Here is a 56,267-nt window from a genome sequence, read left to right as displayed (position 1 = left end):
TCGGTCATTTTGAAATACGGGGACGTCTCTCAATACTTAGAAAACCCGATTTATCTTGGATCGGTCGTCGGGCGAATCGCCGGACGCATCCGAAACGCAGAGATTGATGGTGTCGCCTTGTCCCCAAGCGAGGCGCCTCATCATATCCATGGAGGAGACAATGGCATCACGGCCCGTTACTGGGAGATGGATGCGGACGAACGGTGTATCCAGTTTACCTACGTGAGCCCGAATGGGGAGGAAGGATATCCCGGGAATGTCTTCTTCAAAGTGATTTATGAACTGACGGACGATAATGAGCTGATTGTCACGATGACGGCGGAGACGGACGAACTGACATGGGTCAACCTGAATCATCACAACTACTTTAATCTCGGCGGACGATCGACCATCCATGACCATATGCTGACGCTACCAGCGGATTCAGTCGGGGTGCTCGATGCAGAATCGTTGCCGACAGGAGAGTTGCGAGACGTGAGCGGGACGCCGTTTGACTTCCGAGATAAGAAAGCGGTCCGAGAAGCGCTCGAGTCTGGAGACGAGGCGATTGAGCGTGCTGATGGACTCGATCATCCTTTCATCTTGAAGGATGAACCGATCCGATTGCATGACCCGGTGAGCGGACGGACAATGACAATCGAGACGAATCAACCCGTCATGGTCGTCTATACGGGCAACTTTCTCAGTGAAGCGACGCCGGTGACGCTTGATGGTCGACAAAAACATAGCGCGATTTGTCTCGAGGCACAGGCGTTCCCGGACGCTCCGAACCATCCACACATCGCGACCTCGATCGAACTGAAACCGGGTGAATTGTATCATTCGCGAACGGTGTATCGGTTTTCAGCGAGTTCACATTAAAAAACACATCCGATTCGACAATCGGATGTGTTTTTAATGTGAACTTTCTGGCTTTTGAGCATGTAGACGCATCGGTTATTTCTTTTTGTTGCGACGTAGATAGAAAAGGATTGCGACAATGAGGGCAATCAATGCGATGAATCCGACGAAATACCAAGTCGGGTTCATCGAAGTAGACTCGTTAGACGTGACATCTCCTTCTGCTTGCTCACTTTGGATACTCGCACTATTCGTAAAAACTGCGCCATTCTGATTTTTTACCGCTACACTAAACGTCTCACTCGGAAAAGCAAGTGTTTGAATGAGGGCTGAATCGATCGTATCGTTCGTTGACACAACAATCATTGCCTTATCCTCGTTCCAAGGAGAAGGTTGAATCCATGCATATTCAGAAGACGTCTCTGGAACGAATCCATACTGCGACAAATCCACTTGATTGTCTTTTGTGACGAGCCAGCTCTCTTTCTGCTCGTTGAAGAGGGGACTTTGCTCCGGATCTCCGATATAGATGATCGAGCGGTTAGAGACCGTCTCCTCGGTCACGTCTTTGGCCCGAATAAACTCGACTTGTTGCGTTAAAGGTGTGATCGGTAAACCACTCATCACGCCAACCATGTTTTGCAAAGTTTGTGCATTCGATTCGTCCGGGATCACGAACACAACACCAGGATCAGTCGAAAATAAACTGGCCATATTCGAGAAAACCTTGTTATTTGCTTCTCCACTTCCTTTTGGCAATGTCAGCTGACTGTCACTCGAGATGAAAATCCAGCGATCTAAATCACTCTCGTTACATGGCGCTTCAGAACGAAGACCGTTCGCTTCAAACGATACATCTAAAAACGTATCCTTTTGAAGTGTCGATGCATCGATTTGAATCGTATATTGCTGCCATTCTTGATCATCCTCTAAAGGCGAGAGCGGGATGGAGTGTGGGGTGCCGTTCACCCATGCAATCAACTCCGGAGACACGTCATTGTTCTGCTCAGACGTTACGTACGCCGATGTCTTGAAACGGACATCCATCTCCACGGTGGATTGCCGATCGATGACTGGTAACGGATAAAAGTAGTTTTGACTGACGGCTTGGGTCCCGCTCAACATAAAGTCAGAGGCTCCGAGTGTACGTAAATCAATCGTATCACCACTTTTTTGAACGGAAGGTGTACTTGATAGGACGAGTTGATTCCCATTCAGCTGTTGCCGTTGCGTCGTAATGAGGAGATGGTCCACTGTCCCTTCGAAAGAAGCCGCATCTTCTGCGAGAACGAACATCGCATCGACGGCCGTATCATTGTTGACGATTCGAGCTTGCTCAAACAAGACATCCTCACCTTCAGGAAAGGTTGCTAGTCCCTCAATCAACGTTTGGACGGGACCAGTGAACGAGTCCGTCTGACCGACGAACACGTACCGTCCATCCAATGTTTTCAATTGTCCTTCATATTGAAGGGATACGTTATTCGGGTTGGTAGCATCCCCTTGCAGCTGTCGGAACAGAAGAAGTCCCGCTTCTAAAGACATCGTGTCCGGTGAGTCCGGGAGTACGATTGTCAAATTTTGGTTCGTTGTTTGGATGAAAGGGTTCGGGTAATCGTTTAAAGCGAGTTCGACCTTGCTTCCAATCGATAGAAAGCTAGATGGAAGAACTGTCAACCAACTTCCCGACGTGTTTCCGGTATCACACATGCGTCCTTCAATCACGCCCGTGAAGCGCACGGTGACTTCGTGTGTTCCTTTCGTTAAATGTTCATTTTGAAGTGGGACACGTATGTTACCTTGTGAGGACTCCTTAGATAGTGCGACTGACTTGAGTGGTTCTCCATCGATATCGATGGTGAGTGCCGACGGGGGAATTAACAGTTCAGAGTGCGCCCAGTCGACGGATACGTATTTTGAGGAAGCCGCTTTCTCATCTCCGAGCATGGTATATGTGTACGTTCGAGAAGACGTTTCACCAGGCAATACATCATCTCCGGTCGTCAATAAGCGTTCTCCCACATCGCTTGCGGAATCGATGGGTAATGAGGAGCGAAGCTCTGTTGCAGCTTGTACTGAAAAAGTTGAGAAAATCAAGAATACGGTCAATAAGTAGAGTGTAATTTTTTTCATAATATCCTCCCCTTCATTCGAATCGGTCTGTTTTGTACCATCTCACTTCTTGATTAAACAAGACGCGTTTGATCTCGAGGTAAAGCGAGTAGATGACGAGTAAAATCCATAACTGGCTGTACGTGAAGTACATCAGAATGACAGTGAAGAAGTTTGGAATGTTAAATTCAGAACGCTCGATACTCAGTGTCACAAATACTTCCGTCACAAAGAGAAGGAATGCAAGAACCCATAAAACCAAAGTGATGTTTCCTACCTCGAGACCGATGTCGAAAAACAAATTGATGATAAATAAACCATTTGATAAAATGACCCCAAAGAAAAACAAAAAATAGGTGAAGAAAAAGTAAATGATGTCGAAGACGATTTTCTTTCGTTTCAACGAGAACAGTTGACGCATAAATTTGAGGACGACGTATTGATTCCCACGTGCCCAACGCGTTCGTTGTTTCCACCATACTTTTAGCGTCTGTGGCTCTTGTTCCCATGTGATTGCGGCCGGGAAAAAGCGGATATGCCACCCGAGTTCGTACACACGAACCGTCAATTCAGTGTCCTCCGCGAGTGCCGCTTCGTCCCATCCCCCAAGTTCTTCGATAATAGTACGGCGTATGGCGAAGTTTGTCCCAGGAATAGTGGAGATGTTGAACCATTTCCACCTGCCTGCCTGTGCCATCCACTGGAAGCAAATCGTTTCAATGTTAATAAAACGGGTCAATAAAGTCTCATATGCATTCGTCACTCGGAATTTTCCGACGACGGCCCCCGCATCCGGGTCGTTGACAAGTCCCATCACGAGGTGATACACACCATCCTTTTCGGGTGTGTTATCCGCATCATATATGACGAGAACATCACCGGTCGATTGGGTCAATCCATAGTTTAAAGCAGAGGACTTTCCTTTTCCTGCGTAATCCGGTGTTGTTTGGACGACATGGATAAATGAGAATTTTTCTGCGAACGTTTGGGCGATTTCACCAGTGCGGTCAGATGAGTTGTCATTGATCAAAATAACCTCAAGTTTATCGTGTGGGTAGTTGATTCGAGACATTGCCCGAAGCGTAGCGGCGACGACAACCGCTTCATTATGGGCGGGAATTAGGACCGAAACTTTTGGCAAGTTCTTCATGTTCTTCGACCATTCAGGGATTGGATTACGAAATGTCATGTAATGCCAAAATCCACCCTGCATTAAAAACATATGGTATAGAAGCATCGTCCAAATCATGACGAGCGAAAATAGGAATAAGAGATTTGCCATGATTATCCACGCTCCTTAAATAATCGTTTTTTGCGCTGTCCACGCAGGTAGAGTGTATATAACAAAAATGTCAGGACAGCGACGAACGTGATGAGGGCAAGGACTAAGAGCGCTCGTTCAAGAAATGAGGTCGGGGCGTACAGGCTCAACTGACTCATTACGCGAGAACGGTCGTCTTGCAGTGTAAGATCGCCGTTTGTAGCTGTGATGGAGACATTTTCTGTACGAACCCATTCATTTTGCTCACGTAAGTCAAGCCAGCGAAAGTCGGGTGTGGACTCCATCATGTTGACGAGATCCGATAAATGTTCTGTTCCGAGATAAGGGTGATAAAAACCGCCAATCATCGAATCACGTACAATCATCAGTTCGTCACGCGCGCGACGCATTTCGTCGACCGGTCTTGGAAGGTCGGTTCGAACGTATCCAATTGTTTCTGGGTATAAGGTCATTCCATGTAGAAGCGACGGTTTAGCAATATAAGGAGTCGAGCCCATAACTTCCCAATTTGTGTTACTAAATTGTACTTGTCCAAATATATTAGAAAAATAATTCGATGTTAAGGCATATCCTGAATGTGACATCGTATAGTGTGGTGCTTCAAATCCTAGAGGCTTAAGGTCGAGTGACACAAGCTTATGAATCGAGTTCGTTAATTTTGACTGCATATAAGCCGTTTCTCCCTCTAATAACGTCGTTACGTATTCAGTATAATCACGATTGTTACTGAACGCTTCACGTTTTTTTAGAAGGGGAGGCGTTTCATTCGAAGGAACGAGTACCGGCTGATTGTTCTCGACATCCCAAAACTCAAATCCTTCTCCTGTTTCTGAAGAACGATATTGATGAGTATATCCATGTGAGATGACGGAAGCACCACGTTTTTCAAGACTTTGAATAACATCAAGCAGTTCTGGACGGTCGGTATAGTGAATAAGTTGCTCACTCCCTGGTTCGGCATACACTGTAATTACCGCTAACAGAATTGGTACGTCTCGGTCTAACAGATAGTTCCCTACCTCTTCAAGGAGTTTTGGATCTGTGCTCGGATTAATATCTTCTAGTCGAAGATACCCAAGATGCTCATTTGATGATTCGACTTTAAAAAAGTCAAATAGGCTATCCGCTACGAGTAAAGAAGAACGGTTCAATAAATTGTGAATTCCTGAATAAAAATGGTCATCTGTTTGAACGATGACCGCTTGTTTTTTATCATTGTGCATCGAACTTGCGTGCACAATTGAAGCTGGGTCATTTACAGTCAGGATTGAGTCAGCTGATTCGAAAGTTAAAAAATGGTTGGTACGCGCTTGATGGAATTTGGAGACTCCTTGTTTCGTTGTTGTTTCTAGTTTCTTAAAGATATCAAGTTGATTCACGTTATAGCCGATTCCATACAATGAAGAGTCTAACTGGTTAATTCGCTCACGAGTTGATTCAGGAATTGTCGCAGGATTTGCACCGAAGTAAAATAAGTGAGTTGTCCCACTAAACGATTCTTTTGATACTTCAGTGTCGCGAAGGATGTCGATTTTCTCCGAAAAGTGGGAAATCAGAGCATCCAATTTGTAGACTTCTGGTGGAATATCATTTGTTTCTGAACTAAAAACGATTGTAACGCTCGGTTCTTTTGCAAAAGAAATTTGTGGGATACCAACTAAGACAAGAATGAGAATAATCATTTTATAACGCATAACTCTTCAACTCATTTCTCAATAATCCGAGGACGTCATCAGGTGATTCGATCTTTGCTTCTTTTGTGACGGTGTAGTGGGCGATATGGTTCGTGAAGGATACCTTTTTGCCGTTTGACAGCTCGTAGTCCCCAATCAATTGTCGGAAGCGATTCAAAATGATAATCATATCCGATTCAGAAGCATAAGGTAGAATGAGCGCGAACTCTTCCGTGGACAATCGAAATTTTTTATCGGTCGTTCGTGTCGATTGGTGAAGACGTTCACTAAAAAATGTTAAAAAACGTGTTGCTTCCTCATTTCCATAGAGTCGTATAAATTCTGTGAAGTAGTCGATTTGATAGAGCAGGACGGTGAATGATTCTCCGTGACGGTTTGTACGATTGATTTCCAACTGAAGTTCAAGTTCAAAACGTTCTTTATTGTCAAGTCCCGTCTCCTCATCGATTGATACGAGTCGTCTGACCTTCTCCTGTAATGAAAGATTTAATCGGTTTAATTGATTGATTCGTGCATAAATACTTCCGCTTAAAATGACAAAAACAATCAACCAGACACCAAACTGTAAGAGGGTGGCTTCTGAGAACAAAAACATTTGGTCGGTAGGTCGGAAAAATAGGTTCCAAAAGTACAGGCTTCCGAATAAAAATAAAATTACCAGGGCCGTGAATAATCCGGCACGCATCCCTGCAAACAAGCTAATAAATAAAGCTAAAGCAATTAGTAAAGACCCTTCAATCGTTACATTTCCTAGGTCCGGCATGTACAGTAGAAATAGAACGGCAGCGATCAACAAAAGTCCAATTTGTAAACTGACTAAACTTGTTTTACGGAATGAGGTATCCATCGATTAGTCCCCCTTCTGCTAATAAAGGCAGTAAATTGTCAAAAGCGTGAGTCTCTTTCGTATCTACATCAACATACCCTCCATAGTAATCAGATGATGAGTCGGAAACCATCGATGAAGTGAGTCGATTCATCACTCGCTCTGCAAAGTCCCGTTCATCACGCTCGAGTAAATAAAAGATTGCCAACGCATAGACTGCTTGAGACTCATAGTTGACAGTTGGTTTTTTTGAGTTGAGGTCGTACCGTCCGTAGACAATCCCGTCACTGAATGTCTCTTTAAAGAAAGAATAAAACGATGCGGTCGATAATCCGAACTGTTCATAGCGCAAGGCGACATATAACTGATCAATCATATTGATTTCCTCATCGAACTGATACGTCTGAGTTGAGATGACGTAAGATTTTGCGAAGAACGGTTCGCTCAGCGGCGCATTACTCAATACTTGTTTGCTGTTGTCGTACAAGTCGTTCACGGCCATGTGGCGTAGGGCGTCCTCATCTAGGTAGCTTAAAGTCAAAACGTCTGCACGTTCCTTTGTTGCCAAATCGACGAAGTCAACGGGGATCCCATCTTTGACCCCAATTGATGTGAGAGAAGTGCCAATCTGTTCAGCCAATTCAATGTAAGAAGGTTCATCAAACGCATCTCCCGCTTCATACAGGGCGTGAACGATTCGAGCATCATCAATCCAGGCATTCGCAGGGCTTCGTGTAAGCTCATCGTTCGTCCTTTCAAGTCGCCAACTAACCAAATTAGATGCATGCAAGAAATGCTCGGTGAGCACATCGACTTGTGAGGCAAATTCGTCTGCGCGATCCCGTTCGACTAAAAATAGCAAATAGAGTCCGAGAGACTCAGATAAAAATTCGTTTTCACGATTGGTCACATTCGTTTGGATGAGACCTTTTTCTGTTAACAGATGACTTCGAATGAATGATTCTGTTGGAAATTCACTCTCGTAGTCTTGAGGAAGCTCAGTTTCTTCTTTGTTATCTGAACATCCGTACAATAAAAATAAACATGAGAGTGAGATAGAAATAAGGTGTCGCATAGACTCCCCCTTGATAAAGTGTAGTTTTTAAATGTTTATAATAATTTATACCCTAATAAACTCCTGCCTACTTCCTTATGTTGTTTAACCTTAAAAAAAAATAACTTCTTTTCTAGTCACTCAGAAGAACTAAAGTGATGACATCGATGATGAATGTCTTTTTCGATTGTTTTACAGTGCGGTCTGAATGAATAAGTTTATTATATCGATTCGTTACACATAAAAAAAACCCTGAATGCTCGATACTTAGAAAAAGTGTCGATATTCAAGGTTCAGTTCATAGGGTTTAGTACGAATTTCTTCGTTTTTATAAATATGTCTCTCGGACTTCACGGCTACGCGTGACCTTAGCTGGTGTTCCATAAGCAATTACTTGACTTGGTAGGTTGGAGACAACAGTCGCTCCGGCGCCGACGACTGTGTCGGGTCCGACGTGAATGTTATGAATGACCGTGGCCCCCATGCCGATGAAAGATCTAGTCCCGATTGTTACACCACCGCCAAGATGTGCACCAGGTGCAATCGAGCTAAAGGGTTCAAGACGACAATTGTGATCAACCGAAGCCATCGTATTGACGACACAATGTTCTTGAAGGACAGAATTCGGATTAATGACACTCCCCGCCATCACGGCGACCCCAGGACCGATGGACACGTTACGTCCGACAATCGCGCTCGGATGAATCGCTGAAATAAATTCAAAATCTGGCATACGTTCTCTTACCTTGATTGCGATGGACGCACGACGATCGTTATCTCCGACACCGATGATTCCTTTTCGAATGATAGAATTGGCACCAATTAGACCAAGAACGGGATAACCATAGATGAATTTCCCTACAAGTTCTGGACTGTCATCGTAAATGCCCGCAATTCGATAGAGTCCCATTAATTCTAAAATATCGATAATGACTTGTGCGTGACCGCCTGCACCAAAAATCACAATCCACTCCATCGGAAGTCACTCCTTTTTTGTTGAAAAATGTCGAATAGATTTGTCTGTAATGACATTATTTCCGATTCTTTTGATTTCAAACAGAATGACAATGAATAAACGAACATGAAATGGTATCGTGATTGATAAACGATGAGATAAAAGTATTTTAAATGATGTTATTTATTTCTGTTTCGTTGTTCTTGGAAACGGATATTTTGTTAAAGTCCTTTATCGCGCTCAGGAAGGAGAAGAGACTATGTCTTTGACGTTAATGTACATTACAAATCAACCTGAAGTAGCACGTGTTGCGGAGCAAAATGGAGTTGATTGGATTTTTATTGACCTTGAAATAATGGGGAAAACGGAAAGGCAAGGTCATTTGGATACAGTGATTTCCCGACATAACTTTCAAGACATCAGTCGGGTACGTGCAGTGTTGAAACATTCAAAACTACTTGTAAGAGTGAACCCGATTTTCCGAGGGTCCCGTCAAGAAATTGACGAGGTGATTAATCGCGGTGCGGATATCGTTATGTTGCCTTACTATAAAACGACGGACGAGGTAAAGAGACTGATTGAATTTGTTCATGGTCGTGCCAAAGTTTGTCTTCTTTGTGAGACGAAAGAAGCTGTAGAATGCATGCCTGATGTTTTAAAGTTAGATGGAATCGATTTTATTCATATTGGGTTGAATGACTTACATTTAAGTTATGGACAATCTTTTCTTTTCGAACCACTTGCGAACGGATTAGTGGAAAAAATCATTAATCAAATACGTGAGCAGGATATTGTTTACGGATTTGGTGGAATTGCTCGTATAGGGGAGGGCAAATTACCTGCAGAAAAAATTTTGGCTGAGCACAAACGTCTTGATTCTTCGCTCATTATTTTATCACGGAGTTTTTGTAATTTAGGGAATGTTAAAATGATGTCTGCATACCAAACTCAACTTTTTAAAGAGGGGGTTTGGAAAGTAAGGGCATATGAGCAACACCTGAAATATGTATCCTCAGACTGGTTGGAAAAAAATAGACGCAGTCTCGTTTTGGATGTTGAAAGTATTACTACAGAAATTCAAACACAGAAAGGGATTTTGTTATGAATGTATTGGTAACAGGAATGCGTCTATCGTTAAATCAAAAAGAACAACTAGAACAAATCGGATGCAAAGTCACTATGCTAGAGCAAGAGTCCGATATCTCACTACAAGATGTGACAAAAGTAGAAGTGCTCGTTTGTCAAAATATTTTCGCTTATAGACAAGTCGAGGAGTTTCCTCAGCTGAAAATCGTTCAAGCAGTGAGTGCCGGCTTAGATCGATTGCCTCTTGAAGAGTTAAAAGAACGTGGTATTGAGGTTTATAATGCCGGCGATACATACGCCGCGCCAATGGCGGAGTGGATCATATGGCAACTTCTTGATTTTATGAAACATGGTGCATCACTTCGTGAAAAACAATCCAACCGGAAGTGGGAAAAAGAGCGACGCTTACTCGAATTGACAGGGAAGACAGTGACCTTACTTGGTGTAGGTCATGTGAGTGAAGCCATAGCGACAAGACTTCGACCATTTGGTGTTCGCCTAATTGGAGTTGGACACCGAGAAAAAGTAGTTTCATTTGTCGATCAATATGTTTTGATGAATGAGCTACGAGATGTATTACGTGAAAGTGACGTTATTATTCTTGCGCTTCCACTGACGGAAGATACTTATCATTTAATAAATGAGGAAACACTCGAGGTGATGAAAGAGGATGCTATTCTGATGAATGTCGCACGGGGAGCGATTATTGATGAGACCGCTCTTGTTTCAGTGCTAAAAGAAGGGAAATTTTTTGGTGTATCTCTTGATGTGTTTGCATCAGAACCACTACCATCAGACCATCCATTGTATGATTTTGATTGGGTGTCTATCAGCCCCCATAACTCCTATGTATCCGATCAAGTGAATGATCGATTGTTCAGCAACATTTTGAGTAATCTAAAACAAGTTCATACAAATCATGAACGTTGACTCGAGAGCCTTTGGATCTCGGGTTTTTGTTTTGATAATTCACTAAAAAATTATATCGAACTCTCTTCAATTCGGATTTATCCATTTTTTTGAATGGGAACAATGACATATAACGTCATTTCTGATTGCCCCGTACACCTTGAGACAAACAGCATAGAAGGAGTGAGAAGGATGTCAAAGAGCATGCCGTTAGTCAGTCTAGTTGTTCCTATTTATAACACTGCACCTTACATCGAACAATGCCTTGAAAGTCTTGTCAATCAAACCTACCCAAACCTTGAAATTATCTGTATCAATGATGGAAGTACGGATAACAGTTTTGGTGTTTTACTGCAGTATGACTCGGATTTACGCGTGCAACTATATGATCAGACAAATAGAGGGTGTTCATTTTCTCGGAATCGAGGACTCAATTTGGCAGATGGAGAATACATCATGTTCGTTGATAGTGATGATTGGCTTGATTTGGACGCCATTCGCCTAATGGTAGAACATGCCGAGAGAGAACGAGCAGATGCAGTTATGGGAACATATGTCCGAGAATACGAGGGACGTTCTTTACCTAAACATATTTTTAACGCAAACTTCCTGTCTTACGATGAAGAAGAAACCAAGCGATACGTTCATCGGCGTTTATTCGGACTTATGGGTGAGGAACTAGCTCGTCCGGAAACAGTGGACGCCCTGAATTCAAATTGTATTACCTTATATCATCGTGATTTGATTAAACATTTATCTTTTGATAGCACATATGGATCATTCGCAGATTTATACTATCAAATTCGTGCGTTGGAGAATTGTAAACGATTTATTTATATCGATTATCCTGTTTATCATTATCGGAAGACAAATGTAACATCGATGACGAGTACGTATCAAACAAATTTGATTGCTTCTCGGATTGAGTTCTTTCACATCCTCATGCGTTATATCGAAGAGCGAAATCTCGGTGAAGATTACAATCGTGCGCTTTATAATCGAATCGCACTAAGCATGATTGGGATTGGGTTGAATGAGATTTGGTCTCAAAAATCACTTTTGAATCAAGCGGAAACGTTGAAGCAAGTGTTGCGTCAAAAAGAATTTCGCCAAGCATATTCTCAAATTGATATGAAGTACTTCGATTTGAAATGGAGGACGTTCTTCCAACTTTGTAAACGTGAACAGACCATTTCACTCGTTCTAATGTTACGGAGTGTCGACTATTTACGGAAACGTGTATAAAGGGGTGTTGATGATGAAACGTGTCCTCATGGTCGCGTCGGTTGTATCCATGATTGAAAGTTTTAATCGTGACAATATCAGAATACTACAGGAAATGGGTTATGAGGTTCATGTTGCAACGAATTTTGAGTGGGGGAGTATGTACTCTAAAGAAAAAATCACACGTATTCGGGAGAGTCTTCAAAGAGAAGGGGTCTCCATGTTCCAAATCGATTTTGAGCGTGACATAAAAAAAATAAACCGGCATGTTAAAGCTTTTCAACAATTGAAAGATGTACTTTCACAACAAACGTATGAATTTATCCATTGCCATTCTCCAATCGGTGGGGTGATTGGCAGACTGGTTGCTCGCCAAACCGAGACTCCCTGTATGTATACAGCGCACGGGTTTCACTTTTTCAGAGGTAGTCCTTCGCTTAACTGGTTACTTTATTATCCTGTGGAGCGTACACTTGCTCATTTAACAGATACACTGGTCACGGTGAACCAAGAGGATTATGAACGGGCATTGACGTTCAAAACGTCCCATACGTTCCGGATACCTGGGATTGGAGTCGATACGAATCGAATTGAGCAAATCTCCATCAATCGATCTGAGAAACGCAATAATCTAGGTGTTTACCAAGATTCAGACTTTGTACTGTTGTCGGTCGGAGAACTGAATGAAAATAAAAATCATGAAACGATTATCCGAGCGATCGCGACGTTGAAAGATCGAAACGTTCAATATTGGATTGCCGGAACCGGCGATTCGAAAGAGCGCCTCGAACGAATGATTATCGAACTTGAACTAAAAGAACAAGTACATTTACTAGGATTTCGAGAAGATGTATTTGAAGTGATGAAAGCTGCCGACTGCTTCGTTTTTCCTTCTCGTAGGGAAGGGCTTGGCATGGCGGCCCTAGAAGCGATGGCAGCGGGCCTGCCTCTAATCACATCAAATGTTCATGGAATCAATGATTATTCAGTTGAAGGTGTGACAGGTTATAAATGTGCACCTGATGACATCGCAGGTTTTGCCCGAGCGATTCAAATGATGCGTATTGATTTAAAAGTGGCACAACAAATGGGATCGAATAATATAAAAACTGCTAAGTCCTATGATATTGAGCAGTCAAAAATCGAAATGAGACGAATTTACGAGTCCGTTCAAGCTTCTGGACATTAAAGTGAGGGGGGGCCGTCATGAAACTTAGATCAGAAGTGAGTATCGTACGATATTTGGTACTGATTTATTACTTACTTGCGACGACAGTCTTTTATATGCTTGCCATTTATGTAAGTGGGAATGGTATATCTTTTCAAATTTTTGGTGGGGGAGATGACGGCCTATTTTATTGGGAACAAGCCATGAATGTCTTTTATGACTTATCGTGGATCCGAACTTCTATATACCCTTGGATTATTGGGAAATACCTCCAACTGATTGGGGCGGAAAGTGTATTTGCGATTCGTATGTTTAACTTTGCTGGTGTCGTATTGCTTATCCACTTTTCACTGAAATTAGTAACTGTCCAATTGGAATCTATTTCTCTAAAGAAAAATGCCACAGAAATTCGAAAAAGAGCTTATCTCTTCTCACTTGTCAGTTATATCGCCTATATTAGTTTGTTTTTCAATATCACTACGTCAATTTTTCGGGATGTATGGATTTATATGTTGTTCGTGACTGCCACATATTTAGCTACACGTTGGTTATTTGAAAAAAATTGGACCTATTTTATGCTCCTTGTTCCGACAATTTGGCTACTCGGTCAATTCCGAACTTACGCTCTTCTTTCTTTTGTGTTGGCGATGAGTATTTGGTTTGTATTTACACTCGTTAAGCGTCCTGTTGTATTCCTAATTATGTTTCTTATTGTATTCGGCGTCATTTATTCATTCTTTATGGATATCCAAGTTCCTATTGTTGAACGTACACTTCGCTCTGCCTTACAGTATCGATCCAGCGGGCTAGGTCAGTTAGGGGGGAGTAGTCAAATGGGGATTCAACTTGATGCAACGAATTATCTAGGTTTCTTGGCAAATTATGCACACAGTTATTTGGGTAACTTAGTTGGACCTTTGCCATGGCACATTCGGAGCGTGTCTACATTAATCGCCTTTGTAATTGAAGCGATTCCGATGATTTTGATTTTAGGGTTTCTATGGTTGAGAAGAGGGTGGGTGACGAAAGTTCAAGGTTTCATTTTGACACAAGCTTTTGTATGGAACGGACTGATTGCCATCACCAACGACAACATTGGTACATCATTACGATTACGAGCTATTGCATATTTACTGATTTTACTTGTATTCGTTGTCACCTATAGTCAGTGTCGTGCTGAGACAGGGAAAAAGTCATCGTCATTCTCTCGCTAATGAAGATTTCAAAAGAATGATAAGTATCTCTTTCCTATTTTGAATTGAATGATTTTCGGAGAGGGAAAGGTTCACTATCTGATTCATAAATGGTGTCGACAGTCGAAAAAGCAAGGGAGGTATAGTCACCGTGAGAGATATCAACTCGTCAATCCAGGATACTTGGTTTATTTTGAAATCTAAAAAGTGGCTTATTTTAATAACGATGATTTTAATAGGAGCGATTGCCTACTCGTTAAGTAGGTATGTAATCCCACCGACGTATGAAGCTTCGACGCAAATTTTGGTGGTACCAAAACAAAATGGGACTGAAGCGTTAGACAGTAATCAGATCCAATCATCGCAGGGGCTGATTAATACGTATCGAATTATTATGAAAAGTCCAATCATTCTAAATGAGGTGCGTGAAAATATCCCGAATGCCCCTGAAAAGTTAGAAGAACAAATTGTTATTGAAAGCGAAGAAAATTCGCAAGTCATTACAGTTCGTGCTACCGCAGGATCAGGGGAAATGGCTGCAAGTATTGCGAATGAATTAGGTTTGGTATTTTCAAGTGAGATTCCAAGCTTAATGAAAGTCGATAATACACAAATTTTGTCACCTTCATCTGTTCCGATTGAACCGGTAGAGCCAAATATTCCACGAAACACTGCAATTGGTATACTCCTCGGGTTCATTTTCAGTAGCTCATTCGTATTAATTAGACATCTTTTCAACAAACAAATTCGAACTGAGGCGGAAGCAGAAGCTATACTTGGAATACCAGTGATTGCTTCGATTCCTCTATTTGAACGTCAATCGTTCAAATCAGATAAACATAATCCGCACTCATCGAATCAAGTAAAGGAGGGAGAGAAATATGTTCCGAAAACACAAAGAAAGCTTTCATAGGAATATGAACCTAAATTTAATTACAATCTCAGATCCGAAATCGCCAATCTCCGAACAATATCGTACACTACGTACAAATCTTGAATATACGTCGCTCGGTACTGGACTACAAACAATACTTGTAACCTCGACTTTTACTGGAGAAGGGAAATCGACAACCGCTGGAAACTTAGCCATTGTATATGCTCAATTAGGTAAACGTGTACTAGTCGTTGATTGTGACATGCGTCGTCCAATAATGCACCAAATCTTCCGACTAGATACGAAGAATGGCCTTTCAAATGTTCTTGCAAAACGTGTCACAATTGATCTTGCCATTCAACAAACTCAACTTGAAAACTTATACGTGATGACGGCAGGCGTCATTCCACCGAATCCATCAGAACTACTCTCTGCACCTTCCTTTAAAGAAATGTTAGATCAAGTGCAGACCCAGTTTGACATTATTATTTTAGATGCACCACCAGTGATGCAAGTTGCGGATAGTCGAGTGATTGCGACTGAGGTTGACGGGACAGTTCTCGTTGTGAGTTGCGAAGCTTCAGATCGAGATGAAGTAGTAAAAGCGCGTGATCAATTGACAATGACAGGCACCAAAATTCTAGGTCTTGTGTTAAATCGCCGTGAGTATCGAAAGAATCGAAATAACTACTATTATGCATATCAATAAAAAGGAGGGATACCTATGGCGACCAAATATGCTTTCGAACCAGAAGAAGTCAGTTCGAATCAAATTAAATATGGTGCCTTGGTATCCTACGTTTCAATTGGTTTCAATATCATTTCAGGATTTCTCTATACGCCATGGATGATCGGAAAGATTGGTCAAGCTAATTATGGATTATACATTTTATCGTTTTCCATCATTGCCATTTTCGCATTTAATCTAGGTCTTGAAGTAGTAGTTGCCAGATTTTTAAGTAAATATCAAAATGATGGGGATCGGCAAGGTGAAATCCGCTTTCTAGGCATCGCCTATAAATTATTTTTTTTGCTGACCTTTATATTAGCGGTCGTGTTAGCCATTTTATATGTGTTTCTAGATAATCTTTACGGTAATTTGAGTGCTGGTGATTTAGAGAAACTACAATTTATGTACCCAATTGTTGCTTTTTACATTTTGATTACCCTAATATCTAAGCCACTCGATGCAGTGTTTATCGTAAATGAGCGTTTCATTCAATTCAATTCATTGTTATTTTTTGAGAAAGTAGTGATTGTAACCTGTACAATCGTAGCTCTTGTGATGGGGTATGGCGTATATGCGCTCGTTGTAATCAATGCGATTGTTATATTATTAAATAATATTTCCAAAGTACTATATATATGGAAATATACAGATACTAAAATAGACTTCATGGCCAGCGGGAAAGGGATGTACCGTGAAATTTTTGTTTTTTCCTCTTGGCAAACGACTGTTGCTGCAACACATAACTTTCTAATGAATATCATGCCGACAGTACTTGTGATTGTAGCAAGTGGGGTTGCCGTTGCAATCTTTTCGATCGGGATGGTTGTTCAAGGTTATGTATTGCTTATAGCGACAGCAGTCAATTCACTTTTTTTGCCAAAAGTATCAAGGCTCACCCATTCAGGTGATGTTAAAGATATCGAAAACCTGATGATTCGGGTTGGTAGGATTCAACTCTATGTTGTGGGATTCATTACAGTAACATTCATTGCGATTGGATCGGAATTTATTCACTTTTGGGTAGGTGATGCATTTCGCGAATCATATATTGTTGCGTCGTTACTCATTGCGATGGGTGTGATTACGCTTCCTCAAGAAATTGCAAACATCCACCTTGTAACGACAAATCAAATTCGGTATCGAGCTTACGGGATGGTAATCTCAGCAGTCATCGGTTTAGTGCTCGCAATATTTTTGAGCGGGGCCTATGGCGCGAGTGGAGCAGCACTCGCTCTCATGATTGGTTACTTAAGTGGAAATGCTGTATTTATGAATATCATCTACGTAAAAATATTAAAGATAGATGTTTTGCGATTTTTTAAAGAATGTCATTTACAGCTACTGCCTGGACTTTTGTTGACATTAGTTATCGGGATGGTGATTCAACACCTACATCCATCCTCAAATATGATTGGATTTTTATATAAAGCAGTGGGACTTGTTGCTCTATATGCGGTGTTTACTTGGTTCTTTACGGTGAATCAGTTTGAAAAAAATTTGATTCAATCGATTCTTCCGTTTAAGCGTATAAAGAAGGGAGAACTCAAATGAACATGTATCGTCGTTTTTTTAAGCGTCCTCAAGATCTTTTGTTAGCAATAGTTGCTTTAGTGTTACTTAGTCCTCTCATAGGAGGGACTGCTCTTCTGATTCGCCTTAAACTAGGTGGGCCGATTTTTTTCAAGCAAAAGCGTCCTGGAAAAGACGGTGTGATTTTTGAGATGATTAAATTCCGGACAATGAGAGACGAAAGGGACGAGGTGGGAGAACTTCTTTCCGATGACAAGCGTTTGACATCATTCGGGCAAAAGTTGCGTTCGCTCAGCATCGATGAATTGCCTAGTTTGATGAACATTGTGAAAGGTGATTTATCCATCGTTGGACCGCGGCCTCTGCTCGTTGAGTATTTACCACGTTATAACGATAGACAAATGCGTCGCCATGAGGTGAGACCGGGATTGACTGGTCTTGCACAAGTGAACGGGCGCAATCGTTTATCGTGGGAAGAACGATTCGAGATGGATGTGCAATATGTCGACGACATCACGTTTATAGGTGACTGGAAGATTATCTTTCAAACCGTCTATAAAGTACTCAAAAGAGATGGAATCTCTTCGGAAACATCGGCGACGATGGAAGCATTTATGGGTAGCGAACAAAATCACAAAGAAGACGCCCTCACCCGCTGAGAGCGTTTTTGTTTTTGCATGGATACAGGGGTTTTACAAAATTTCTCGAATAATACAAAAAGAAAAAGCGCCTGACTGAGTGTCAAACACTTTTCTTCATTTGTTGCTTCCGGTCGCGTTGTACTTTCCAAATCATTGAAGCAATGACGATTAGGATTGGTGCAAAGATCCACGGTCGAGCTTCTAGAATGGCAACAAGTTCAAAAATCGAGAGCCATCCGCTCACCATGATTAATACAAGTAAAAAAGTTTTCAGTCCCCCCCGGACTGGAAACCAAAAATAAACGAACAAGGTCACTAAGAAGAAAGCGATTAAGCCCATGCAATTTGTCCTTTCACCCATCATTTTGACTCATTATAGCAAAGAACATCGAGAGAGTGTTAGAAGCTTCACTTCTTAGGCGTGTTTCGGTACGCTTAGAAAAGATGATTGAAGGAGGAACAGATGTGAAATTTGGAATTATTGGTTTAGGATACGTTGGATTGGCCACACTTTGCGGATTGGCAAAAGCCGGTCATCACGTCATCGGTGTCGAGGCTGACGAAGAGAAGTTACGTCTCCTCATGAGTGGACACCCGCCATTCCATGAACCAGGCATGGCAGAGGTGCTACAAGAGCACGCCGATCAAATCACGTTAACAGATCGTGTTGCGGATACGGAGCAGGTCGACTATTTGATTCTTGCGGTCGGGACACCGAGCAAGTCAGATGGAAGCTGTGACTTATCCTATATCGAAGCAGTCCTTTCGGAACTGAGAACGAAGCATAAAATTGTCATTCGTAGTTCAGTCCCCCCCGGCACGACAGATTTATTAAACATCATGTACCCCTCTCATAAGTTTGCAATCGTACCAGAGTTTTTACAAGAGGGACGTGCACTTGCGGATGTCATGAAGCCACATCGGGTCGTTATCGGCTGTGAGGACCTTGAAGTGTCTGAAGAGCTGGCCGGCGTATACGGTCGACTCGGCGTTCCACTCATCTGCACGACACCCATCAACGCAGAACTCGTCAAATACGCATCGAATGCATTTTTGGCCACGAAAATCAGCTTCATGAATGACTTGTCGCGCTTAGCTGATAAAGCAGGTGCTGATATTACAACAATTGCGGATGGAATGGGACTCGATCCGCGTATCGGGCGCTCGTTCTTAAACGCAGGAATTGGATATGGCGGATCGTGCTTCCCGAAAGATATGAACGCACTGCTTCATGTCGCGAAAGAGAACGAGACTGACTTACGTGTCATACGAGCGGCGACAAAAGTGAATGAGACGCAAATCGAATATGTGCTGTCTAAACTAAATCTTCAACCGAACATGCGGGTTGCGATTCTTGGTTTGGCATTCAAGCCGGGGACGGACGATATGCGGGATGCCCCGTCGATTTTACTCGCGCATCATATGGTCGCGCGAGACGTTGAAGTCATCGGGTATGATCCGATTGCGACGTGGGAGTATCCGCAGGCGGCATCGATTGAAGAGGCGCTGCATGGTGCGGACTGTGCTGTTCTCGTCACGGAATGGGATGAGCTCGTGAATTTGAGACCAGAATCCTTTTCGAGTATGCGCCAGCGTCGCTTGATTGATGCGCGAAACGCGTGGAAGTTTGCGCGCGACCCGGGTGCTGTTTCGTACGAAGGAATCGGACGGATGCAACGTCCATCGAACACACCCACTTCAAATTAACATTGTTCAGGACTGCTTATGTAGGCGGTCCTGTTTTCGTGTAATTTGAATCCTTCAGAAGTCTTGTATCGTAAAGAAAGGAGAGGAGGCGAGGTATATGTGGATTCTCATTCTAGCAGCAGGAATCGTCGTCGTATTAGGCTTCGCGGTAGACAGGTTCGGCTGGTATCATTTGATCTCAGGGTATAATACGATGTCTAAAGAGAGGCAAGAACGTGTCGACATCAAGCGGGTGGCGCGACTGATTGCTTGGATGTGTTACGGCATTGGCGCGATGTTTCTGTTGATTGCACTCATCGACTTGTCTGGATGGAGCGCACCACTCGAACCGTTCTTTCTCGTCCTATTCGTCTTCATCGTCGCCATGCTTTGGCGGATGCAGCGGTATGACGGGAACATCTTTGATGAATCTGGTCGTTTGAGACCGGGTGGGAAAAAGCGCCTCATCCCAATCATCATCGTCTCTGTCGTATTACTCGTCGGTGTGCCCGCGCTCCTATTTTGGTTCAGTCAACCGACTGAGGTGACTGTAATAGACTCGGTGATTGTCATTGAAGGCAGTTATGGTCGTGAAATCCCGCTCGATGAAGTGGAAGACGTGACATGGACAATCTTACCGGACATCGCGCGTCGGACGAACGGAGCAGACACGGGAACACGTCTGACTGGACATTTTCGCACGGAAGCAGGAGAAGATGTCCTCCTGTTTATCGATCGCGATGTCGAACCGGTCATTCGACTCGATTGGTCGGCAGAACCAATCTATCTCAATCAGTCGTCGGCAGAAGCGACGCGAGCATTATATGAAGAGATTCAATCACGCTGAAAAAAGGGACACTCAATGCGAGTGTCCCTTCGTGTTGACCCAAGTTTCAAATGAAGCCGCATCAAGAGCTGGTGAGAAGTAGTAGCCCTGCCCGAGCTCGACTCCTTCATGAATCATTCGTGACAGGTCGTCATCGGTCTCGATGCCTTCAGCGAGGGCGGTCAGCTGTTGCTCGTTCGCAAAACGCGACACGGCACGTAAGAAGGATGTACTTTCTTTCGCCTTCCCACTCACATACATCCGGTCGATTTTGACTTCTTGAATCGGCAAATGCCAAATCGCTTCGAATGAGGCATATCCGGTCCCGAAGTCGTCAATCGAGAGGCAATATCCGAGGTCGGCGATATCTTCTAACCGTTCGAGTTCACTCTCATACGACATAATATCTGACGACTCCGTCAATTCAATCTTCAATCGGTCCGGTAGCCAAGGATGTAGCTCGATGGAGTCCCGAAGTTTCGCTACAATCGACGGGTCGACCGAATGAGCCGACAAGTTGAACGACAGTGAGATGTCTTCGAAAGGTGTGTCTTGCCACGCGACGAGCTGTGCGATCGTCTGGTCGAGAATGTTATGCGATAGCCATAAGATTTGATCGGATCGCTCTGCGACACGAATGAATTCGTTCGGTGGAACGACTCCGACGTCAGGATGTGTCCAGCGGGCGAGTACTTCCGCCCCGACGACACGGTCTGTTTTCAGCTCGACTTGTGGCTGATAGGCGACCGTCAATTCACCTTTTCGGATCGCCTCTGGAAGCGCCTGCTCAATCAGTGCGGCGAGTTGCATCTGGGCTAGGATGTCTGAGTCATACCAAACCGATGGGATGCGGGTTTCTTTGGCGTGTTGTAACGCCTTCATCGCCTCAAACAAACAATCGTTATACGCAGGTTTCGTCTCGGTTGCACCGATTTGGATGTGTACATTTTGTCGTTTATGATTGACTGTCAATTCCGTCGGGAACAGTTCCAATAATTCATGTTCATCCTCAAAAGAGAAGCCTCTGACATACAGCATGAACGTATCGTCCCGATACCGCCCGAATAGATGTTGTGCATATTTGGAGAGGCGAGCCTCGACGGTGCGCGCGAACTCGTTCATGAGAAGATCGGCGTATGCCGGATCGTACCAATCGACGAGGTGATGGTAGTCATGCAGTCTAATCAAGACGAATGCACCGTCAATCTCTTGATTCTCCCATCTGCGGATGAAGCCATACTCGTTGTAGAGGTTGGTCGCCAAATCAAAGCGCACGAGACGGTCGACTTTTCGTTCCCGCTCGACACGATCGGTCTCATCTTCAACAATCAAATAATATGTCAATTGTTCTTCTCGTTTTAGCGGTGTCAATTTCACGTTCAAATAACGAGTATGTTCGCCTTTCAAATGAATGATGAATTGGGCGCTCGTTCCTTGGTTGGTCACGCCTTCAAGTGCTTGTTCAAACAAACGGCGACCCGTCTCGGTGAACAGTTGGTTGATCTCATATAAATTTCGGTCGCCAAAAAACTGACGGAACATCTCATTTCGTTCAATCAGATTATAAGAATCATCCATCAGCGCGATGGCGAGCCCGGTCTCTGAAAAGAGGGACGACCAACGTTCGTGATAGCGCACGAGATCCTGTGAGCGATTTTCGAGCTCATGGAAGGTCGAATGAACGCTTGCGGCAATCTCGCCTAACTCGTCCTCAATGCCACGGAAGTCATGCGTCTTCGGGAACATCTCTTCAACCGGCGTGAGACTTGGATCGATAGCAAGCGCTCGTGCCTTGAGGTGCGCCAAATCGTGATTGTAACGCTTGCGCGTATAGTAAAGCAGGAAAATCAGTCCGAGTGATAAGAGGAATGTCATGACGAATGAGATAGTGGCGAGAAGTTGGTAATGTTTACTTTCTTCTCGTAGCGCGACCTCTGAAGTAGAGCGAATCGAGCGAAGAGCCCCATACGCATCTTCGTAGACGTTCGTTGAATTGACATAACGAGCTTCTAGAGATGCCTCACGGTTTGCCATATTGGCGAACGATTGACCACTTTCTGCCACGTCGATGACGGCTTTCGTTTGTAACGTTGTGTTCGATGCGATGATTGTTTGGATGATTGCCGCTTCGCCTACAATCAAATCAACGGTACTGGCCAGTTGGTTCTCGTCAATTGAATCACCGAGTAAGGAAGCGCCGTTTCGCATGAGCATCGATTGCATCCGCATAATGGCGTCAATCAGTTCATAAGCTGCATTCGGTTGATTCGTTTGTTCGAGCGCTCGATAGAACCAACGGCGATTGATTGAACTGATGACATCGTTCGGGACCGCCTCGAATCGCTCTTCTTCGAGAATACGGTTCAAATCGTTCGAGAACGTCTGAAGCGTCTCTCGTTCCCGTTCGTTTATACCAGCTTCGAAGTTGTTCAATAAACGCTCATTGTATTGGAGTGCCCGTTCTTTGTACGGTGTGGATAAGAACGATGACGTCTGATTCGACTGTTCCTCGTAACGGGTCGCCGCCTCGAAGAGCGTCACATACGCTTCGACACCAGCCAGGTCTGCCGCCTGACTCAAATTCGCGATTGTCTGGTCGATGGCTTCTTGTTTTTCATGCCAATAAAAACTCGTTCCAAGCCCAAACAACAGGACACCAATGAGACAAGCGATCGCAAGCGCGATCGTGTAGATACGGTATGGAATTTTCGCGAAACGGTGTTGGCCCATCCGGCACCTCCTTTTTTTCTTCATCATACTCCGATTTCGGGTCACGGGATGAAATTCCTGCAAAACGAAAGAAAAACCCGACTTTTGTCGGGTTTATTAACGTGACTAAAGTCACGGGCGCTTATAACCGATCAAGCGTGATTGCCAATACGGTTCTTTACTGATTTGGTTATAACCTAATCCGTATGAACCGGCATGGATGAATGTATCAGCGTTAATCATGATGCCCATATGCGATGGTCCTGCGGTATATGTGTTTTCGAAAAAGACGAGATCACCGGGCTGCGGGACGAACGACTTCGGTAATTGTGCTCCGAAGTAAGCACCGTTCCAGTAATTGGCCACGTTCGTACGTGGGATGCTGACACCGGATTGATTGAATACATAATAGATAAGACCTGAACAATCGAATCCGCCGTTGGCCGGGCTAGAAGATGCCCACACGTATGGTGTACCCACATACTGTTTAGCCACCTGGATGGTCGAAAGTCGTGTAGACTGAGCGCTTTGTCCTTTGATTTCTGTGACGGCTGATTTTGCGACAAATCCTGAAGAGAGCCGATAGTGCGTAGCCGTCTCTCCAATGATGTTCAACAGTTCTCCGCGGAGTGTCGAACCGACCGTACTGCTCGCCTCGCTCGCCTGTAACCGAATCGAAGTCGGATAGTACGTATAGTACGAGTTTGCGTCATAGGAACCTTCGACCCAAGCCGGACCTTCTGCCGAGCCTTTCGGGACCGTTTTTACATAGGCCGAGGCAACAAAGCCGACCGTATTCCCGTAATAGATTTGTAGCCAACCTTTTGAAGACTCGACGACGCGCAACGTCTGTCCCGCTTTGACACTACCGATAATCGTCGCACTCGTTGAAGAGCTCGAACGGACGTTCAAAGAGGGTGTGTTGACGATGTAATCAACAGTGGCATTGCCAACACCGGCATCTCCTTCATTGGGGGCAGGGTCACTCGGTGTCGTAGTCGTTTGCTTTAAATAACCGGCGCTCACGTATCCGGATTTACCATTATACGTGACATAGTACCAGCTTCCTGACTGTTTCGTCGCCTGGACGACCGTGCCGTTCGGGATGGACGTGACGAGGGCGTAGCCGATGCCGGCACCTTGCCGAACATTCAAGTTTGCGGTCGTAGTGAACTGTTGGTTGATGGATTGTTCTGTACTCGGTGACGTAGGTGTCGCTGATTCAGATGTCGTTAAATATGTATTGGCGACATATCCAGTTTTTGTCCCGTACTTTACTTTCGACCATGAGCCTTCGACAGTTAAGACGGTGACCGTCTTGCCCTTAGGAATCGTGAGCACCACGGTCGTCTTTGTTGACTTCGACGAGCGAAGATTCAAGTTTACTTTCGTTTGGGCCGTCGCCGCGTTCGGTGTGACAGTCGAAGGCGTGTCTGCTCCGCTTGACGTGGAAGCTTTTTGTAAATAGTCGTTATGCACCCACCCGGTCTGTCCGCCGTAACTGACTTTCGTCCACGATCCTTTTGATTGAATCGGGGTGAGCGTTTTGCCTTTTGGAATCGTCAAGAGGACGCGGTGCCACGTTCCTCCGGCGAGTCGCATGTTCAACGCATGCGTCGTCATGACACGATTCGTACTCGCAGCGGTCAACGATGAACCACCTGTCGATGCAGACGCATTTCCTGTGAGACGTAGTGTCTGACCGACGCGAATATGGTTAGAGGATAGTCCGTTCAAAGATTTAACCGTCGCGACAGATACATCGTAGGAACGGCTGATGGACCATAATGTATCACCAGAACGTACCGTATGCGTGGTCGCAGCCGCAGCTTCGTCCGCGTGGGTAAGTATACTTACCGCTGCGAGAGCCGCGAATGAGTAAGTGAGACCAGACTTTGAATTCATAGCGTTACATCCTTTCAAAGAGTGAGAATGAAACCATTCAACAAGTGAAACAATACAAGTTTATTGTACGGTGAGACGAAATGAGCAAGCAATGGGGCAAAAGGTCAATTCACGTCCCTTTCTTGAAAAGGAGGTCAATAATTTATAAATGGGTATAAATGGATATTTAAAAGATTCGAAAAAGGAGGAAGTATTGACTTTCTGTTGAATTTTGGAAAACGTGACGTGTGATGTTTCATGCTATCATTAGGTCAAAATAAATTTGGTGAGGTAGCAGACTGATGATCGAGAAGAACTTTTCAAACCGAACATATCGTAAACATCAAGAGAAACTGTTCGAGCTCGTGAGAATGCCGATTGTGACCGAGAAAACCGTACAGGAGGCGATTCGATATATGTGTGAGATCGTCGCTGATATGCTGGCGGTCGATACAGTGTCAATTTGGCATTTTGACACATCATATCAATCCATTTCGTGCCAAGTCGCCTATTCTCACGAATCAGGTACACATTATCCGAAGTTGACGGTTCATCATGAACTCGCAGCGGACTATTTTGAGGCGCTTCAGACAGAACGGGTCCTCACGTTCGAGGACGTTCGAAGTCACCCGTGGGTGAAGGAACTATACACAGAGTATTTTGTGGAAGGTCAGCGTATCCACTCGATGCTCGATGCTCCGATTTACGCGAACAATCGCGCTAAAGGTGTGATTTGTTGCGAAACATTTTTACCGCGGAAGTGGAACTATCTTGAAGAATTAATTGTGAGCACGCTTGCGGACTTTATCGCAATCCTTTACTTTCGACTCGACCGTCAGTTGATTGATGAACATCTTCATCAACTGGCCTATACGGATGAATTAACGGGATTGATGAATAAGTACGCGTTTGTCGATGAAATCGATTCACTTCGTCTTCATACGAAAGGTTTTCTCGGTGCTGTTCTTTATATTCGAGCCGATGATTTTCGATCGATTGAAGATGCTATCGGTTCTGAAGCGTCTGATTTGATTGTCAAAGAAATGGCGAGTCGATTGCGCAAGGTGGTCGATGAGTCTCGAATGGCTCGAACGTCTCAATCTGGATTTGTCATTTGGATTCCTTACGGGGAACGGAGGAAAGTGCATACGCTTGCGGAACACTTATGTGAGCAAGTGACACGTCTCCCGTATCGAATTAATGAATTAGATGTTGTGTTGACGACGAGCGCGTTCATCTCGATCGAAAATGAAGGTCGCTCCACATTAGACATGATTCATACAACTCGGGTTGTTGCGGGTCAATCGAATGGGAAGCGGGGAGTCATTGCGTTTTTTGAAGAGGAGATGGCACAGGAAGCATCAGATCGCCTAAGGCTAGAGATGAACCTACGATTGGGAGTCCTATCAGAACAGTTTGAATTATATTATCAACCAAAAGTTATTGCTGATTCTGGAAAATTGAAAGGATTCGAAGGATTGATGCGCTGGAACCATCCGGAGCGTGGTCTCGTACCGCCACTCGACTTCATTCCGCTCGCCGAATCGACGGGGATCATCATCGACCTAGAAGAATGGGCGTTCGTAACGGCCTGTCGCCAGCTCAAACAGTGGCATAATCGTGGAGACCGCTACGAGCTTGCGCTCAACTTATCGGCGCGTCATTTCTTATCTGAAGGGGTCGTCGAAAAATTTGCCCAAATCGCACGTGAAGAAGGAATCTGTACGAGTTATATGACTTTGGAGATTACAGAGAGCGTTGGGATGGAAAACCAGCAACACGTCATCGACCGTTTCATCGCCTTCCGGGAAGAAGGATTTTCCATTTCCATCGATGACTTCGGGACCGGGTTCTCAGCATTCGTCTACTTGAAGCACTATCCGATTCATGAGATCAAAATCGATCGGCAGTTCATTCAAGTGACAGAGAACGACCCGACCGGGAACGTCATCGTTGAATCCATCGTCGACTTAGCACGCGGATTGAACTTGAAGACGGTTTGTGAAGGCGTCGAAACGCTTGAGCAGTGGGAGGCATTACGCGGACTCGGCTGTGATGAGATGCAAGGGTACTATTTCTCTAGACCGTTGCCGCTTGGAAAGTTAGAAGAGTGGATTACCGACTATACAGCACAGAAAAGGGACGCCTGAGCGTCCCTTTTTGTTATGGCGTAAATGTGATTCGAATCGTTGTGCCTCGTCCTTGTTCACTATCTACCACGACCTTCCCACCGTGGGCTTCGATGATGTCCCGCGAGATGGCCATACCGAGACCGCTTCCGCGCGCGTCGTCCGTATTCGTGCCCCGGTAATAGCGTTCAAAGATATAAGGCAATTCGGATTCGGCAATCCCGTTTCCATCATCTCCAATCGTCACGATGTCACCCTCGATGTGGACCGTCACCCGCACGGACTCGTCGTTATGAATTAACGCGTTATACAAGAAGTTGAGCAAAGCCCGCTTCATAAAGTGACGGTCAAGTAACACGGACGCTGCCGCGGTCGACTCAAACTCGATATGATGCTCGCTGAAGCGAGAATCGTTCAATACGTCGATGACGACTTCACGGACGAACGGCTCGAGGTTTGTATCTTCGAGGGTAAGCGGAAAGTCGCCGTGCTGCAGACGCATCGTCAAATTGAAATCGTCGAGCAGTTCCTTCATATATTTAGCCTGGCGCTCGATCACATGCACGTACTGTTTACGCTCCGTGCCATCTAATGAATCGTCGTCGAGCAGTTCGGCATACCCTTGGATGGAGGCAAGCGGCGTTTTCAGGTCGTGCGATACGTTGCTCATCCACTCTTTCCGACGTTCATCGAGTTCCGTCCGTTGACGCTCGTACGTCCTGAGTGTCTGTGAGACGGCATTCAAGTCATGGAAGACAGGACGGTAAATCCCTGACCGCTTCGGTTCAGCGGTCGAGAAGTCGCGTTGCTTCAGTTGTTGAATCCGCTCGGTCAAGCGGTAGACGGGGCGCGTTAATCGTGAGCTGAACAACAAGCCAATCAAGGCGGCGACGAGCAGGTCGACGATAAGAATCCAAAGGAATGCCTTTGATACATACGAGAGAATCGCTTGTTCATCAATCATGAATAACGTTCGACGCTCACTCGCTTCGGGCACACCGATGAGATAGCTATACGATTCATATTCTCCGATAAAGTAAAGCCGAAGCTCATCGTCCATATATTTATAGATTTGAATCAACTCAATCGGAGAATAGGCGTCAGGCAGTCCGCTCGGAGTATCGACGTCACTGACGACACGTCCGGTCTCATCTAAAAAACGAACAAACGCGCCATACTGTTCGAGCGCCTCCCGCCCTGACTCTGACACGACAGGTTCGCCGTCCTCAATTGAAAGATACGTACTGAAGTTTCGAGTGAATGTTTCCCCTGAGTTGCTTTCGACATCGTCAGGTCCTGTCCGATCATTGATGAGGAGACCGAACAAGATGGCAATGTTCAAAAAGACGACGAGTGTGACAATCAATAGAATCGACAGTAAATAACGACCGGTCAGTTTCCATTTCATCATGACTGCTCCTTACACCGTCAACCGATAGCCAAGTCCCTTGACCGTCTTGATGTATGTCGGCTCGGATGGATTCGGTTCGACTTTTTCACGGAGACGCCGGATGTGGACCATGACGGTATTGTCCGACCCGAAGAACGACTCGCCCCATACTTGGGTAAAAAGCGTCTCCTTGCTCAGGATTCGGTTCGGGTTGCGTAAAAAGCAGGCGAGGAGACCGACTTCTTTGGCCGTCAACTCTAATCTCACCCCGTTCACATACACTTCCGTCTCGTCTTCATTCATTTGAAAGGGTCCGACGGTCGTCTCTTCCATCGATGCTTCCATCATCGACACCCGTCGCAGCTGTGCTTTCACGCGGAAGGCCATTTCTTTTGGACTGAACGGCTTCGTGATGTAATCATCCCCACCGATGGCGAGTCCGAGCAGTTTATCGACTTCTTCCGATTTGGCAGATAGGAAGAGGATCGGGATAGTAGAGTGCGCCCGCATTTGTTGGCAGAGCTGATAGCCTTCCCCGTCCGGCAGCATGACGTCTAAAATCGCCAAGTGTGGACGGAACGTCTCGAAGACGTCAAACCCGTCCTTCAACGTATGGGCGGTCCGGATTTCGTGAAATCCTTCCTTCTCGAGCGCGCGTTGAATCAACATACATAAGTCTTGTTCATCATCTACGATCAGAATTCTTGGTTGCTTCATCTTCATCACCTCTCTATAAGAATAACACTTAAGGATTTTGTAAGGTACGCGTGAGTTCAAGTTAAGACAGGGGGCGTAATGTAAAAGTCAGAAAGAGGTGCTGAACATGGAAACATTATTACAAGTCAAAGCGATTCAAAAAACATATGGGAAAGGGGACGCGACGTTTCGGGCACTCGATGACGTTTCGTTCACAATCGAACACGGTGAATTCGTCGGAATCATGGGACCGTCCGGAGCGGGGAAGTCAACGTTACTCAACGTCCTCGCGACAATCGATACACCGACGTCAGGTGAGATTTTAGTCGACGGAGACGACATCGCATCGATGAACGAGGAGGCACTCGCCGATTTTAGGCGTGATCATCTCGGCTTCATTTTTCAGGACTACAACCTGCTTGACTCGTTGACGGTACGGGAAAACATGTTGCTCCCGCTCGCCGTTTCAAAGACGCCGGTCCAGGAAACACGTGAAAAAGTCGAACGGTTGGCGAAACGGTTCGGACTCGAAGCGATCCTCGAGCAGTACCCGTACCAAATCTCAGGCGGGCAGAAACAGCGTACGGCCGTCTGTCGGGCGCTCATCTCAGACCCAAAACTCATTTTTGCCGATGAACCGACCGGCGCGCTCGACTCGAAGTCGGCGACCGATTTATTAGACACCCTCGCCCGTTTGAACGAGGCGGAGACGACAATCATGATGGTGACGCATGACGCCTTCGCGGCAAGTTTCTGTCGCCGCGTCCTCTATATTCAAGACGGTCGGTTGAAAAAGGAACTCATTCGCGGCAACGCCTCGCGGGACGCATTCTACCAATCAATCCTCGAGGAGCTCGCGAAAGGCGGTGCGGTCGATGACGCTATTTGAGCTTGCGAAGAAAAACGTCGTGCGTAATCTGTCGCGATACGCACTCTACGTTGGGACGACCATCTTTTCCATCGTCATCTACTTCACGTTCGCGACACTGAAGCACAGTCATGAGATCAGTGCGCTTGCGGAGACGTCGAAGAAGATCAGCGGATTGATGAGCACATCGACGTTCATCCTGATGCTGTTCGTCGCCCTCTTTATCGCCTATTCGAACGCATTTTTCCTAAGGGGACGGAAACGGGAAGTGGGACTTTACTCACTTCTCGGTGTCCGAAAGAAACAAATCGGGCTCTTGCTCCTATTTGAGAACATCGTCATCGGAGCGGTGTCCTTAGTCATCGGAATCATTCTCGGAATTTTCGGGGCGAACGCGCTCCTCCAACTATTGATGCGTCTCATGGACAGCGACTTGAACATCGGATTCGCCTTCTCGGCGTCGGCATTCATCGAGACGTTCCTCGTCTTTCTTGCGATTTTCCTTTTCACTTCGTTCCAAGGTTACCGGGTCATCTATCGCTTCAAGTTGATTGACCTGTTCCATGCGGACAAGAGTGGGGAAGGGGTTCCGACGGCGAAAGGCTGGGTCGCGCTCACGGGGATTCTCACCATTGGAGTGGCGTACTGGCTCGCCCTTCAGGATTTGATGACGTCATCCCTTTGGAAAATGCTCGGACTCGCGATGCCGCTTCTCATCATCGGATTGAGTGTCATCGGATCGGCGCTTCTCTTCCATAGTGTCTTGATTTTCGCTTTGACATGGTTGAAAGGGAAGGAGCATTGGTCGTGGAAACGGCTCAACTTGTTGACGACGTCACAGCTTCTCTATCGCATTCGCGGGAACGCGAAGACGCTCACGCTGATCAGCATCATCAGCGCGACTGCGATCACGGCAGGGGGTGCCATCTTCAGCGTCTACTATTACGCGGAAGAGAATGTCGCCTCTTATACACCTTACACGTATGCCTGGAAAGGGGAGGCGGTTGAGGTGAATGGAGCGACGTTCGAATCAAGCGTCGAAAAGAAGACGATTCGGACGGAAGCGCAGTACGGAGAGCGTGAGCTCGGGGTCATCGATGAGTCGACATACCGGCATCTCCTTCAAGGTCTCGGCGTCGCAGAACCGGCCCCGTTCAAACAGGGTGAGGTCGTATGGGTCGACCCGTTCTATGACGAACGTTATTCGGAAGAGCTCGAATCGGTCGAACTGTCAGGACAGACGGTTGACGTGTCGACGCGTCTTGAAGAGTCGCCGCTCAACGTGATGACGTTCGGCGGGTCGTTCCTCGTCGTCGAAGACGACATGTTCAAGACGATGACGGAACCGAGCGAGACGTATCATGTCGTCCTCACGGAATCATTCAAAGATCAGCGCGACCAGTCTGAACGTCTAGCGGGACTCGGGCTCGAATCGTTCTCAAGCGCACCGGATGTGTATGCCGAGACGATGGCGATGAACGGGGCGCTTCTCTTTGTCGGGACATTCCTTGGACTCGTCTTCCTCGTCGCGACAGGTAGCGTCATCTACTTCAAGACGATGACGGAGACAGAGGATGACCGGGCGAAGTATACGATATTACAGAAAATCGGCATATCCGATCGGGATGTGCGCCGGACGGTGCGCCAACAGATCCTCGTCGTGTTTCTCGCCCCGTTCGCTCTCGGGATTCTGCATGCGACCGTGGCGCTCATCGCGTTTTCAAACTTGTTGAGCATGAATTTCACGATACCGGTCCTCGTGTGGATGGGCGTCTATACTGCGATTTATGCAATCTACTATGGCATCACGGTTCGCCGCTTCATGACGGCGATTCGATAAGGAGAGAAAATTATGAAAAAATGGATTGGAATTGCAATAGTTTCGATTTTAGTAGTAGTCGGAGTCACTCAGGTGGATTGGAATCGAATTGGGAAGGATACCCTGTTCGTCAAAGTAGGAGCGGTGTCCGATGTAGAAGAGACGATACTCGAGAACGGTGAAGTGATGAAGCGATACGTATACACGCAGCCAGCTTTCACGTCAGACGGGAAGTCGAAGGAAATCACCTTTACGGCTGCGAAAGAGCTTCGGGAAGGGGCTTACTTACGTTTATACGTCAAGGACGGGGACACGGTCACGTCGTATGAGGAAGTGTCCCGTGCGGACGTACCGCGATCGATTACCGAAAAGTAAGTAAAAAGCCATTCGTCATGAGCATCATGGCGGATGGCTTTTTACTGCTCATACGACAGGCGCCTCATAAGCATTTAGTTCGAGCTTTAATATGTACGTTAATTCATGATGCGCCAATTCAGAAAAATTTGTTTTCTTTACATGTGTCCGTGGGCGCAATCCGCACTCCAATGCGACGTCGACAATGGTACGAATCTGATTTTCCGTATAGAATCGTTTTCGGCCGAACGTGAACGGGGTAGGTGGCAAAACGCCATCTGTCTCCCATTTGATTAGCTGCTGTTGGCTACGCGGGATGCCGGCCACACTGAAGGCCCGACTCAATTCTTTGAGCGGATAAACGATCAGATGTTGTTCTTTATACGAAATTGGTTTTCCTTGTTCCGGTCGGTATGTATCCCATTCGGTCGCTGAAAACGTCAGGTCGGATTGGTCGAAGTCGTGTTGAGCGGAAGGAATAGTGGTGGTGCTTGCGAGGTCTGGGCTGTTCATCGTGTATGTCTCCTTCTTCAAGACTGACTAGTAAAATTCAAAAAATGCCTTCCTACGTATCGTACCCCATTTACAAGAATTTAACTTACAGTTTTTTCAAATGTGGGGAATAAATCGTAGTACTTTTGACGTATTTTTGAATGCTGTCTGCCGAAAATTAAGATACCCTATTTAATATGAAAACTCAAGGAAAGCAGTCAATATTTGAAAAATGAATAAAAATTCAGAGGTTTTGGGACTATCGTCACTCATTGCTATATAAAAATAGAATGAGCACTTTCTTCATGAAAACGGTTAATAAGGGCGAAGGAGGTGAGACAGATGGCAATATATCGAGAAACAGCGACGATGCTTTATTTGGACACCCGGCGACAAGTCGACGGCAAAGAGAAAAAGCAACTCGTTCGCTACGGACCGCTAGGCAGTCGAATGGATGAAGCACGGATGAAACAGTTTGGTGACTTGATCAAGGCACTGATTGATGTGGAATCCGTCAACTACGTCGTGGCCCAAGAATTTCTAGTGTATTAACACGGAGGACTTATGAACAACCTCACACATCCCGTCGATGATCCTCGGCATGATGAGCAGGTGATCACATGAGTTGGCCTGAACTCATCTCAAATCTCGGGTTCCCTATCGTCGTCTCGCTCTATTTGCTTCATCGGATTGAGACGAAGCTCGATCGCATGATCCAGCTGCTCGAGCGAATGGGTACCTCGAACGTATCAGAAACCTAATCCCCTATTGAAAGGAGCCATCCCCCATGGCTGTTTTAACAGAGAAGAAAGCAACGTTCGTCTTGACGACGCATCATGACTTAGAAACAGCAAAACCGACGAAAAAAGCGCAACGGTTCGGCCCGATTCGTGCCGACCTTACGGCAGATACGATTGATGCGTTTGGTCGTCTTTTAATCGACCTTGTCATTCAAGAGGACGCGGACCTCGGCATCGTCCGTGAATACGATTTAGTTTAACCCATACCCCAAGGAGGAGAATAACCCATGACTGACACAAAACTTGAAATCTCATTTTTAGATGCATTCCATAAAGTCGTACGTTTCCGCTTGAACAACGTGGAGCAACCGGTCGACGCTCAAAAAGTGGAAGCACTCGCCGACTTCATGGTCGCTAACGATCCGCTCGCGAAAAATGTGATTGAATGGACCGAAATCAAGATGATTGAAGGCACACAAACAGTGTTGAGCGTGAAGTGATCAAGTGGAAGGTGACTCTTGCAGTTTTGAGTCACCTTTTTTAAGTTTGGTCAATTCCCTTCATTATTTTCTGAAAATTGTCGATACTATAGAAAATACTGCATGATTGAGAGGGGAATACATAGATGGAATGGAAATCAACATGGTCTAAGGCACTCAGCCGGATCAAACGAAAACCGACATGGACGTGGAAACCGACACTCAAATGGAAGCGTAGAGAGAAGCGTGAACGCACGACATCTTTCGGACCGAACATTGGAAAGAATTTGACGATTCGTCAAAAATTGTGGGGACTCGTTCTTATATCGCTTGTCATGGTCATTGGCGTCGGCGGATACGCGCTATTTTCAATGAGTGACGCGAACCGTCAAGCAGATGACATCGTCAACAACTGGAATAAAGGGCTAGATTACGCTCACGAACTTAATACGCTCGCCGCAAACTACAGAACGCTCGAGCTCGACCATATCGTCTCAGATGATGCGACGATGAAAGAAGAACTCATGACGCAGATGAAAGAGATTCGTGATGAGATCAATACGATTGCACCGAAGTATGAAGGACGTGCTGTAAACGCAGAGGACAAAGAGCTATTCAATAACTTCTCGCGTCAATGGGAGATGTATCAGCGCGTCTCCGACAACATGTTGACATTCAGTTCAACAGGCAACACGGGGATGGCACATTCATATTATGATGCTCAATCACAATCGACATATGATAACTTCACACAAAAATTAGCCAGTCTTGTCGACTACAACTCAGAAGGGTCACAACGTGTCGGTCAAAACATGGAACAAAAATTCATGCAGTCCCTTATGGCCTTGGTTGCCGTGACGGTCGGGGCCGTGGCAATTCTCTTATTCCTAGGGTTCAGTTTGTTACGTTCAATCATTCGACCGATGCAAACGTTGCAGACACGCTTTGATGAACTCGCGACACAAGGTGGGGATTTGACGATGACGATTCCCGTCACGTCAAACGATGAAATCGCGCAAGTCAGTCGTTCATTCAACACATTCCTCGCGACACTTCGTGAAATCATGATCGATGTCGATGAGACAGCGAAAGTCGTCCTCTCGTCTTCTAAAGACGTATCAGCCGAAGTGACGCGACTCAGTCACTATATGGAAGAGACGTCTGGAACGGTCGAAGAATTGACGGCCGGTATGGAAGAGACGGCGGCCTCATCGCAAGAAATGAGTGCTTCGACGACAGAGATGGGCAGTTCGATTGACTCCATCGTCGACTTATCGAATGAGAGTGCCGACACGGCGAACCGTGTCGAGACACGAGCACACGAGATGCGTGAACAAGCCGTTGTTTCGAAAACAGAAGCTGTGGCGATTATCGAGAAGAAAAAAGTCGAGCTCGCGGAAGCCATCAAAGGGGCCCAATCGGTCGAAGAAATTCGCGTCTTGACGACGGCCATTCTCGCAATCGCCGACCAGACGAACTTACTCGCACTGAACGCATCGATTGAAGCGGCACGGGCAGGAGATGCCGGACGTGGATTTGCGGTCGTCGCATCGGAAATTCGTAAACTTGCGGAGAACTCACGTCAGACGGTCAACGAGATTCGTGACGTATCGAACACCGTCATCGATTCGGTCGAACGACTCAATACGAGTTCGGATGACATGTTGACCTTCTTGAACACGAAAGTCATGGCAGACTACAATCGTCTCGAAGATGCTGCGACGCAATATGAACAGGACGCGATGGTATTCGGTGAGACGGCGAAGACGTTTGAAGGAAACGCGCTTCAACTTCGTCATATGACGGATAACATTCTCGGTGTGATACAGGAAGTGGCAACGACCGTGACAGAAGGTGCGGACGGTACACAGTCCATCTCGGAGAAAGTTCAACTATCGGTTGAGCGCTTCAATGATGTGCAAACGAAGATGAATGAAACTGAGAAACGCGCGACAGAACTATCGAATCGTGTGGCACAATTCAAACTATAATCAGTTTTTGGGGACCAGGCGTATGTCTGGTCTTTTTTTATGAATTTTTTGAAACATTTACAGTTCAGATTTTTTAATAAGGGGTCAATGTGTTAGATAATTTCAAATTGTTGGTACAAATTAGGCGGTCTCGTCCGATAAAAAAGAGCAACACATCATCATAGAGAGAAAAAGAGGTGAAGAGGACTTGTTCCTCGAAAGTAGTGAAAAAAATTGCAAAAAAGATGAAGGAATTGGTCGGATTGCCGGTTCAATCGGCTCGATTGACGATGACGTATCACAGAGTTTGAAGCTAGCCGAAGGAGGTGGCGCGACGATGTCCCAGGCGAAAGACGAAGTGCTCGCACTGGAACGGGAGACACGTCTGACAGGAGAATCGATTTCGGAACTGAAGCAACAGTCCGATGAGATCGCTCTCATTACCGAGGTCATCCAATCGATCACGGACCAGACGAACTTATTGGCATTGAATGCGGCCATCGAAGCGGCACGTGCCGGCGAACAAGGGAAAGGCTTCGCCGTCGTCGCAGAAGAAGTACGTAAACTTGCCGAGCAGTCGAAACAGTCGGCGACACAAATCGCCGGGTTGATCGAGTCGATTCAAGCACAATCGAATGCCGTCCTCGACCAACACGTCGTCAGTGCGAAACGCGTCGAGACGAACACGTTGTTGCTCGAACGGGCGACACGTGCGTTCGAACAGATCGTCAGGCAGCTCGAGACGTCGGTTGACGATACGTCACACATTCGTATCGCCTCGCATGAAATTGCGGAGACAACGAGACAAGTCGCAACATCTTCTCTTCAAATGTCACAAGACAGCGAAGGGAAGGCGAAGACGATGCGCTCTGTCGGTGAGACAGCTGACTCTCAACTTGCGATGATTCAAGAGTTGAACGGTGTCGCCGAGTCGCTCGGTAATATGACGAGTGACCTGCAGACGTTGATTGGGCGGTTCACGACTTAAATGGTTGCAACATGGAGGTAATGACTCAAATGTTCTAACAGACTTATCATAATCAAAAAAACACCGTTTTTTGATTATGAATAAATGAACGGCATATGCTGCTTTACAGTTATTTTTGAATCGAAAAGGATATAAAATGCGATTAGATGAGACGGAAGTCATTCTGTTTTGTGTTTGAACAGCGACAGAATCAATTGAAATTTCGCAGCTCGCAATTCAAATCGAAAGGTACTGTATCAAGAAATAAGGTGTTCCACTAAAGTCCTGTCTCTTCGGAGTCAGGACCTTTTTGTTCACATCGAAACGATTCGCCATCCAGAAAGTGGGGAATGAACAACAAGGTAAACGACAAAAAGGAGTGGATCATATGAAGTATACGGTCATTACAGGTGCTAGCTCAGGAATCGGGTATGAAGCAGCGAAACTACTAGCCGAAAAAGGAAAGTCGCTCGTGCTCGTCGCAAGACGAAAAGAAGAGCTCGAATCGTTACGTGATGAAATCAAATCCATCTCGCCTGATGGCGATGTCATCATCAAATCGACCGATCTGTCTTACAGCGAGAACGTGTACGGACTATATGAGTCGCTCGCGGACCTCGATATCGAGACGTGGATTAACAACGCTGGGTTTGGGGATGCCGGACAAATCAAAGAGGTGGATTTAGGTAAGATTGAAAACATGATTCGTTTGAACATCGAGGCGCTCACCGTCTTATCGAGTCTATACGTCCGTGACTATCACGACGTCGAAGGGGCGCAACTGTTGAACGTGTCGTCTGTCGGGGGATATCGCATCGTCCCGAACTCGGTCACATATTGTGCGACGAAGTTTTATGTGAGTGCATATACGGAAGGACTCGCACAGGAATTGAAGCAGAATGGTGCCAAACTTCGAGCAAAAGTGCTCGCACCGGCTGCAACGGAGACGAGTTTCGCCGACCGGGCACGCGATACGGAAGGATTCGACTACAGCGAAAACGTCGCGAAGTATCACACGGCGCGCGAGATGGCAGAGTTCTTATATGACTTGCTTGAAGGGGACGAAGTCGTCGGGATTGTCGACCCCGAGGATTATTCGTTCAGCCTACGCGGACCGATTAAACCGTATGCCGAATAACATGCGAAAGAGGCGACGGATGTTTTCATCCATCGCCTCTTTCGCTTATTCGCTTAAAACTCGATTCAATCCTATAATCAAAGCTTTTCGTTCATCATAGGTGTATACTCCCTTTTCATAAGGGGAGAGAGGAACGTGTTTGCCATTTTTCAGTTTCAAGTACCAACCATCGAAATCGACATAAGTCATTTTAATCCAGACACGGCCCTTGTTAACATCCATTTGATCTAAGTGGCTCACAATAAAGTTTGTAGGAATGGTAAAGAGTGCACGAGGTGTCGAATTCAAACGATGTTCCTCAACAAAAATCGTATAAAAGTCGGCTTCATGTAATCGTTCTACGTTGGCTCCGGTAGTTTTTTCATCTTTTTTTGGATCAAGTTTTGACCACATTACTTTATTCCCTTGTATTTGGAAATAATGTGACCCTAAAGTGTGTACATCTTGAGAATCGACCTTAAAGTTAGCTGCTAACAGGGACTTAATTTTCATGCTGAACCTCCTAAATGTTGATGTGATGTGATACATATCCAATATAAATCAGGGAAAACGCTTTGTCAATTAAAATTCGAAATTTCGCTTATTCTGCATATTGAGAAATTCAAATCGTATCATTAATGAAAGTTTGTCATTCTATTTATGCTGGAGTGCTTATTGTGTATAGTTAAAGCAAGATAGTATGTAACAAGGAGGATTAATATGTCAGAATTCAACTCGATTGCAGAAGAGATTCGTTTCCATGCTAGAGAATTTATGAAAGATGGAGACGAATACGCCGCAAAAGATGTCAAGGCGTATGTAAAAGCGAATATGAAAGACCAGGTATCCGATGGTGCATTTGCAGGAGCAATTCGTGATTTAATACAGAAAGAAGACCAATACATTGTCGTACGTCGTGGTTTTTATAAATATACGGGAGGAAGTTTCAGCAAAGATAGCACGGTATATTCAAAAGACAATCCATTTCTCAATTTGTCTATTATCATGTTGAATCAAACATTAAGGGATATTGGAGAAAAATTAAAAGAGGAGGTGAACATCCTGGAACTGGAAGACAGTGAAATTAGACAGATTCAAGACGTGAAAAAATTGGTTGAAGATGTGAAGGGGATTGTTGAAAAGTACAGCAGTCATGAATAAGCATGTTACCAAAAAGCGAGTGAGGATTCAGTTTTTTGAATCCTCACTCGCTTTCGATTTTTTTTATGATTTCTTTTCTTGGTTCGATTGTGAATTTTATGACGATTGAACGGTATACCCACCTGTGAAGCGGTGGGTCAGGCGACGTGTCCAGTACCGAATCCGAAGGCGCCATACATAGAGTTGTGACGTATTCGGAAGGACGACGTTGTTGACGTATTCTGCGAACATATGACGGAACATATGTCCCTCACTTTGGTCATAGGTCGCACTCCACATCCCGTGGTTCTCGACTTCGAGTAGCATCCAAATCATCTCTTCAGTGAGCGGCTCTTCGTCGGCGAGCTCGGCTGAGAGGGCAGCAAAGCGCTGGCTGCAGATGGCGGCATATAAAGAATGGGCGTGTGGATTATGTGGGTTGGCGTTCAAATAGCCACTCGCCGTTTTCATGAGTTCATTGACCATGTCGAGGGGGATATCATCGTATACTTGGAAAAATTCGAGAAGCATGGGTACCGTATCAGGACCTAATCCGGCAAGTCGGACATAATGCATGACGTGCAGCCCAGCTTCTCCGTAGAATTTTCGGTCAAAGTAATGAATCGCGATAGCACGGTGCATGATCGGTACGTCCGGATAGAGCTCGACACCACGAATGAAATGTTGTTCTGCCTCGAACGTGAATCCCGTATCTTCACTGACGATGCCGTTCAGCATGTGAAGGATATAATGATCACCAAGTTCGCTTACTGTATCGAGCCATTGTTTGGCTTTTGCGATGTTACCATCACGGATATGTGGATACGCGCGCATAGCAGGAAAGAATGGATCATTCGGAAAGGCGGTCTCGCCACGTGTCGCTAATGCATCGATTGCTGCAACGTTATACTCGTCAGTCAATTCTGCGAGGAGCATCATCTCAAGGAATGTGCGTTGGAACTCTGGGGTGTGTATATCGATGGTTTGTGTCATACGGTGTCCTCCTCACAAGTACTGGTGTCGCTCTATTATACTTGTTCTCGAAACGAGGGAGTAGCATCTTTTGCAAAAACGGGAAATGAAAAGTATAGCCGGGAAGGAGGGGATGACATGGCGACGTTCACAGGGTATATCGCAGAGGTGATGGATGGGAAAATCAGGGTCACTCCGACTCGAGAGGCAGATCCGTTTGATGGGATCGTGTTTCATCTGAAGGAACACTTTTCTGAAGAGAAACCGTTTCTCGTCGGTCAATCTGTAAGAGTCGAGCATGATGAGCAAATGACGCGTTCCTTGCCACCGCAAACGACGGCGCGTCGGGTCGATGTGTTATGATGGGGACGAGGTGAACGACATGGGACAACGGAATTTTTTATGGCTCGGAGCCGTCATCGGCTTCAGTGCTCTCGTCGTCTGGTTGTTGCAAGATGCGCTCCCGTTTTGGGCACTGTCGATTCTGCTTCTCGGACTCGGTGCGGTGCTCGGCAATCTCCAACGACGTTTCACACGTGACGAATAACAAGCACTCCATCATTCAGATGGGGTGCTTGTGTCGTTTTCTTCTTCAATCGGATCTTCCGGAGTGTCTTCGACAATCGAATCTTCCTCACCACTTGGTTCGAGCGTCGTCGGTACTTCCGGTTCCGTCTGTTCTTCCGGTTCGGCCGGATCCTCTGGTTCCGTTACCGGGGGATCGTCTTCGATTGGATCTTCCGTTTCTGGTGGATCCGTCGGTTCCGCAGGTTCTTCCGGCGTCACTTCAGGTGTCGTCGGTTCCGTTTCTTCCACGACCTCTTCTTCAACTTTTTCCTCAGCCGGGACTTTCGGTTCAGTGATAGGCGGTGATTCGGGTGAAGTCTCTGGAACACTTGGCGTTTGCGGAATATAAACAGGTTCGTCGGTCAAGTCAGGCGTGACGGGCTCAACCGGTGCAAGTTCGACCGGTGGTGGAGCCGGCGCATCTTTTTCAATGAATGTTCGAACGTCCCGTTCAAATAATGCGGTCGGCAATGCGATTCCACGTAAATGGATGGCAACGATTCGCCCGGATGCCGAAAGGAGCGGACTACCATACCCATGACGTGGCAAATCAAAGTTCCGAATATAGCCGTTCTCACCAAAAGTGACTGTGCCGTTGATTCGTTCTTTCATCGTCAGCGTCGTCAGCGTCTCGTCCTCCGCGGCGATGGCTTGCGTGAATAAGAATGGTGTATGTTCTGTCTCTTCGATGCGAACGACGGCAATCAGATTCGTGCGACCGACGACGGTGCCGGAGACGGCCACTCCGTCATGATACATGATGATGTTCGTCAAACCGGCTACGTTCGAGGCGGCCGTGACGACATCGCGTGAGCTCACCAAAAATCCCGTCCCGTAACTGACGGTGAAAAGGCTCTCTCGCAACGTATCGAAGTCGACGGGTGTCGCTTCATCAGCGGAAACGGTATCTTCGCCGATTCGTAAGTCGACTTGGTCTGCGAGCGAGTCAGTCGAACGTAACATATCTGTGAAATAGGCGTGTCCAATGTAGGTGACAAAAGCAATGAGTGCGATAGCGAATGGGGTGGCAAATAACCAAATCGTGCGACGTGAGCGACGGCCACATGTCGGACAGACCGCTTTCGATCGTGTCTTCTTTCCGCAGTGGGGACAAGTCACAGGGGCACCTTCTTTCTAAAAAAGTTCGATGCTATGCTTATTCCTTCATTTGGGAAGAGGTAAACAAAAATTTTGGAGGGTACCACGATCGAATGTTCATGATAGAATCATCAAAAGGTATAGGGGGAAATCCATTGAAATTCATCATCTTATTCGGTCCGCAAGCCGTCGGCAAGATGACGGTCGGGCAGGCGCTCGCTGATAAAACCGGACTGAAATTATTCCATAACCATATGACGATCGACCTCGTCGGGCCGTTCTTCAATTACGGGACGCCTGAAGGGAAGCGACTCGTCCAACACTTTCGCCAAGAACTGTTCGAGGCGGTCGCCAAGAGTGATTTACCCGGCATGATTTTCACGTTCGTCTGGGCGTTCGATATGCAGGAGGACTGGGATTACGTGAAGAAGGTGACGGACTTGTTCGAGTCACACGGGGCGGACATTTACTACGTCGAGCTCGAGGCCGAGATAGAGGAACGCCTCGCGCGCAATACGACGGAGAACCGCCTCACGCATAAACCATCGAAGCGCGATATTGCTTGGTCCGAAGCGGAACTGAAACAGACGGCGACGATGTATCGATTGAATTCACGTCCAGGAGAATTAGACGTCGAGCATTATCTCCGGATCGATAACACGAACTTAAGTCCAGAAGAGACGGCGGCACAGATTCAACAAGCATTCGACCTATGAAAAAGCGGGTCCCCGTGAAAGGGAACCCGCTTTTGTCATGCCCACCAATCGGGGCGTTCATAGTCGACCAACACCTGTTTTTCGAGGAGGCGTGGCTCGAGGTAAGACGTGACGCTTGGAAGACGATCATCGAGGTCGGCCGGATGGACCATCACTTCGAAGGATTCTCCTGGTTCGATGGCATCGAGTGTCGCATGGGAGACACCGTCCGCGTAGAACTGATCACTGAACCGTTCGGTCACCCACAAGTCTCGGCGCGTCCCGAGATTCGTTAAGGCCCGAAACGTCGTGTCGTATTCTTCGGCGAGGCGAATGATGACGTCATGGAGGACCGGCCAGCCGTGAATATGATGGTGGCTGTCGAGATGGTCGAGCGGGAGTCCGGTCGCAAGGAACGCCTCGATTTGGGCTTTCCACTCCAAATAGACGAGTTCCGGGTCAGGCAAGTCTTCAGTCAAGAAGCGGCTCGTGTAGCGGAACGTGCCGTCTTCTTTCGTGAGGGGGGCACTCGTATCGGCGAGCGGCTTGCCCCAAGATAAGATGAGATGGACCCCGACGCGGAGCGACGGATGTTGTTTCGCGAGTCTGACTGCTTCCTCGACGGCATACCCGTTCATGATCATCGTCGCCGAATTGACGATTCCATTTACGTGACTGTCGAGTGTGCCGGCGTTCACACCTGTCGTCAATCCGAAATCATCGGCGTTGACCAAGACGAACGTTTTAGGCATTGACGAGACCGAGTGCCTGGTCGAGGACAAGGTCACCTTTCATCATGCCGTACGCCATGTTGTCGATGACCGCGACCGGTACGTCGACGGACGACGGTACGGGGTGCCCTCAACCAGTTGACGACGGAAGGCTATCTGGTCCGTCAACAAGGCCGTGGGACGTTCGTCGCCGGGAAGAAAGTCCAACAGACGTTTTCGTACACACCGAACAACTATGCGGCCCAGCTCGCCGTCCAAGGGAAACGTGGGCAAGTCGCATTGATCGACATCTCGGTCATCTCGGCGTCTGGTCAAATCGCATCGGTGTTTGAAGCGGAAGACAACGCCCCGATTCAAAAGATTGAGCGGATTCGTCATGCGGACGGGGAACCAACCCAGTATGAGGTCTCGTTCATCCCGTGGCAGATCGCACCGGGGATTACGAAGGAACAGGCCGAGCATTCACTCTTCCGCACACTGGCCGAGGTCCACGACGTGCATGTCGCCAAGACGACAGAGGCACTAGAGATTGCCTTAGCTGACGAGAAGGTGAGTGCGCTCCTCGACTGTCCACTCGGGTCCCCGTGCTTCCATATCGAGACGGTGACAGAGGATGAGTCGGGACGAGCGATTGAATACTCACGCTCCTACTTCCGCGGAGACAAGACGAGCTTCGTCATCGAACGGGATTATAACTAACAAAAGCGCCCGACTGTTTCGTATGGAAACGGTCGAGCGCTTTGTTCGTTTCACCTATAATAAAAAGAATCATGGTCATTTTGAGTGAAAATGACTATGTTTAAGCATAAATGAACATGTTCAAGCACGATAAATATGTTCATTTTGTTCTGAGATGACTATGTTTATCAAGGAAATGAGTAGGAAATGAACACATTAGACGGACAAGGGATTTCAAAATGTAACTCGAATGTTGGATCAGATGACATAATTCAAAAAGATGGTCTAGCGTAGATTTTATTTGTATAACATTTATTCCCCGTCCAATTCTTTCATCATCTCTTCGAATGAGATTGCTTTCGATTCCTTTTGATGATGATACATCGTTTCGTGATATCGATTTAGGTCTCTTTCGTTTTGAATATGTTCAATCATCACATCGCGAATGAAGGTAGACAGGTGCAGCTGTTTCGCTTCTACATATTCCTTAATGACGCTCGCATCTTCTTCATTGAGATGGATATTTATTGTTTCCATCACAGACACCCCCTTAATCTGATTATAACCGATTACAAACTGCATTCTTGACCACCTCATCCGCTCTTTTCTGTACACTAGAACCAGGAGGCGAGAGAAGCATGTCAATCATTGAATTCAAAGATGTGAGTCATCAAGACATCCTGCACCATGTGTCCGGGACGTTCCGGGAAGGACGAATCACGACCTTCGTCGGACCGAGCGGCGCCGGCAAGACGACGTGTCTGAAGCATATCAACGGATTGCTGTCACCAGACACGGGCACGATTTTATTTAAAGGGGAAGACATCGCGGAGATGGACATCCTCGAGCTACGAAAGAAAATCGGGATGGCGTTCCAAAGTGCGCCGATGATTCAAGGGACGGTGTACGACAACTTGAATCTCCCGAAAGCCATCTTCGACGAGACACTTGACCGCGACCGGGCTGCCGAATTGCTCCATCGTGTCGACTTGAGTGAGGCGCTCCTCGACCAACCCGTCAAATCACTGTCGGGCGGGGAACGAAGTCGGGTCGCCATCGCCCGGACGCTCGTCAACAAACCAGACGTGCTCTTGCTCGATGAGATCACGGCGAGCCTCGATTACCGGACGGTGAAAGAAATCGAGCGACTCATCCGAAAACTGCAACAATCATATGGAGTGACCGTCATCTGGATCACCCATGACCTTGATCAGGCGCGTCGGGTAAGTGACGATATGTGGTTCTTGAAGGACGGAGAACTGCTTGCTTACGGGGATGCATCGTTCATCGATAAGTCGGACGATCCCGTCATCCAACGATTCGTCAGGGGGGAAGATTGATGTCATATATTGAACTCGCGACGGCACTCATCTTCGTCGTCATCCCACTCGCCTTGACGCTCGTCCTACGACTTGGACTCGAGCGTGATATTATCATCGCGACGGTCCGCTCCATCATTCAACTGTTGATCATCGGTTATATCCTGACGTTAGTCTTTGAGAGCGACAGTCCGATCTTCATGCTGTTGATGATTTTACTCATGATTGTCGCCGCGACACAAAACATCCGACGGAAAGGGGACGGGATTCCGGGTATCATGTGGATCATCGTCTTGACGCTCGTGACGATCGAAGCGCTGACGATGGGACTCCTGCTCGGGCTCGGTATCATCCCATTCGAGCCGGAAAAGGTCATTCCGATCAGCGGGATGGTCATCGGGAACAGCATGGTGTTATCACTCCTGTTCTTGAACAAGTTCAAAGACGAGGTCGAGCGGAGTGATGACGTCATTGAACTCATTCTCTCACTCGGAGGGACACCGAAAGTAGCCATCGACAATAGCTTGAAGAATGCGATTCGCACGAGCATGATCCCGACTGTCGAGGCCCAAAAGACGATGGGACTCGTCCAGCTACCGGGGATGATGAGCGGTCTCATCATTGGGGGAGCCGACCCGATGGAAGCGGTTTTGTATCAACTCTTGATCCTCTTCTTAATTTTGACGACCGCCTCGATCTCGGCGACGCTCGTCGGCTATCTGGCGTACCCGCGTTTGTTCAACGAGAAGATGCAGTATATCGGACTGACTTATCGGAAGGGGAAATGAGCATGATCACAGGGATTCATCATGTGCAGCTCACGATTCCAATTGGAGCGGAGCGAGAGGCGAAGGCGTTCTATTGTGAGTTTCTCGGTCTACGTGAAATCGAGAAGCCGGAGTCACTGAAAGGACGTGGCGGATTTTGGCTTCAAGTCGGCGACCGTTCCGTCCATGTCGGGGCAGAGGACGACGTGGAACGACAGAAGACGAAAGCGCATATCGCATACGCGGTGACTGATTTAGGTCATTGGAAGGAAGCGCTTCGAGAGAACGAGATTTCTTACTCCGAAGGCATCCCGATTCCAGGATACGACCGCTTCGAGTTCAGAGACCCGTTCGGCAATCGGGTCGAGATGATTCAAGCACTCTGACGAAAGGGAGCATCCACTGCGGATGCTCCCTTTGTCGTTCTTCAAGAAATACCGAACAGACGAGTCACTTGCTCCCATTCGGACGGGTAGGCGTTACTGCCATGATGCTCGTGAATGAGTGTCCCGTTCGTGTATACGCTGAGGCTCCACTGTGTGCCGTCTAGCGTGCGAACCCCTTCGAGTTCTTCGAAAACGGTTGGCCACCAATTCGTTCCAAGCAGGTGAAACGCGACGCGCATCTGTTTCGCTTCCTCTCCCTCGTAGTATTCGAATTCAAAGGGCTCGGTGATGGATCGGTCGGATCGCTCAATGTGACGAAGGACGGTGCCCCTCTCAAAAAAGGTGATTGTACTCACATCATACGTGCCGAACCCACCGACGCGGAAGATGACCTCGACCATCGATTCCTGAGGACGACCGGCCGCCTGAAGGGCGCGCTTTTGGAGCGGATGTTCGACGAAAGAAGGAGGGAATGTGATAAAGGGCGCGAAACGTTTTGTCTTTCATGAAACTTCAACCTTTCCCGGGTATAAGATGCCCCAAGTATAGCGGAATTTCCCTATCGAAGGGGATAAAATAAAGTGCAAGGTACGAAAAAAGCACCTCTTGAAGAGATGCTTCGTTGTTAATACACTTCGTACGTTTGTCCAGTCTGCGCGCCTTCGACACTCTTCACATAGGCGAGGGCGACCCGTTCACCTGGTACCGCCTCGTAACCACGGAAGTAAGGACCGTACGCATCGAGTGCTTCGACAAGGACGTTCGGACTGACGTTATTGATGCGGATGCCCCGTGGCATCTCGATTGCCGCACCGGTCACGAATCCTTTGATGGACCCGTTCGCGAGTGCCGCCGATGCACCTTCTTTGATGGGGTCGTCCATCAAGATTCCACTCGTCAGTGTAAAGCTACCACCATCGTTCACATGATCGAGCCCGAGAAGGACGAGGTTGACCTGTCCTTTGATTTTGCTGTCGATACTCTTCTGATTATCTGCCGGCGTCATCTCGGAAAGCGGACCGAAATGCGTGCTGCCCGCCGTACTGATGACCGCGTCGACCCGTCCGACCGTCTCATACATCTGGCGGATGCTGTCTTCAGAAGTGAGGTCGACTTTGATGTCTGCCCCGTTACGCCCAGCCCGGATGATCGTATGTGTTTTCTCCAACTCTTTTGCGACGGCTTGACCGACCGTGCCGCTTGCCCCAACGAGTAAAATGTTCATAAAGAAACTGCCCCTTTCGTCACGCTTAGATTCCATTTCAGAGTAGCGGAAGGTGTGGACTTTCAGCAATCAGGTTGCCTTCGGTGGGACGACTGTGCCTTGATGGAATCGCATCTTCAATAACGCTTCTTCTAGTGTTTGAAGATGATCTGCCAACTCGTTCATGTCACGACTTCCTCACTTCGTTGATTCATCACGATAACGCCGAGGACGATCAACAAGAGACCGATTCCGTTCAATGCCGAAAGAACTTCCCCATACACGAACACCCCGATGAGTCCTGTCGCCACCGTCCCGAGCCCGGCCCAGATGCTATAGGCGATACTGAGTGGAATCATCTTCAACACGATGCCCATGAGGGTGAACGAGGCGGCGAAACTGACCAAGAGGATGACACTCGGTACAAGGTTCGTGAATCCATCCGACAGCTTCAACATCGACGTCCCGAGCACCTCAAACCCGATGGAGAAGAACAGTAAAAGATAGACTTTCATTTCGATTAACCTCACACTTTCATCAAGACGAGCCCGATGATGACGAGCCCGATTCCAGCAATTTTTTGACGACTGATTTGTTCTCGGAAGACGACGAAGCCGATCACCGCCGTGAGTGCCGTCCCGACCCCGCTCCAAAACGCATACGCGAAGCTGAGTGGAATGGTAAAGAGGGCGAGCGATAAGAGATAAAACGCCGTCCCATATCCGAAGGCGACCCCGAGAATCGGGAGTCGGCTCGTCGAGGTGGCGTTCACTTTCAACATGCTCGACCCGAACAGTTCCGAGGCGATGGCCCCGATTAAATAGATGAATCCCATATCACGAACCTCCTTGAACCAACTCATCACATGCTTCCCGAATGAGTGTCGCCGCACGGTCCTTGAACGATTCGCTATACCCATACAAGACAGCGAACCAAAAGCCGTCACAGAGAAGGCGAAGTTTCAAGATTGCATCCTGATCCGGTCCGTCGACAGCGAATCGCTCGTTCCAACCGGTTGACACGTCACTCCAAATCGACTCGCTCGTCGCATCTTCTTGTGACGAGATAAAAACGGCGACGAGGTCCGTGTCCCCGTGATCAACATCCTCCAATGTCGCCAGGGCATAGGCGCGGGTGAACGAATATGGACCATCGGAGAGATGATCAGTGATTCGTTTCTCGAACGTCTCGATGGCGAATTCGTTCATCTGGCGCAACAAGTTGGCCTTGCTGTCGAAATGGTAGAGTACCCCGGCTTTCGTGATTCCTGCTTTCGTCGCCAACCGTTCGAGCGATAACTGACTGATCCCGTCCTCTCGAATCATCTGGGCGGCAGTCTGCAACAACAATTGTTTTTTACTCATCCAATCACACCTCTCATAACTTTACTGACCGTTCAGTAAAGTAAGTCTATCAAAATTTACGAGGGGTTGTCGAGATAGAACGTTGATGGAATAATCAGGGAAAAGGGGGGCGTGACATGGGTTCACATTTGATGCATCTCGTCATCGCGAATGAGATGTTACCAGCGTTGTCGGAGGTGGATGAGGTCGCATTTTTGCTCGGAAGTCTCGCACCGGATGCAACGACAGAAAAAGAGTCATCCCATTACTACGCAGGACGCCATGATGATTTATCTCGTCGCTTGGATCTTTCCCAATATTGGATTGACAGCAAGGAGGAAGACTTCTCGTATCGACTCGGCTATTACGCGCACCTCGTCGCGGATGAGATCTGGTTGCAGGGGTTTTATAAAGGTTGGTTGAAAGAGCTCATCACCCAGGACCCGTCAAAACAGGCGGCCTATTATGCGGACTTTGATGCGTACAATGCTCGGCTGTCGGAACGTCTCGAGACGTTCGATTTTGAACGCTTGAAAGGAAATCCAGAGCTCATTGAACTGGTCGAGAAAGTCGAGCGGGACGCGGCGATGACGGAGGAGGGGACGTACACGATGTTCCTCCCTGATCAATTGGATGGCTACGTTGATACGTGTGTCCGCCGCTGCCTGGAGATGGTCAAACGGAAGCGGGCGATGCTCGTATGAAGAGGCGCTACGCACCACTATACGCAACGCTCGGACTCTTTATCGTGACGGTGATCACCTTCTTCACCTTGAACGGTCGAGTGTTTCCGAACCTTGAGTTGATGACGGTCATCTGGGTATATCTCGCGATTGACATCGCCTTGTTCGCCACGTTGATTTGGGGACTGTTCACGAAGGATCGGATCATTAAAATCTATACGCTACTTGCGACAATCGGATTGATGATCCCATTGTCGATTTGGACTTTCCTGTTGCTGTTGGCGAACGGGATCTCGGAGGCATGAGTGGGATGGAACTGCCTAAACCAACTCCATTTTTGATGCGCCGCGTGCCGTTTTTCTTTTTGTATGCCCTTTGCGGTCCGCTCGCGCTTCTCATCTTGATCATTTACTGGCGAGACACGCCGACTGACGATCGAGGACCGTATTTGTTTTTCTCGGTCGTGTTTTCGTTGTTCTTGATCAGGAAACTCATACCGGACGGATTGTTGAGTATCGTGATTTTCTCAGCGACGTATACGTTCGTCTTATTCGTAACGTACATCATTCTCGATCGAAAACGAAATCGTGATGACAATGAGTAACTTTGAAAGTGGACCTTCCACTTTCTTTTTTTGTGCGTGCATCTATGGAAAGAAAAATTTTCCTATCCGAATCTTGTCAAATTGGCATTGCGTATCCTAATTTTGTTTGTTATGCTACTTGATGAAAACGACAATGATAATCATTATCACTGACAACGAGAGCGCGATACTAGACATACATAACCAACGCGACTCGTTCTAGATATGAGAATCATTGAACTTTACATACAGAGGAGATGGATGAAGTGGGGAAATTCAAGATTTCACTCATGTTGACGTTGCTCGTCTTCGTACTCGCCGCATGTGGCGGAACGAGTGAGACGAAGAAAGAAGAAAACGTCGACGGCGCAACAAAGACAGAGACGGTCGAAATTACAGACGCACATGGCACAATCGAGGTACCGGTCAATCCGGAGAAGGTCGTCGCCCTCGATAACCGGACGTTCGAAACATTGGCAGCATGGGACATCGACTTGGTGGCGGCACCAATCGGACTCCTTCCGGCTGATTCACCATACGCATCAGACAAAGACATCAGTGATGTCGGCATGCACTTCGAGCCGAACTTAGAGGCGATTGCGGGAGTTGACCCGGACGTCGTCATCGTTGGTCAACGTTTCGCGGATTACTACGAGGACATTAAAAAGTTGGTACCGGAAGCGGCGGTCATCGATTTGAACATTGAAATCCCAGAGGATTCAGGCACACCGGGTGAGATTTTAGTCAAAGGATTGACAGACACGACGCTCACACTCGGAAAAATCTTTGACAAAAACACAGAAGCCGAAACGATCGTCGCGGACCTCGACAAGTCGATCGAAGACGCGAAAGCGGCATACAACGGAGAAGACACAATCATGTCGGTCATCGTATCGGGCGGAGACATCGGGTTCTCAGCACCGGTAACGGGACGCGTGTTCGGACCGATGTATGACATCTTCGGATGGGTCCCAGCCCTTGAAGTCGAGAAGACGACAGGTGACCACGAAGGCGACGAAGTATCTGTCGAAGCCATCGCAGAAAGCAACCCAGACTGGTTGTTCGTTCTCGACCGTGACGCACCACTCGGTGACGCAGAAGGCGCAGTACCAGCCGAAGACGTGATCGACAACGCACCGGCGCTTCAAAAGACGACGGCTGTGACGAAAGAGCAAATCGTCTATGCCCCGAAAGACACGTACTTGAACGAATCGATTCAAACGTACACGGAATTCTTCAACAGTGTCACGGAAGCGCTCGCGAAGTAAGGTTCCGTCATGCAAAAACCATTGACAGCCAGGGTTGAGACGATGTCTCAGCCCTCCTTTTCTAGATTGTGGACGAAGTCGTTCGTGTTCACCGTGATCATCGTCCTCGGTTTGGCGGTGCTGTCGCTCTTTACCGGGGTGTACGATCTGTCACGGACAGACGGCTTCGATATGTTTTGGATCACCCGAGTCCCACGGACGGTCGCCCTCATGTTGACGGGTGCGGCGATGGCGATGGCGGGGCTCGTCATGCAGCTCATCACGCAAAACCGACTTGTCGAGCCGACGACGACGGGGACGCTCGAATGGGCGGGTCTCGGACTGCTCACCGTTTATTTACTCGTACCGGCACCGAGCCTCATGATGCGGATGACCGGGGCAATCGTCTTCGCATTCATCGGGACGATGGTCTTCTTCTGGTTCTTACGTTCGGTCAAACTCCGTTCGTCGCTCATCGTGCCGATCATCGGGCTCATGTTAGGGGCGGTCATCTCGGCGATCTCGACGTTCCTCGGTCTATTTTTCCGGGCAAGTCAGGCGATTGAAGGCTGGTTTGTCGGTTCATTCGCTTCAGTGCAAATCGGGCGGTACGAGTATTTATGGGTCATCATCGTCGTGACGTTGCTCATCTTTTTACTGGCGAATCGCCTGACGCTTGCAGGGTTAGGGGAAGACATCGCGACGAGCCTCGGCGTGAACTATAACCAGCTCATGATGATGGCGACGGGGCTCATCGCCTTATCGGTCGGGGTCGTGGCGACGGTCATCGGGAATTTGCCGTTCCTTGGACTCATCGTTCCGAACCTCGTCTCGATGTTCCGCGGGGATGATTTGCGCAGCAACCTGCCATGGGTCTGTCTTGTCGGGATGGGTGCGATTCTCGTCAGTGACTTGATTTCACGGACGATCATCATGCCGTTCGAGCTCCCGGTCTCCCTCATTCTCGGGACGGTCGGGGCAGTCGTCTTCATCATGATCTTAATGCGACAACGTAAGAAGGGAGGGGTTCGATGAGTACGGTCATGGAACGAGACGGTGTCGACGTATCAATTGGGGAATTGACAGAAGAACGTCACGCCTCGGCGTTTCAATCGAAACGGGCGAGCAGACGCTACTGGCTCTTCTTAAGTGCCTTCATTCTCGGTGGACTGTTGTGCGCACTCGGACTTCTCCTTTATAACAATCCGGTCCCGATGGACTCCCCGTCATTCGTGCCGGTCGTGGAACGGCGAATCGTCGCCATCGTCACGATGTTGATTGCGGCACTCTGTCAAAGCCTCGCGACGGTCGCATTCCACTCCGTGACGAACAACCGTATCATAACGCCATCGCTACTCGGGTTCGACGCGCTCTACTCGACGATTCAGACGAGCATGGTCTTCTTCTTCGGGGCCGGGGCATTGATTGGATTTTCGGGAACGGGCGCATTCTTGACCCAGGTCGGTCTCATGGTGACGATGAGTCTTCTCCTCTACGGATGGCTCTTGTCAGGCAAATACGCCAACTTGCAGCTCATGCTGCTCGTCGGGATCATCATCGGGACGGGACTGAACTCGGTGTCGTCGTTCATGCGCCGCATGCTCGCCCCGTCCGAGTTCGATATCCTGCAGGCGCGACTGTTCGGTTCGGTGACGAATGCCGACGTGGCGTACTTCCCCATCGTCATCCCCATCGTCGTCATCGCCGGGACACTCTTGTTCCTGTTCTCGAATCGATTGAATATCGTCGCACTCGGCAAGGACGTCGCAACGACGTTCGGGGTGAACCATCGGAGGAGCGTCATCTACACGCTCGTCTTGATCTCACTCCTCATGTCCGTCTCGACAGCGCTCATCGGACCGCTCACGTTCTTCGGATTTTTAGTCGCGACGCTCAGCTATCAGGTCGCCTCGACGTATGATCATAAATACGTCTTCCCGATGGCGTTCGCCCTAGGGTTCTTCGTCCTGACGAGCGCGTATTTCTTTATGTATCACATATTCCAGACGCCAAGTGTCGTCTCCGTCATCATCGAACTGTTCGGTGGACTCATCTTCTTGGCCGTCATTCTAAGGAAGAGGTCGCTATGATTCAAATCGAACAAATCAAAAAATCGTATACAGACGACGTCCACATCGGACCGCTCACGCTCGACATCCCGAAAGCCGGGTTCACCTCATTGATTGGACCGAACGGGGCGGGCAAGTCGACGACGCTCATGATGATCGGACGGTTGCTCAACTTAGACGAGGGACAGATCCAAGTCGCCGGCATGGACGTGTCGAGCACGAAGTCGAAAGACTTGGCGAAAATCATCACCATCCTCCGTCAAGAAAACCACTTCGTGACACGGCTCACGGTCCGACAACTCGCCGGGTTCGGGCGTTTCCCGTACTCGAAAGGACGCCTCACAAAAGAGGACGAGGCCATCATCTCGAAATATATCGACTTCCTCGACTTGACCGCGCTCGAGAACCGCTATCTCGACGAGCTCTCAGGGGGACAAAGGCAGCGTGCTTACGTGGCGATGGTGCTCTGCCAGGAGACGGAATACGTCCTCCTCGATGAGCCGCTCAACAACTTGGACATTGCTCGTTCGGTACAGATGATGGAGTATTTGCGCCACGTCGCCGACGAGTTCGGACGGACGATCGTCACGGTGCTCCACGACATCAACTTCGCGGCGAAATACTCGGACCGCATCTGTGCGATGAAAGACGGGCAGATTGCTGCGTTCGGAACGGTCGATGAAATCATGGACGCGAAGATTTTATCCGATATTTTTGAGACGAAACTGGAAATCATCGAAGGTCCGTATGGGCCAATTGCGGTGTATTAACGAAAGGGAGGATTCACATGAAAATTGACTGGACACCGATCACTAAAGTAGTGGCGGAGGCACCGGATACATACACGTTCCATCTCGCCTTGCCACCTGAATTTACGTGGCAGGAAGGGGCGCACACGCATCTCGCGCTCGAAGGGTTCAACGCCGGGGACAAGCCGGACCGGAGCCTCGTCCGCCATATGTCGATCTCGACGTTGCCAAACGAAGGGGCAATCGGGATTACGACCCGCATCAAATCCGAATGCTCGACGTTTAAATCGATCCTTCGCGACATGGTACCGGGGGACAAGGTCGCCTTGTTCAAGACACATTCGAACGTCCCGCTCGAACGGAGTGGGAAGAATGTCTACTTGTTATCGGCTGGGGTCGGACTCGCGACATTCCGTCCGGTCGTCCTCGACTATTTGGCGAACGGGGAAGGCGTCCCGCATCTTCATTCGTTGAACGTCGATTCGTCGAAGGCGTATCTATTCGGTGACATCTTCGAATCGAACGAACGCTTCACGTCAGAGTTCGTTCCGAGTCGGAAAGACTACTACGAGCGCGTGGGGATGATGGCATCCGACAAGGACGCCTTATTCTACATCGTCGGCAGTGACGAGTTGTTGCGCGAGACGATTCAGGTGCTCCGGACAAACGGGGTGGCCTGTGACAACATCAAGATCGACAAGCATGATTTTCAACGGGAAGACTTTTTAGGCTGACACTCAAACCGGGGACACGTGCCCCGGTTTTTTCGTGCACAGTTGGACGAATCGCTCGAAGATGCTACGTCCGTCCGGTGTCCCGATCGACTCAGGGTGGAACTGGACACCGTACGTCGGATGGGTCGGGTGTTCGAGTGCCATGATAACGCCGTCTGTCGTCTCCGCCGTGACTGTCAGTTCGGTCTCTTGTACGACGAGCGAGTGATAGCGCATGACGTCCATCGACAATCCTTCGAAGAGGACACCAGGAACCGTATTGATGCGCGACACTTTGCCATGCATCACCTCGTTCGCCCGTCCGACATTCCCGCCGAACGCCTCGGCGATGACTTGATGGCCGAGACAGACCCCGAGAATCGGGATGTAGCCGGACAATTGTCGAACGACCGCGAGTGAGACACCGGCATCTTGTGGACCGCCGGGACCGGGGGTGAGGATGATGCCGTTCGGGTTCATGCGACGGATTTCTTCTATGTAGTCGGTGGAAGATTGCCACCGGTGTGAGTTCGTCACCATTGATCATCCGTTGTTGCATTGAAAGAACCTCCTTATAATTGTGAGTAGAGAGGGGATGCATATATGTCATTTTTACGACCGGACCAATTTTCAGGTGAAGCGTTGACCGAGCACATCGAACTCGAGGACACGCTGTCACCTTATGTTGACATCAAATCCGATGAACTGAATCTTGAATATTTTGAGGCTGTCGTTCGTCATGCCCAGCAATTGTTTGATGCGTTGTTCGAAGAAGGCGACCCCATCCGGATCGTTTGGCATGTATATGGACAGCCCGTCAAACCGACCCGTCTGTTCCGTTATATCCGGGACAAGTCGGTGCGCTTCAAGACGACCGCCACATCGTGCATGTTCGATGACGAACCGTTATGGATGTTCACTGTGCCGGTAGCGGACAAGTCCGCAATCCGTGTGCGACCACTCCTCGAGGCGATTTGTTATCAAGACTTTTATAGAAAATCGAAACCTCGTTTGAACGGTCAATATACGACGTATCCGTTCGTTCAGTTCATCCACGAACGAGAGGGGCACGTCTTGTT

Annotated in this window: 62 protein-coding genes and 1 pseudogene (2 of these 63 cut by a window edge); 40 read left to right on the top strand and 23 right to left on the bottom strand. The window is 47.4% G+C overall.

Annotated features, from left to right (window positions below):
- Positions 1–861, top strand: the 3' portion of a protein-coding gene (locus KNO76_RS02700; RefSeq protein WP_214882280.1) for an aldose epimerase family protein. 108 nt of this gene lie to the left of the window's left edge; 861 of the gene's 969 nt are visible here — the last part of the coding sequence; the start codon falls outside the window, past its left edge; it ends in the stop codon at positions 859–861.
- A 75-nt stretch (positions 862–936) separates the two neighbouring features.
- Here the strand turns inward: KNO76_RS02700 and KNO76_RS02695 are convergent, their stop codons facing one another.
- The 6 genes from KNO76_RS02695 to KNO76_RS02670 all read right to left on the bottom strand — a co-directional run bounded on the left by KNO76_RS02695 (position 937) and on the right by KNO76_RS02670 (position 8,784).
- Positions 937–2,973 carry a cellulose biosynthesis cyclic di-GMP-binding regulatory protein BcsB gene (locus KNO76_RS02695; protein ID WP_214882278.1) on the bottom strand — a complete coding sequence of 679 codons (2,037 nt, stop codon included), beginning with the start codon at positions 2,971–2,973 and terminating at the stop codon, positions 937–939.
- 13 nt (positions 2,974–2,986) lie between these two features.
- Positions 2,987–4,234, bottom strand: coding sequence for a glycosyltransferase family 2 protein (locus tag KNO76_RS02690; RefSeq protein ID WP_026825201.1), 1,248 nt, complete (start codon positions 4,232–4,234; stop codon positions 2,987–2,989).
- Positions 4,235–4,236: 2 nt separating this feature from the next.
- Positions 4,237–5,928 (bottom strand): DUF2334 domain-containing protein, encoded by a 1,692-nt coding sequence (locus KNO76_RS02685; protein WP_214882275.1) that lies wholly within the window; start codon positions 5,926–5,928, stop codon positions 4,237–4,239.
- The gene (locus tag KNO76_RS02680; RefSeq protein WP_026825203.1) at positions 5,918–6,775 is read right to left on the bottom strand and encodes a GGDEF domain-containing protein; all 858 of its coding nucleotides are present in this window, start codon (positions 6,773–6,775) and stop codon (positions 5,918–5,920) included. The genes KNO76_RS02685 and KNO76_RS02680 overlap by 11 nt, the downstream gene beginning before the upstream one ends.
- A complete protein-coding gene (locus KNO76_RS02675) occupies positions 6,756–7,829 on the bottom strand; it encodes a hypothetical protein (RefSeq protein ID WP_214882272.1) in 1,074 nt (357 codons plus the stop codon). Before KNO76_RS02675 ends, KNO76_RS02680 begins: the two co-directional genes overlap by 20 nt.
- Before the next feature lie 307 nt (positions 7,830–8,136).
- Positions 8,137–8,784: an acetyltransferase gene (locus KNO76_RS02670; protein WP_214882269.1), complete on the bottom strand. Its 648-nt coding sequence runs from the start codon at positions 8,782–8,784 to the stop codon at positions 8,137–8,139.
- A gap of 238 nt (positions 8,785–9,022) precedes the next feature.
- On the opposite strand from KNO76_RS02670, the gene KNO76_RS02665 reads away from it, so the two are divergent.
- The 9 genes from KNO76_RS02665 to KNO76_RS02625 all read left to right on the top strand — a co-directional run bounded on the left by KNO76_RS02665 (position 9,023) and on the right by KNO76_RS02625 (position 18,136).
- Entirely contained in the window at positions 9,023–9,868 is an 846-nt protein-coding gene (locus KNO76_RS02665; RefSeq protein WP_214882266.1) for an aldolase/citrate lyase family protein, read from the top strand.
- The gene (locus KNO76_RS02660; protein ID WP_214882263.1) at positions 9,865–10,779 is read left to right on the top strand and encodes an NAD(P)-dependent oxidoreductase; all 915 of its coding nucleotides are present in this window, start codon (positions 9,865–9,867) and stop codon (positions 10,777–10,779) included. The genes KNO76_RS02665 and KNO76_RS02660 overlap by 4 nt, the downstream gene beginning before the upstream one ends.
- A gap of 93 nt (positions 10,780–10,872) precedes the next feature.
- A complete protein-coding gene (locus KNO76_RS02655) occupies positions 10,873–12,003 on the top strand; it encodes a glycosyltransferase family 2 protein (protein ID WP_353047858.1) in 1,131 nt (376 codons plus the stop codon).
- Positions 12,004–12,013: 10 nt separating this feature from the next.
- Positions 12,014–13,171 carry a glycosyltransferase family 4 protein gene (locus KNO76_RS02650; protein WP_353047857.1) on the top strand — a complete coding sequence of 386 codons (1,158 nt, stop codon included), beginning with the start codon at positions 12,014–12,016 and terminating at the stop codon, positions 13,169–13,171.
- Between the two features lie 17 nt (positions 13,172–13,188).
- A complete protein-coding gene (locus tag KNO76_RS02645; protein ID WP_214882254.1) occupies positions 13,189–14,364 on the top strand; it encodes a hypothetical protein in 1,176 nt (391 codons plus the stop codon).
- 130 nt (positions 14,365–14,494) lie between these two features.
- On the top strand, positions 14,495–15,256 hold the full coding sequence (locus KNO76_RS02640; protein WP_214882251.1) for a YveK family protein: 762 nt from the start codon (positions 14,495–14,497) through the stop codon (positions 15,254–15,256).
- 4 nt (positions 15,257–15,260) lie between these two features.
- Complete coding sequence (locus KNO76_RS02635) at positions 15,261–15,926, top strand: CpsD/CapB family tyrosine-protein kinase (protein WP_251127854.1); 666 nt, start codon at positions 15,261–15,263, stop codon at positions 15,924–15,926.
- 15 nt (positions 15,927–15,941) lie between these two features.
- A complete protein-coding gene (locus KNO76_RS02630; protein ID WP_214882245.1) occupies positions 15,942–17,498 on the top strand; it encodes a lipopolysaccharide biosynthesis protein in 1,557 nt (518 codons plus the stop codon).
- Entirely contained in the window at positions 17,495–18,136 is a 642-nt protein-coding gene (locus KNO76_RS02625; protein WP_285800421.1) for a sugar transferase, read from the top strand. Before KNO76_RS02630 ends, KNO76_RS02625 begins: the two co-directional genes overlap by 4 nt.
- Before the next feature lie 82 nt (positions 18,137–18,218).
- Here the strand turns inward: KNO76_RS02625 and KNO76_RS02620 are convergent, their stop codons facing one another.
- Complete coding sequence (locus KNO76_RS02620) at positions 18,219–18,458, bottom strand: hypothetical protein (protein ID WP_214882242.1); 240 nt, start codon at positions 18,456–18,458, stop codon at positions 18,219–18,221.
- A gap of 125 nt (positions 18,459–18,583) precedes the next feature.
- Here KNO76_RS02620 and KNO76_RS02615 point away from each other — a divergent pair, with 125 nt between their 5' ends.
- A complete protein-coding gene (locus KNO76_RS02615; protein ID WP_214882239.1) occupies positions 18,584–19,825 on the top strand; it encodes a UDP-glucose dehydrogenase family protein in 1,242 nt (413 codons plus the stop codon).
- 97 nt (positions 19,826–19,922) lie between these two features.
- A complete protein-coding gene (locus tag KNO76_RS02610) occupies positions 19,923–20,651 on the top strand; it encodes a DUF3784 domain-containing protein (protein ID WP_214882236.1) in 729 nt (242 codons plus the stop codon).
- Positions 20,652–20,663: 12 nt separating this feature from the next.
- Here the strand turns inward: KNO76_RS02610 and KNO76_RS02605 are convergent, their stop codons facing one another.
- Positions 20,664–23,360, bottom strand: a complete 2,697-nt coding sequence (locus KNO76_RS02605) for an EAL domain-containing protein (protein ID WP_214882233.1) — start codon at positions 23,358–23,360, stop codon at positions 20,664–20,666.
- 111 nt (positions 23,361–23,471) lie between these two features.
- Positions 23,472–25,244: a C40 family peptidase gene (locus tag KNO76_RS02600; RefSeq protein WP_214882230.1), complete on the bottom strand. Its 1,773-nt coding sequence runs from the start codon at positions 25,242–25,244 to the stop codon at positions 23,472–23,474.
- A 281-nt stretch (positions 25,245–25,525) separates the two neighbouring features.
- Between KNO76_RS02600 and KNO76_RS02595 the strand changes: the two genes are divergently transcribed.
- Positions 25,526–27,373, top strand: coding sequence for a sensor domain-containing phosphodiesterase (locus KNO76_RS02595; RefSeq protein ID WP_214882227.1), 1,848 nt, complete (start codon positions 25,526–25,528; stop codon positions 27,371–27,373).
- A 13-nt stretch (positions 27,374–27,386) separates the two neighbouring features.
- On the opposite strand, the gene KNO76_RS02590 is transcribed toward KNO76_RS02595, so the two are convergent.
- Together KNO76_RS02590 and KNO76_RS02585 are read right to left on the bottom strand one after the other, a co-directional pair.
- On the bottom strand, positions 27,387–28,760 hold the full coding sequence (locus KNO76_RS02590) for a sensor histidine kinase (protein WP_353047856.1): 1,374 nt from the start codon (positions 28,758–28,760) through the stop codon (positions 27,387–27,389).
- 12 nt (positions 28,761–28,772) lie between these two features.
- The gene (locus KNO76_RS02585) at positions 28,773–29,459 is read right to left on the bottom strand and encodes a response regulator transcription factor (RefSeq protein WP_214882221.1); all 687 of its coding nucleotides are present in this window, start codon (positions 29,457–29,459) and stop codon (positions 28,773–28,775) included.
- Between the two features lie 106 nt (positions 29,460–29,565).
- On the opposite strand from KNO76_RS02585, the gene KNO76_RS02580 reads away from it, so the two are divergent.
- Genes KNO76_RS02580 through KNO76_RS02570 form a run of 3 tightly spaced genes read left to right on the top strand, consistent with a single transcriptional unit; the run spans position 29,566 to position 32,500 of the window.
- A complete protein-coding gene (locus KNO76_RS02580) occupies positions 29,566–30,327 on the top strand; it encodes an ABC transporter ATP-binding protein (RefSeq protein ID WP_214882219.1) in 762 nt (253 codons plus the stop codon).
- The gene (locus KNO76_RS02575; protein WP_214882216.1) at positions 30,314–32,146 is read left to right on the top strand and encodes an ABC transporter permease; all 1,833 of its coding nucleotides are present in this window, start codon (positions 30,314–30,316) and stop codon (positions 32,144–32,146) included. Before KNO76_RS02580 ends, KNO76_RS02575 begins: the two co-directional genes overlap by 14 nt.
- A 12-nt stretch (positions 32,147–32,158) precedes the next feature.
- Positions 32,159–32,500: a YxeA family protein gene (locus KNO76_RS02570; RefSeq protein ID WP_214882213.1), complete on the top strand. Its 342-nt coding sequence runs from the start codon at positions 32,159–32,161 to the stop codon at positions 32,498–32,500.
- A gap of 48 nt (positions 32,501–32,548) precedes the next feature.
- Here KNO76_RS02570 and KNO76_RS02565 read toward each other — a convergent pair whose 3' ends face one another.
- A complete protein-coding gene (locus KNO76_RS02565) occupies positions 32,549–32,992 on the bottom strand; it encodes a MerR family transcriptional regulator (RefSeq protein WP_214882210.1) in 444 nt (147 codons plus the stop codon).
- A 321-nt stretch (positions 32,993–33,313) separates the two neighbouring features.
- On the opposite strand from KNO76_RS02565, the gene KNO76_RS02560 reads away from it, so the two are divergent.
- The 7 genes and pseudogenes from KNO76_RS02560 to KNO76_RS02530 all read left to right on the top strand — a co-directional run bounded on the left by KNO76_RS02560 (position 33,314) and on the right by KNO76_RS02530 (position 38,265).
- Positions 33,314–33,523 carry a hypothetical protein gene (locus KNO76_RS02560; RefSeq protein ID WP_214882208.1) on the top strand — a complete coding sequence of 70 codons (210 nt, stop codon included), beginning with the start codon at positions 33,314–33,316 and terminating at the stop codon, positions 33,521–33,523.
- Between the two features lie 68 nt (positions 33,524–33,591).
- A complete protein-coding gene (locus KNO76_RS02555; RefSeq protein WP_084483574.1) occupies positions 33,592–33,732 on the top strand; it encodes a YvrJ family protein in 141 nt (46 codons plus the stop codon).
- A gap of 26 nt (positions 33,733–33,758) precedes the next feature.
- The gene (locus tag KNO76_RS02550) at positions 33,759–33,971 is read left to right on the top strand and encodes a hypothetical protein (protein WP_026825227.1); all 213 of its coding nucleotides are present in this window, start codon (positions 33,759–33,761) and stop codon (positions 33,969–33,971) included.
- 27 nt (positions 33,972–33,998) lie between these two features.
- Complete coding sequence (locus KNO76_RS02545) at positions 33,999–34,211, top strand: DUF2922 family protein (protein ID WP_214882205.1); 213 nt, start codon at positions 33,999–34,001, stop codon at positions 34,209–34,211.
- A 125-nt stretch (positions 34,212–34,336) separates the two neighbouring features.
- Complete coding sequence (locus KNO76_RS02540; protein ID WP_214882202.1) at positions 34,337–36,181, top strand: methyl-accepting chemotaxis protein; 1,845 nt, start codon at positions 34,337–34,339, stop codon at positions 36,179–36,181.
- A gap of 220 nt (positions 36,182–36,401) precedes the next feature.
- Positions 36,402–37,148, top strand: a pseudogene (locus KNO76_RS02535) (methyl-accepting chemotaxis protein); the annotation flags it as partial.
- 367 nt (positions 37,149–37,515) lie between these two features.
- Complete coding sequence (locus KNO76_RS02530; RefSeq protein ID WP_214882199.1) at positions 37,516–38,265, top strand: SDR family NAD(P)-dependent oxidoreductase; 750 nt, start codon at positions 37,516–37,518, stop codon at positions 38,263–38,265.
- Between the two features lie 45 nt (positions 38,266–38,310).
- Here the strand turns inward: KNO76_RS02530 and KNO76_RS02525 are convergent, their stop codons facing one another.
- On the bottom strand, positions 38,311–38,757 hold the full coding sequence (locus tag KNO76_RS02525) for a hypothetical protein (RefSeq protein WP_214882197.1): 447 nt from the start codon (positions 38,755–38,757) through the stop codon (positions 38,311–38,313).
- A 207-nt stretch (positions 38,758–38,964) separates the two neighbouring features.
- Between KNO76_RS02525 and KNO76_RS02520 the strand changes: the two genes are divergently transcribed.
- Entirely contained in the window at positions 38,965–39,405 is a 441-nt protein-coding gene (locus KNO76_RS02520; RefSeq protein ID WP_214882194.1) for a hypothetical protein, read from the top strand.
- A 96-nt stretch (positions 39,406–39,501) separates the two neighbouring features.
- Here the strand turns inward: KNO76_RS02520 and KNO76_RS02515 are convergent, their stop codons facing one another.
- Positions 39,502–40,377: a hypothetical protein gene (locus KNO76_RS02515; protein ID WP_214882191.1), complete on the bottom strand. Its 876-nt coding sequence runs from the start codon at positions 40,375–40,377 to the stop codon at positions 39,502–39,504.
- Between the two features lie 117 nt (positions 40,378–40,494).
- Between KNO76_RS02515 and KNO76_RS02510 the strand changes: the two genes are divergently transcribed.
- Together KNO76_RS02510 and KNO76_RS02505 are read left to right on the top strand one after the other, a co-directional pair.
- Positions 40,495–40,719 carry a YobA family protein gene (locus KNO76_RS02510; RefSeq protein ID WP_214882188.1) on the top strand — a complete coding sequence of 75 codons (225 nt, stop codon included), beginning with the start codon at positions 40,495–40,497 and terminating at the stop codon, positions 40,717–40,719.
- A 19-nt stretch (positions 40,720–40,738) separates the two neighbouring features.
- On the top strand, positions 40,739–40,903 hold the full coding sequence (locus tag KNO76_RS02505) for a hypothetical protein (RefSeq protein ID WP_026825234.1): 165 nt from the start codon (positions 40,739–40,741) through the stop codon (positions 40,901–40,903).
- An 11-nt stretch (positions 40,904–40,914) separates the two neighbouring features.
- Here the strand turns inward: KNO76_RS02505 and KNO76_RS02500 are convergent, their stop codons facing one another.
- The gene (locus KNO76_RS02500; protein ID WP_214882185.1) at positions 40,915–42,042 is read right to left on the bottom strand and encodes a S1 family serine peptidase; all 1,128 of its coding nucleotides are present in this window, start codon (positions 42,040–42,042) and stop codon (positions 40,915–40,917) included.
- A gap of 134 nt (positions 42,043–42,176) precedes the next feature.
- On the opposite strand from KNO76_RS02500, the gene KNO76_RS02495 reads away from it, so the two are divergent.
- A complete protein-coding gene (locus KNO76_RS02495) occupies positions 42,177–42,737 on the top strand; it encodes an AAA family ATPase (protein WP_214882182.1) in 561 nt (186 codons plus the stop codon).
- A gap of 35 nt (positions 42,738–42,772) precedes the next feature.
- Here the strand turns inward: KNO76_RS02495 and KNO76_RS02490 are convergent, their stop codons facing one another.
- Positions 42,773–43,468 (bottom strand): carbohydrate deacetylase, encoded by a 696-nt coding sequence (locus tag KNO76_RS02490; RefSeq protein ID WP_214882179.1) that lies wholly within the window; start codon positions 43,466–43,468, stop codon positions 42,773–42,775.
- Between the two features lie 117 nt (positions 43,469–43,585).
- On the opposite strand from KNO76_RS02490, the gene KNO76_RS02485 reads away from it, so the two are divergent.
- The gene (locus KNO76_RS02485; RefSeq protein WP_251127852.1) at positions 43,586–44,146 is read left to right on the top strand and encodes a GntR family transcriptional regulator; all 561 of its coding nucleotides are present in this window, start codon (positions 43,586–43,588) and stop codon (positions 44,144–44,146) included.
- Positions 44,147–44,437: 291 nt separating this feature from the next.
- Here the strand turns inward: KNO76_RS02485 and relB are convergent, their stop codons facing one another.
- Positions 44,438–44,662, bottom strand: coding sequence for a type II toxin-antitoxin system RelB family antitoxin (gene relB, locus KNO76_RS02480; RefSeq protein WP_214882175.1), 225 nt, complete (start codon positions 44,660–44,662; stop codon positions 44,438–44,440).
- 101 nt (positions 44,663–44,763) lie between these two features.
- On the opposite strand from relB, the gene KNO76_RS02475 reads away from it, so the two are divergent.
- The 3 genes from KNO76_RS02475 to KNO76_RS02465 are packed head-to-tail and all read left to right on the top strand — an operon-like array spanning position 44,764 to position 46,597.
- A complete protein-coding gene (locus KNO76_RS02475) occupies positions 44,764–45,465 on the top strand; it encodes an ABC transporter ATP-binding protein (RefSeq protein WP_214882173.1) in 702 nt (233 codons plus the stop codon).
- Positions 45,465–46,232, top strand: coding sequence for an ABC transporter permease (locus KNO76_RS02470; RefSeq protein ID WP_214882170.1), 768 nt, complete (start codon positions 45,465–45,467; stop codon positions 46,230–46,232). The genes KNO76_RS02475 and KNO76_RS02470 overlap by 1 nt, the downstream gene beginning before the upstream one ends.
- Before the next feature lie 2 nt (positions 46,233–46,234).
- Positions 46,235–46,597, top strand: coding sequence for a VOC family protein (locus tag KNO76_RS02465; protein ID WP_214703274.1), 363 nt, complete (start codon positions 46,235–46,237; stop codon positions 46,595–46,597).
- Between the two features lie 41 nt (positions 46,598–46,638).
- On the opposite strand, the gene KNO76_RS02460 is transcribed toward KNO76_RS02465, so the two are convergent.
- From KNO76_RS02460 to KNO76_RS02440, 5 genes are all read right to left on the bottom strand, one after another.
- On the bottom strand, positions 46,639–46,998 hold the full coding sequence (locus tag KNO76_RS02460) for a hypothetical protein (RefSeq protein ID WP_214882167.1): 360 nt from the start codon (positions 46,996–46,998) through the stop codon (positions 46,639–46,641).
- 224 nt (positions 46,999–47,222) lie between these two features.
- Complete coding sequence (locus tag KNO76_RS02455; protein ID WP_214882164.1) at positions 47,223–47,822, bottom strand: short chain dehydrogenase; 600 nt, start codon at positions 47,820–47,822, stop codon at positions 47,223–47,225.
- Positions 47,823–47,983: 161 nt separating this feature from the next.
- A complete protein-coding gene (locus tag KNO76_RS02450) occupies positions 47,984–48,316 on the bottom strand; it encodes a DMT family transporter (protein ID WP_214882162.1) in 333 nt (110 codons plus the stop codon).
- 11 nt (positions 48,317–48,327) lie between these two features.
- The gene (locus tag KNO76_RS02445; protein ID WP_074036309.1) at positions 48,328–48,636 is read right to left on the bottom strand and encodes a DMT family transporter; all 309 of its coding nucleotides are present in this window, start codon (positions 48,634–48,636) and stop codon (positions 48,328–48,330) included.
- Position 48,637: 1 nt separating this feature from the next.
- The gene (locus tag KNO76_RS02440) at positions 48,638–49,165 is read right to left on the bottom strand and encodes a TetR/AcrR family transcriptional regulator (RefSeq protein WP_214882159.1); all 528 of its coding nucleotides are present in this window, start codon (positions 49,163–49,165) and stop codon (positions 48,638–48,640) included.
- A 116-nt stretch (positions 49,166–49,281) separates the two neighbouring features.
- Between KNO76_RS02440 and KNO76_RS02435 the strand changes: the two genes are divergently transcribed.
- The 8 genes from KNO76_RS02435 (at position 49,282) to KNO76_RS02400 (ending at position 55,209) form a co-directional block, all read left to right on the top strand.
- The gene (locus KNO76_RS02435; protein WP_214882156.1) at positions 49,282–49,848 is read left to right on the top strand and encodes a zinc dependent phospholipase C family protein; all 567 of its coding nucleotides are present in this window, start codon (positions 49,282–49,284) and stop codon (positions 49,846–49,848) included.
- The gene (locus KNO76_RS02430) at positions 49,845–50,132 is read left to right on the top strand and encodes a hypothetical protein (protein WP_214882153.1); all 288 of its coding nucleotides are present in this window, start codon (positions 49,845–49,847) and stop codon (positions 50,130–50,132) included. The genes KNO76_RS02435 and KNO76_RS02430 overlap by 4 nt, the downstream gene beginning before the upstream one ends.
- Positions 50,133–50,137: 5 nt before the next feature.
- Entirely contained in the window at positions 50,138–50,431 is a 294-nt protein-coding gene (locus KNO76_RS02425; protein ID WP_214882150.1) for a hypothetical protein, read from the top strand.
- A 236-nt stretch (positions 50,432–50,667) separates the two neighbouring features.
- Positions 50,668–51,678 (top strand): siderophore ABC transporter substrate-binding protein, encoded by a 1,011-nt coding sequence (locus tag KNO76_RS02420; protein WP_214882147.1) that lies wholly within the window; start codon positions 50,668–50,670, stop codon positions 51,676–51,678.
- 9 nt (positions 51,679–51,687) lie between these two features.
- A complete protein-coding gene (locus KNO76_RS02415) occupies positions 51,688–52,692 on the top strand; it encodes an ABC transporter permease (RefSeq protein WP_214882143.1) in 1,005 nt (334 codons plus the stop codon).
- Positions 52,689–53,747, top strand: a complete 1,059-nt coding sequence (locus KNO76_RS02410) for an iron chelate uptake ABC transporter family permease subunit (RefSeq protein ID WP_214882139.1) — start codon at positions 52,689–52,691, stop codon at positions 53,745–53,747. The genes KNO76_RS02415 and KNO76_RS02410 overlap by 4 nt, the downstream gene beginning before the upstream one ends.
- Complete coding sequence (locus KNO76_RS02405) at positions 53,744–54,496, top strand: iron ABC transporter ATP-binding protein (RefSeq protein ID WP_214882136.1); 753 nt, start codon at positions 53,744–53,746, stop codon at positions 54,494–54,496. The genes KNO76_RS02410 and KNO76_RS02405 overlap by 4 nt, the downstream gene beginning before the upstream one ends.
- A 17-nt stretch (positions 54,497–54,513) precedes the next feature.
- The gene (locus KNO76_RS02400) at positions 54,514–55,209 is read left to right on the top strand and encodes a ferredoxin reductase domain-containing protein (RefSeq protein ID WP_214882133.1); all 696 of its coding nucleotides are present in this window, start codon (positions 54,514–54,516) and stop codon (positions 55,207–55,209) included.
- Positions 55,210–55,212: 3 nt separating this feature from the next.
- Here KNO76_RS02400 and KNO76_RS02395 read toward each other — a convergent pair whose 3' ends face one another.
- On the bottom strand, positions 55,213–55,728 hold the full coding sequence (locus KNO76_RS02395) for an anthranilate synthase component II (RefSeq protein WP_214882131.1): 516 nt from the start codon (positions 55,726–55,728) through the stop codon (positions 55,213–55,215).
- 63 nt (positions 55,729–55,791) lie between these two features.
- Between KNO76_RS02395 and KNO76_RS02390 the strand changes: the two genes are divergently transcribed.
- Positions 55,792–56,267 carry the 5' portion of a DUF3885 domain-containing protein gene (locus KNO76_RS02390; RefSeq protein WP_214882128.1) on the top strand. 103 nt of this gene lie beyond the right edge of the window, so the window shows 476 of its 579 coding nt (coding positions 1–476); its start codon is at positions 55,792–55,794; its stop codon lies beyond the right edge, outside the window.

The organism is Exiguobacterium sp. s101 (assembly GCF_018617835.1).
Taxonomy (GTDB): Bacteria; Bacillota; Bacilli; order Exiguobacteriales; family Exiguobacteriaceae; genus Exiguobacterium; species Exiguobacterium marinum.
The sequence above is the reverse complement of the archived record's forward strand: the minus strand, read 5'-3'. Positions and strand labels throughout refer to the sequence as shown.

What these genes read in the sequence shown, in the direction of transcription:
- KNO76_RS02695 (WP_214882278.1), bottom strand. Translation starts at nt 2,973, where the DNA reads ATGAAAAAAATTACACTCTACTTATTGACCGTATTCTTGATTTTCTCA.
- KNO76_RS02690 (WP_026825201.1), bottom strand. Translation starts at nt 4,234, where the DNA reads ATGGCAAATCTCTTATTCCTATTTTCGCTCGTCATGATTTGGACGATG.
- KNO76_RS02685 (WP_214882275.1), bottom strand. Translation starts at nt 5,928, where the DNA reads ATGCGTTATAAAATGATTATTCTCATTCTTGTCTTAGTTGGTATCCCA.
- KNO76_RS02680 (WP_026825203.1), bottom strand. Translation starts at nt 6,775, where the DNA reads ATGGATACCTCATTCCGTAAAACAAGTTTAGTCAGTTTACAAATTGGA.
- KNO76_RS02675 (WP_214882272.1), bottom strand. Translation starts at nt 7,829, where the DNA reads ATGCGACACCTTATTTCTATCTCACTCTCATGTTTATTTTTATTGTAC.
- KNO76_RS02670 (WP_214882269.1), bottom strand. Translation starts at nt 8,784, where the DNA reads ATGGAGTGGATTGTGATTTTTGGTGCAGGCGGTCACGCACAAGTCATT.
- KNO76_RS02665 (WP_214882266.1), top strand. Translation starts at nt 9,023, where the DNA reads ATGTCTTTGACGTTAATGTACATTACAAATCAACCTGAAGTAGCACGT.
- KNO76_RS02660 (WP_214882263.1), top strand. Translation starts at nt 9,865, where the DNA reads ATGAATGTATTGGTAACAGGAATGCGTCTATCGTTAAATCAAAAAGAA.
- KNO76_RS02655 (WP_353047858.1), top strand. Translation starts at nt 10,873, where the DNA reads ATGGGAACAATGACATATAACGTCATTTCTGATTGCCCCGTACACCTT.
- KNO76_RS02650 (WP_353047857.1), top strand. Translation starts at nt 12,014, where the DNA reads ATGATGAAACGTGTCCTCATGGTCGCGTCGGTTGTATCCATGATTGAA.
- KNO76_RS02645 (WP_214882254.1), top strand. Translation starts at nt 13,189, where the DNA reads ATGAAACTTAGATCAGAAGTGAGTATCGTACGATATTTGGTACTGATT.
- KNO76_RS02635 (WP_251127854.1), top strand. Translation starts at nt 15,261, where the DNA reads ATGAACCTAAATTTAATTACAATCTCAGATCCGAAATCGCCAATCTCC.
- KNO76_RS02630 (WP_214882245.1), top strand. Translation starts at nt 15,942, where the DNA reads ATGGCGACCAAATATGCTTTCGAACCAGAAGAAGTCAGTTCGAATCAA.
- KNO76_RS02625 (WP_285800421.1), top strand. Translation starts at nt 17,495, where the DNA reads ATGAACATGTATCGTCGTTTTTTTAAGCGTCCTCAAGATCTTTTGTTA.
- KNO76_RS02620 (WP_214882242.1), bottom strand. Translation starts at nt 18,458, where the DNA reads ATGGGCTTAATCGCTTTCTTCTTAGTGACCTTGTTCGTTTATTTTTGG.
- KNO76_RS02610 (WP_214882236.1), top strand. Translation starts at nt 19,923, where the DNA reads ATGTGGATTCTCATTCTAGCAGCAGGAATCGTCGTCGTATTAGGCTTC.
- KNO76_RS02605 (WP_214882233.1), bottom strand. Translation starts at nt 23,360, where the DNA reads ATGGGCCAACACCGTTTCGCGAAAATTCCATACCGTATCTACACGATC.
- KNO76_RS02600 (WP_214882230.1), bottom strand. Translation starts at nt 25,244, where the DNA reads ATGAATTCAAAGTCTGGTCTCACTTACTCATTCGCGGCTCTCGCAGCG.
- KNO76_RS02595 (WP_214882227.1), top strand. Translation starts at nt 25,526, where the DNA reads ATGATCGAGAAGAACTTTTCAAACCGAACATATCGTAAACATCAAGAG.
- KNO76_RS02590 (WP_353047856.1), bottom strand. Translation starts at nt 28,760, where the DNA reads ATGAAATGGAAACTGACCGGTCGTTATTTACTGTCGATTCTATTGATT.
- KNO76_RS02585 (WP_214882221.1), bottom strand. Translation starts at nt 29,459, where the DNA reads ATGAAGCAACCAAGAATTCTGATCGTAGATGATGAACAAGACTTATGT.
- KNO76_RS02580 (WP_214882219.1), top strand. Translation starts at nt 29,566, where the DNA reads ATGGAAACATTATTACAAGTCAAAGCGATTCAAAAAACATATGGGAAA.
- KNO76_RS02575 (WP_214882216.1), top strand. Translation starts at nt 30,314, where the DNA reads ATGACGCTATTTGAGCTTGCGAAGAAAAACGTCGTGCGTAATCTGTCG.
- KNO76_RS02570 (WP_214882213.1), top strand. Translation starts at nt 32,159, where the DNA reads ATGAAAAAATGGATTGGAATTGCAATAGTTTCGATTTTAGTAGTAGTC.
- KNO76_RS02565 (WP_214882210.1), bottom strand. Translation starts at nt 32,992, where the DNA reads ATGAACAGCCCAGACCTCGCAAGCACCACCACTATTCCTTCCGCTCAA.
- KNO76_RS02560 (WP_214882208.1), top strand. Translation starts at nt 33,314, where the DNA reads ATGGCAATATATCGAGAAACAGCGACGATGCTTTATTTGGACACCCGG.
- KNO76_RS02555 (WP_084483574.1), top strand. Translation starts at nt 33,592, where the DNA reads ATGAGTTGGCCTGAACTCATCTCAAATCTCGGGTTCCCTATCGTCGTC.
- KNO76_RS02550 (WP_026825227.1), top strand. Translation starts at nt 33,759, where the DNA reads ATGGCTGTTTTAACAGAGAAGAAAGCAACGTTCGTCTTGACGACGCAT.
- KNO76_RS02545 (WP_214882205.1), top strand. Translation starts at nt 33,999, where the DNA reads ATGACTGACACAAAACTTGAAATCTCATTTTTAGATGCATTCCATAAA.
- KNO76_RS02540 (WP_214882202.1), top strand. Translation starts at nt 34,337, where the DNA reads ATGGAATGGAAATCAACATGGTCTAAGGCACTCAGCCGGATCAAACGA.
- KNO76_RS02530 (WP_214882199.1), top strand. Translation starts at nt 37,516, where the DNA reads ATGAAGTATACGGTCATTACAGGTGCTAGCTCAGGAATCGGGTATGAA.
- KNO76_RS02525 (WP_214882197.1), bottom strand. Translation starts at nt 38,757, where the DNA reads ATGAAAATTAAGTCCCTGTTAGCAGCTAACTTTAAGGTCGATTCTCAA.
- KNO76_RS02520 (WP_214882194.1), top strand. Translation starts at nt 38,965, where the DNA reads ATGTCAGAATTCAACTCGATTGCAGAAGAGATTCGTTTCCATGCTAGA.
- KNO76_RS02515 (WP_214882191.1), bottom strand. Translation starts at nt 40,377, where the DNA reads ATGACACAAACCATCGATATACACACCCCAGAGTTCCAACGCACATTC.
- KNO76_RS02510 (WP_214882188.1), top strand. Translation starts at nt 40,495, where the DNA reads ATGGCGACGTTCACAGGGTATATCGCAGAGGTGATGGATGGGAAAATC.
- KNO76_RS02505 (WP_026825234.1), top strand. Translation starts at nt 40,739, where the DNA reads ATGGGACAACGGAATTTTTTATGGCTCGGAGCCGTCATCGGCTTCAGT.
- KNO76_RS02490 (WP_214882179.1), bottom strand. Translation starts at nt 43,468, where the DNA reads ATGCCTAAAACGTTCGTCTTGGTCAACGCCGATGATTTCGGATTGACG.
- relB (WP_214882175.1), bottom strand. Translation starts at nt 44,662, where the DNA reads ATGGAAACAATAAATATCCATCTCAATGAAGAAGATGCGAGCGTCATT.
- KNO76_RS02475 (WP_214882173.1), top strand. Translation starts at nt 44,764, where the DNA reads ATGTCAATCATTGAATTCAAAGATGTGAGTCATCAAGACATCCTGCAC.
- KNO76_RS02470 (WP_214882170.1), top strand. Translation starts at nt 45,465, where the DNA reads ATGTCATATATTGAACTCGCGACGGCACTCATCTTCGTCGTCATCCCA.
- KNO76_RS02465 (WP_214703274.1), top strand. Translation starts at nt 46,235, where the DNA reads ATGATCACAGGGATTCATCATGTGCAGCTCACGATTCCAATTGGAGCG.
- KNO76_RS02460 (WP_214882167.1), bottom strand. Translation starts at nt 46,998, where the DNA reads ATGGTCGAGGTCATCTTCCGCGTCGGTGGGTTCGGCACGTATGATGTG.
- KNO76_RS02455 (WP_214882164.1), bottom strand. Translation starts at nt 47,822, where the DNA reads ATGAACATTTTACTCGTTGGGGCAAGCGGCACGGTCGGTCAAGCCGTC.
- KNO76_RS02450 (WP_214882162.1), bottom strand. Translation starts at nt 48,316, where the DNA reads ATGAAAGTCTATCTTTTACTGTTCTTCTCCATCGGGTTTGAGGTGCTC.
- KNO76_RS02445 (WP_074036309.1), bottom strand. Translation starts at nt 48,636, where the DNA reads ATGGGATTCATCTATTTAATCGGGGCCATCGCCTCGGAACTGTTCGGG.
- KNO76_RS02440 (WP_214882159.1), bottom strand. Translation starts at nt 49,165, where the DNA reads ATGAGTAAAAAACAATTGTTGTTGCAGACTGCCGCCCAGATGATTCGA.
- KNO76_RS02435 (WP_214882156.1), top strand. Translation starts at nt 49,282, where the DNA reads ATGGGTTCACATTTGATGCATCTCGTCATCGCGAATGAGATGTTACCA.
- KNO76_RS02430 (WP_214882153.1), top strand. Translation starts at nt 49,845, where the DNA reads ATGAAGAGGCGCTACGCACCACTATACGCAACGCTCGGACTCTTTATC.
- KNO76_RS02425 (WP_214882150.1), top strand. Translation starts at nt 50,138, where the DNA reads ATGGAACTGCCTAAACCAACTCCATTTTTGATGCGCCGCGTGCCGTTT.
- KNO76_RS02420 (WP_214882147.1), top strand. Translation starts at nt 50,668, where the DNA reads ATGGATGAAGTGGGGAAATTCAAGATTTCACTCATGTTGACGTTGCTC.
- KNO76_RS02415 (WP_214882143.1), top strand. Translation starts at nt 51,688, where the DNA reads ATGCAAAAACCATTGACAGCCAGGGTTGAGACGATGTCTCAGCCCTCC.
- KNO76_RS02410 (WP_214882139.1), top strand. Translation starts at nt 52,689, where the DNA reads ATGAGTACGGTCATGGAACGAGACGGTGTCGACGTATCAATTGGGGAA.
- KNO76_RS02405 (WP_214882136.1), top strand. Translation starts at nt 53,744, where the DNA reads ATGATTCAAATCGAACAAATCAAAAAATCGTATACAGACGACGTCCAC.
- KNO76_RS02400 (WP_214882133.1), top strand. Translation starts at nt 54,514, where the DNA reads ATGAAAATTGACTGGACACCGATCACTAAAGTAGTGGCGGAGGCACCG.
- KNO76_RS02395 (WP_214882131.1), bottom strand. Translation starts at nt 55,728, where the DNA reads ATGGTGACGAACTCACACCGGTGGCAATCTTCCACCGACTACATAGAA.